This is a genomic window from Paenibacillus sp. A3M_27_13 (assembly GCF_024213315.1).
GTDB lineage: Bacteria > Bacillota > Bacilli > Paenibacillales > Paenibacillaceae > Paenibacillus > Paenibacillus polymyxa_B.
Genome location: NZ_JANAVE010000003.1, coordinates 692,058 through 749,728, shown reverse-complemented (window position 1 = coordinate 749,728; position 57,671 = coordinate 692,058). Strand labels below are relative to the sequence as shown.

39 protein-coding genes and 3 pseudogenes (2 of these 42 cut by a window edge) are annotated in these 57,671 nt (G+C 40.6%); 9 read left to right on the top strand and 33 right to left on the bottom strand.

What is annotated here, in order from left to right; genetic code table 11:
- From NLX82_RS16220 to NLX82_RS16155, 15 genes are all read right to left on the bottom strand, one after another.
- Positions 1-1,013 carry the 5' portion of an undecaprenyl-phosphate glucose phosphotransferase gene (locus tag NLX82_RS16220; protein ID WP_075154819.1) on the bottom strand. Its footprint begins 388 nt before the window's first position, so the window shows 1,013 of its 1,401 coding nt (coding positions 1-1,013); the start codon lies at positions 1,011-1,013; its stop codon lies off the left edge, out of view.
- The gene (locus NLX82_RS16215; protein ID WP_028542092.1) at positions 1,010-1,918 is read right to left on the bottom strand and encodes a glycosyltransferase family 2 protein; all 909 of its coding nucleotides are present in this window, start codon (positions 1,916-1,918) and stop codon (positions 1,010-1,012) included. Before NLX82_RS16215 ends, NLX82_RS16220 begins: the two co-directional genes overlap by 4 nt.
- Positions 1,919-2,289: 371 nt before the next feature.
- Positions 2,290-2,367: a putative holin-like toxin gene (locus tag NLX82_RS27770; protein WP_354005523.1), complete on the bottom strand. Its 78-nt coding sequence runs from the start codon at positions 2,365-2,367 to the stop codon at positions 2,290-2,292.
- Positions 2,368-2,566: 199 nt separating this feature from the next.
- Positions 2,567-3,478 carry a glycosyltransferase family 2 protein gene (locus NLX82_RS16210; RefSeq protein WP_254348577.1) on the bottom strand — a complete coding sequence of 304 codons (912 nt, stop codon included), beginning with the start codon at positions 3,476-3,478 and terminating at the stop codon, positions 2,567-2,569.
- 191 nt (positions 3,479-3,669) lie between these two features.
- On the bottom strand, positions 3,670-4,542 hold the full coding sequence (gene rfbD, locus NLX82_RS16205; protein WP_254348575.1) for a dTDP-4-dehydrorhamnose reductase: 873 nt from the start codon (positions 4,540-4,542) through the stop codon (positions 3,670-3,672).
- Position 4,543: 1 nt separating this feature from the next.
- Positions 4,544-5,563 (bottom strand): dTDP-glucose 4,6-dehydratase, encoded by a 1,020-nt coding sequence (gene rfbB / locus NLX82_RS16200; protein ID WP_254348573.1) that lies wholly within the window; start codon positions 5,561-5,563, stop codon positions 4,544-4,546.
- A 115-nt stretch (positions 5,564-5,678) separates the two neighbouring features.
- Positions 5,679-6,227 carry a dTDP-4-dehydrorhamnose 3,5-epimerase gene (gene rfbC / locus NLX82_RS16195; protein ID WP_254348571.1) on the bottom strand — a complete coding sequence of 183 codons (549 nt, stop codon included), beginning with the start codon at positions 6,225-6,227 and terminating at the stop codon, positions 5,679-5,681.
- 22 nt (positions 6,228-6,249) lie between these two features.
- Complete coding sequence (locus tag NLX82_RS16190; protein ID WP_254348569.1) at positions 6,250-6,993, bottom strand: sugar phosphate nucleotidyltransferase; 744 nt, start codon at positions 6,991-6,993, stop codon at positions 6,250-6,252.
- A complete protein-coding gene (locus NLX82_RS16185; protein ID WP_254348566.1) occupies positions 6,990-7,811 on the bottom strand; it encodes a glycosyltransferase family 2 protein in 822 nt (273 codons plus the stop codon). Before NLX82_RS16185 ends, NLX82_RS16190 begins: the two co-directional genes overlap by 4 nt.
- 19 nt (positions 7,812-7,830) lie before the next feature.
- On the bottom strand, positions 7,831-8,646 hold the full coding sequence (locus NLX82_RS16180) for a sugar phosphate isomerase/epimerase family protein (RefSeq protein WP_254348565.1): 816 nt from the start codon (positions 8,644-8,646) through the stop codon (positions 7,831-7,833).
- On the bottom strand, positions 8,643-9,425 hold the full coding sequence (locus NLX82_RS16175; RefSeq protein ID WP_254348562.1) for an NAD-dependent epimerase/dehydratase family protein: 783 nt from the start codon (positions 9,423-9,425) through the stop codon (positions 8,643-8,645). Before NLX82_RS16175 ends, NLX82_RS16180 begins: the two co-directional genes overlap by 4 nt.
- A gap of 16 nt (positions 9,426-9,441) precedes the next feature.
- On the bottom strand, positions 9,442-10,416 hold the full coding sequence (locus NLX82_RS16170; protein WP_254348560.1) for a glycosyltransferase: 975 nt from the start codon (positions 10,414-10,416) through the stop codon (positions 9,442-9,444).
- Positions 10,413-11,534 (bottom strand): FAD-dependent oxidoreductase, encoded by a 1,122-nt coding sequence (locus NLX82_RS16165; protein ID WP_254348558.1) that lies wholly within the window; start codon positions 11,532-11,534, stop codon positions 10,413-10,415. The genes NLX82_RS16170 and NLX82_RS16165 overlap by 4 nt, the downstream gene beginning before the upstream one ends.
- 38 nt (positions 11,535-11,572) lie before the next feature.
- Positions 11,573-11,923 carry an EamA family transporter gene (locus NLX82_RS16160; protein WP_025723444.1) on the bottom strand — a complete coding sequence of 117 codons (351 nt, stop codon included), beginning with the start codon at positions 11,921-11,923 and terminating at the stop codon, positions 11,573-11,575.
- Between the two features lie 650 nt (positions 11,924-12,573).
- Entirely contained in the window at positions 12,574-15,591 is a 3,018-nt protein-coding gene (locus NLX82_RS16155) for a hypothetical protein (RefSeq protein ID WP_254348552.1), read from the bottom strand.
- A gap of 321 nt (positions 15,592-15,912) precedes the next feature.
- Between NLX82_RS16155 and NLX82_RS27765 the strand changes: the two genes are divergently transcribed.
- Positions 15,913-16,155 (top strand): transposase, encoded by a 243-nt coding sequence (locus tag NLX82_RS27765; protein WP_367995886.1) that lies wholly within the window; start codon positions 15,913-15,915, stop codon positions 16,153-16,155.
- 554 nt (positions 16,156-16,709) lie between these two features.
- Here NLX82_RS27765 and NLX82_RS16150 read toward each other — a convergent pair.
- Positions 16,710-17,339 (bottom strand): annotated as a pseudogene (locus NLX82_RS16150) (IS630 family transposase).
- 1,527 nt (positions 17,340-18,866) lie between these two features.
- On the bottom strand, positions 18,867-20,681 hold the full coding sequence (locus NLX82_RS16145; protein ID WP_254348551.1) for a DUF2142 domain-containing protein: 1,815 nt from the start codon (positions 20,679-20,681) through the stop codon (positions 18,867-18,869).
- A gap of 166 nt (positions 20,682-20,847) precedes the next feature.
- Here NLX82_RS16145 and NLX82_RS16140 point away from each other — a divergent pair.
- Positions 20,848-21,600: pseudogene (locus NLX82_RS16140) on the top strand (IS5 family transposase).
- Positions 21,601-21,933: 333 nt separating this feature from the next.
- Here NLX82_RS16140 and NLX82_RS16135 read toward each other — a convergent pair.
- The 4 genes and pseudogenes from NLX82_RS16135 to NLX82_RS16120 all read right to left on the bottom strand — a co-directional run.
- Positions 21,934-22,221: pseudogene (locus NLX82_RS16135) on the bottom strand (transposase); the annotation flags it as partial.
- A 439-nt stretch (positions 22,222-22,660) separates the two neighbouring features.
- A complete protein-coding gene (locus NLX82_RS16130; RefSeq protein ID WP_254348550.1) occupies positions 22,661-27,598 on the bottom strand; it encodes a glycosyltransferase in 4,938 nt (1,645 codons plus the stop codon).
- 15 nt (positions 27,599-27,613) lie between these two features.
- Positions 27,614-28,330: an ABC transporter ATP-binding protein gene (locus tag NLX82_RS16125; protein WP_254348549.1), complete on the bottom strand. Its 717-nt coding sequence runs from the start codon at positions 28,328-28,330 to the stop codon at positions 27,614-27,616.
- A gap of 9 nt (positions 28,331-28,339) precedes the next feature.
- Positions 28,340-29,779 carry an ABC transporter permease gene (locus tag NLX82_RS16120; protein WP_254348548.1) on the bottom strand — a complete coding sequence of 480 codons (1,440 nt, stop codon included), beginning with the start codon at positions 29,777-29,779 and terminating at the stop codon, positions 28,340-28,342.
- A gap of 188 nt (positions 29,780-29,967) precedes the next feature.
- On the opposite strand from NLX82_RS16120, the gene NLX82_RS16115 reads away from it, so the two are divergent.
- Complete coding sequence (locus NLX82_RS16115; protein WP_254348547.1) at positions 29,968-32,424, top strand: O-antigen ligase family protein; 2,457 nt, start codon at positions 29,968-29,970, stop codon at positions 32,422-32,424.
- Positions 32,425-32,507: 83 nt separating this feature from the next.
- Here the strand turns inward: NLX82_RS16115 and galU are convergent, their stop codons facing one another.
- The 4 genes from galU to NLX82_RS16095 form a co-directional block, all read right to left on the bottom strand.
- Positions 32,508-33,389, bottom strand: a complete 882-nt coding sequence (gene galU / locus NLX82_RS16110) for a UTP--glucose-1-phosphate uridylyltransferase GalU (RefSeq protein ID WP_028542106.1) — start codon at positions 33,387-33,389, stop codon at positions 32,508-32,510.
- 197 nt (positions 33,390-33,586) lie between these two features.
- Entirely contained in the window at positions 33,587-36,097 is a 2,511-nt protein-coding gene (locus tag NLX82_RS16105) for a U32 family peptidase (RefSeq protein ID WP_254348546.1), read from the bottom strand.
- Positions 36,098-36,859: 762 nt separating this feature from the next.
- Entirely contained in the window at positions 36,860-38,773 is a 1,914-nt protein-coding gene (locus tag NLX82_RS16100) for a stalk domain-containing protein (RefSeq protein ID WP_023990599.1), read from the bottom strand.
- 48 nt (positions 38,774-38,821) lie between these two features.
- Positions 38,822-40,066 (bottom strand): S1C family serine protease, encoded by a 1,245-nt coding sequence (locus tag NLX82_RS16095; RefSeq protein WP_254348545.1) that lies wholly within the window; start codon positions 40,064-40,066, stop codon positions 38,822-38,824.
- A 359-nt stretch (positions 40,067-40,425) separates the two neighbouring features.
- On the opposite strand from NLX82_RS16095, the gene NLX82_RS16090 reads away from it, so the two are divergent.
- Entirely contained in the window at positions 40,426-42,051 is a 1,626-nt protein-coding gene (locus NLX82_RS16090; RefSeq protein ID WP_076156371.1) for a nitrite/sulfite reductase, read from the top strand.
- Positions 42,052-42,163: 112 nt separating this feature from the next.
- On the opposite strand, the gene NLX82_RS16085 is transcribed toward NLX82_RS16090, so the two are convergent.
- The 3 genes from NLX82_RS16085 to uvrB all read right to left on the bottom strand — a co-directional run bounded on the left by NLX82_RS16085 (position 42,164) and on the right by uvrB (position 48,813).
- The gene (locus NLX82_RS16085) at positions 42,164-43,375 is read right to left on the bottom strand and encodes a hypothetical protein (protein ID WP_076156374.1); all 1,212 of its coding nucleotides are present in this window, start codon (positions 43,373-43,375) and stop codon (positions 42,164-42,166) included.
- A gap of 412 nt (positions 43,376-43,787) precedes the next feature.
- Positions 43,788-46,649: an excinuclease ABC subunit UvrA gene (uvrA, locus tag NLX82_RS16080; protein WP_254348544.1), complete on the bottom strand. Its 2,862-nt coding sequence runs from the start codon at positions 46,647-46,649 to the stop codon at positions 43,788-43,790.
- A 172-nt stretch (positions 46,650-46,821) separates the two neighbouring features.
- A complete protein-coding gene (gene uvrB / locus NLX82_RS16075) occupies positions 46,822-48,813 on the bottom strand; it encodes an excinuclease ABC subunit UvrB (RefSeq protein WP_023990604.1) in 1,992 nt (663 codons plus the stop codon).
- A 208-nt stretch (positions 48,814-49,021) separates the two neighbouring features.
- On the opposite strand from uvrB, the gene NLX82_RS16070 reads away from it, so the two are divergent.
- Both NLX82_RS16070 and NLX82_RS16065 read left to right on the top strand, forming a co-directional pair.
- On the top strand, positions 49,022-49,849 hold the full coding sequence (locus NLX82_RS16070) for a flagellar motor protein (protein WP_028542113.1): 828 nt from the start codon (positions 49,022-49,024) through the stop codon (positions 49,847-49,849).
- Entirely contained in the window at positions 49,833-50,648 is an 816-nt protein-coding gene (locus NLX82_RS16065) for a flagellar motor protein MotB (RefSeq protein ID WP_068938859.1), read from the top strand. The genes NLX82_RS16070 and NLX82_RS16065 overlap by 17 nt, the downstream gene beginning before the upstream one ends.
- A 242-nt stretch (positions 50,649-50,890) precedes the next feature.
- Here the strand turns inward: NLX82_RS16065 and NLX82_RS16060 are convergent, their stop codons facing one another.
- Together NLX82_RS16060 and NLX82_RS16055 are read right to left on the bottom strand one after the other, a co-directional pair.
- Entirely contained in the window at positions 50,891-51,118 is a 228-nt protein-coding gene (locus NLX82_RS16060) for an aspartyl-phosphate phosphatase Spo0E family protein (RefSeq protein WP_023990607.1), read from the bottom strand.
- A 205-nt stretch (positions 51,119-51,323) separates the two neighbouring features.
- Positions 51,324-52,733, bottom strand: coding sequence for a DNA-binding protein (locus tag NLX82_RS16055; protein ID WP_254348543.1), 1,410 nt, complete (start codon positions 52,731-52,733; stop codon positions 51,324-51,326).
- Positions 52,734-52,990: 257 nt separating this feature from the next.
- Here NLX82_RS16055 and NLX82_RS16050 point away from each other — a divergent pair, with 257 nt between their 5' ends.
- A complete protein-coding gene (locus tag NLX82_RS16050) occupies positions 52,991-53,371 on the top strand; it encodes a helix-turn-helix domain-containing protein (RefSeq protein WP_254348542.1) in 381 nt (126 codons plus the stop codon).
- A gap of 89 nt (positions 53,372-53,460) precedes the next feature.
- On the opposite strand, the gene NLX82_RS16045 is transcribed toward NLX82_RS16050, so the two are convergent.
- Complete coding sequence (locus tag NLX82_RS16045) at positions 53,461-54,858, bottom strand: helix-turn-helix domain-containing protein (RefSeq protein ID WP_254348541.1); 1,398 nt, start codon at positions 54,856-54,858, stop codon at positions 53,461-53,463.
- A 296-nt stretch (positions 54,859-55,154) separates the two neighbouring features.
- Here NLX82_RS16045 and NLX82_RS16040 point away from each other — a divergent pair, with 296 nt between their 5' ends.
- Both NLX82_RS16040 and NLX82_RS16035 read left to right on the top strand, forming a co-directional pair.
- The gene (locus tag NLX82_RS16040; RefSeq protein ID WP_023990611.1) at positions 55,155-55,730 is read left to right on the top strand and encodes an RNA polymerase sigma factor; all 576 of its coding nucleotides are present in this window, start codon (positions 55,155-55,157) and stop codon (positions 55,728-55,730) included.
- Positions 55,702-56,838, top strand: a complete 1,137-nt coding sequence (locus tag NLX82_RS16035) for a DUF4179 domain-containing protein (RefSeq protein WP_023990612.1) — start codon at positions 55,702-55,704, stop codon at positions 56,836-56,838. Before NLX82_RS16040 ends, NLX82_RS16035 begins: the two co-directional genes overlap by 29 nt.
- Before the next feature lie 60 nt (positions 56,839-56,898).
- Here NLX82_RS16035 and NLX82_RS16030 read toward each other — a convergent pair whose 3' ends face one another.
- Together NLX82_RS16030 and NLX82_RS27760 are read right to left on the bottom strand one after the other, a co-directional pair.
- Positions 56,899-57,258, bottom strand: coding sequence for a BLB8/JUQZ-1 family protein (locus NLX82_RS16030; RefSeq protein ID WP_034095106.1), 360 nt, complete (start codon positions 57,256-57,258; stop codon positions 56,899-56,901).
- A gap of 298 nt (positions 57,259-57,556) precedes the next feature.
- Positions 57,557-57,671: the 3' end of a DNA-binding protein gene (locus tag NLX82_RS27760; protein ID WP_367995885.1), read on the bottom strand. Its footprint extends 608 nt past the window's final position; the window shows 115 of its 723 coding nt (coding positions 609-723); the start codon falls outside the window, past its right edge; the stop codon is at positions 57,557-57,559.

The following is a 57,671-nucleotide window of genomic DNA, read 5'->3' as shown; positions in this document are numbered from 1 at the left end:
TTCATCGAACGAAATTTGTACATTCGGAAGGTGCGACGGTTCAAGCCTACCCGCTCCTGCTTAAAAATGATTGGCCCTCTGGATGTAATCATCACACCAATCGCCACCCCTAGCATGATCGGAGAGGTCAGGAGAATCGCGAATAAAGAGAATAAAATATCGAACAGACGCTTAAACAATCGATTCCCCGCCACATCCAGTGGAATATCCCGTACATTGATCATCGGCATACCTGCAAAGTTGTCAAAGTACGGGCGAGCCGGCAAATAATCGAAAAAGTCGGGGATTATAAGCGTGCGCACTCCAGCTTTTTCACACATGTTGATAATCTTGGGGTACTTATCATGAGCATCCAGCGGCAGCGCCAGAATGACCTCGTCAATCATCAGACGCGACAGCGTAGCCTCCAATTGATCTAAGCCTCCAAGAATCGGGCGAAAATGCGCCTCTTCCTCTTCACTCCAATGCCGCTTATCATCCAGAAAACCCACTACCTCGTATCCCAGATCAGGATACTGTCCAAGGTTATGATAAAATCGTTGGCCTAGAGTACCCGCCCCGAGAATAAGCATGAATTGCTTGTTGTACCCTTTTTGACGGAGAGCTTTAAGAACTTGCTTCAAAAAAAATCGGTAAAACAAAATAAGCAGCACGTTTCCAACCATATAGATTGCCAAATAGGACCGCGAAATGTCGATTTGCTTCACGAAGAACATCACACTCAACAGCACGAACAGGCCAACGATATGAATCTGGGTGACACGGAATACGTCGTCTGCAAACCGTTTTTTGCGTTTGGGCGAATAGAGCGAGAATAACATCCCCAACACTACAGCAATCAGGCCGTAGATTAAGCTCCAGCCTCCATATACTTGAATAGGAAGCGGTTCTTTATAGGTGATCCATTCACTTTCAAATTTGAAAAACCAAGCGATCAGAAAGGACAACTGAATGACCGCGAAATCCGCCACAATATATAATTGGGTTAGAAAACGCTGATTTCTGCGTATCATGCTTTCACCTCAGTACGAGATTGTTCCCCGCCGTCTGGCTTGACCGGTGCGGACAACTTATTTTTTAGAAAGGCCATTCCAAATTTCACGGTAATTCCCGCATATACAGCCATATTGGTGATCCAACTGTATTGCTGTTTATAATGCTTACGATGAAATACCCACATTGCTCTATGAAACTCATAAATAATTTTCAAAGGACGACGGCGAGCGCTGCCCCCTTTGATATGAATAATATATGTGCGCGGGTAGTAGTAAATGCCCCACCCGGCTTGCTTAATCCGGTAACACCAGTCAATATCCTCACCATACATAAAAAAGGTTTCGTCCAAACCCCCGACCTGGTCAATCGTCTCCCGGCGCACCAGCATAAAAGCACCTACCAGTACATCTACAGGATACTCATCGTCCGGGCTTAGATGCCCAAGCTGATATTGATTGTACTTCGGGTTATCCGGGTGACGCTTCGACCAGCCGAAAGCGTAGTAAAAAGAAGCTGACGGCGTTGGAAATCCTCGCTTACAAGCCTTGTCTAATGATCCATCCGGCAAGATGACCTTGCAACCCGATGCCCCCATCTCCGGATGCGTATCCATAAACTGAACCATTGTATCCAGCGTGTCCGGTTGCACCAACGTATCGGAGTTCAATAACAATATATAACGCCCGCTGGCTACTTCCATCCCCTGGTTGTTCGCCTTGGCAAAACCTGTATTATTCTTATTGGCTATCAACGTAATCTCCGGGTATGCAGCACGAATAGCCTCAACAGATCCGTCACTGGAGTGATTATCAATAACAATCACTTCATATCGGTACTGCGACTTTGACGCATACACCGATTGCAAACAATCCAGCGTCAATTGACACGTATTATAGTTGACGACCAGTATGCTTACATCCATATTTAAAACGCTCCTGACAAATTCAGTAATCTATTCTACTATCGCCTATTATAGCATACCGCGCAGACCACGGGGCGCAAAAAAGCACATAACTTGTAACCTTACATAGTTAGTAGAATTTCACAAAATTCGATTCCTGTCGCTCCAAAGTGCAAATATAGACAAACGAAACCATTTCGATCTATATATTGTTCATTGGGAGTCGTTTATTAGATTTTTGTAAAATCCTCGGTTGAGGTCTAAAATTCATCGTGGTAAGATATACATGGAAAAAGGGCTGGTGCCAGCCAGCCCCTGCGCAACCATCGCTCCAAGAGCGGACGGTTTTGGAACAATCAGGCCGAAAATAGACCCTTCCTTGCGGGGGCGGTCTATTTTCGTTTGTTAAACTCTAACAGTGTGACGATTAACGCCCCGAACGTCAGCATTAAACTGAGCGCCTCAAACACTGTCACAGGCTTCACCCCCCTCCTCGGGAGAGTTAGCCGACCGCCCTTGCCAGCTCTATCGGTTGCACGTTTCAATTATACTATATTTTTCCATAAAGGAACACGCATTCGATGGTATTTTATCTAGTATTCATTTGCACCTTTGACTATTTGACGCTCATATATGGAAAAAAGTTTCAATATTTTTCTTTCCATACCTCTATAACTTCCTCATTATGAAAACCAACTTATAAATCCAGTTGTCCAACCGTGACTGCCTATAAAATGGAGACTGCCAAATATATTTCATACGAGAAAATACGCCCTTTTGGTAGCTTTCCAGGAACTGATCCATATCTTTATACATTTGAGGAGACATGTCTTGTCCATAAAGTTGAATAAATTGCTGGGCTTGTTTGCTTAAAATATAGCGATTTTTTCCTTTTATAAATCTACTTAGTCTTTTCCTCCACTTGCTAACCCAGCCATCAGTAGAACCTCCCAACACATTGTTTTGATGCTGCCGATACAAAATGGACGGCTCGGGGTCAAAAACAACCTCACCAAAAGAGGAGGTGCATAAATAAATCCACCAGTCATGCATAATGATGTTATCCAAAGAAGTCGGAATTCTCTTTTTCACGAGCTTGAGTGTTTCTGTATTGATCACCATGGTACAACCTACACACACATTCTCAATGAGAGCATTATAGAAGGATACAGGTCGTGGGATGTCAGCTGGCCATACTTTAAGTGGTTCCAATGATTGAGAGACCATTTGTGTAGCAGAACAGTACATCAGCGGCCGGCTCCCATCCTGATCCCTGAGATGAGACACAGCCTGAGCAAGTTTATTCGGCATCCACACATCATCCTGATCACAAAAAGCATAATAGTCGAATGTCTCAGACGATCTTTGAATCAGATCAAAAAAGCTTTTAACAACCCCTACATTGCTCTCGAGGCATAAAATAATCTGTTGAGGATAACGTTGCTTCAGCACTCTCAACTTGGCAACCGTATCATCTGTCGAGCCATCATCACGAATTAGAATCTGAACTTCTACGTCTTTTTGATTGATGAGACTTTCTATTTGCTCATCTAAATAAGCTGCTCCATTATATGTAGACAATAAAATTTGTATGTTAGGTCTGTTCAGAGTAATGACCTCCTTCTTTTAAAATGTGTAATAGAGGGACAATAGGTTCCATCTGCTTATACATTATAATGCTCAGCGTCCTTAATCAACATAGGCTTTAATATAATAAAATCTCCCAATCATGAACTGATGGGAGATTGTTGATATTTATAATAAGGTTTTAATTACTCGGATTTACTAAGACACTCCTGCAAAAAATCACGCAATCCCTCACGCCAGTCGCGCAAATCATTTAACCCGTTGGTTCGGATCGCTATATGCTCCATAACAGAGTTGCATGGCCGCGCTGCCGGTCTGGGGAATTGCTCTGTGCTGCACGGCTCCAATTTCGCTGTGATCTTGGCATCTAATATTTCCGCCGCATCCTGTAAAATAGCTTGCGTAAATTCATACCAGGTACAGGAGCCACTATTGGATGCATGGTATACGCCATACTTCTCCGTTTGAATCAATTCCGCCAAAAAACGTGCCAAATCCACTGTATAGGTAGGTGAACCCTTCTGATCATTCACCACCTGCAGGAGCGGCTTCTCCTGACCAAGCTTCAGCATCGTTTTGACAAAATTGTTCCCGTGCAATCCATATACCCAAGATGTACGAACAATAAAATACCTAGAGGAAAGTGTTTGGGTCAATACCTCCCCCGCCCGTTTGGACTTTCCGTAGATACTCTGCGGATTGGTATTATCGTACTCATGATATGGCTGCTTTGCCGTTCCATCGAACACATAATCTGTACTGATATAAACCAGCTTGGCTCCAACCTTTTCCGCAGCCAGCGCCATATTACGTGTACCTGCCGCGTTGACTTGATAAGCCCCGTCTACATCGGTCTCCGCTGCATCCACAGCCGTATACGCTGCACAGTGGATTACGGCGTCAGGTTGATATTGTCCTACAATCTTCACCGTCTGCTGCAAATCCGTAATATCTAATTGTTCGCGATCGTAACCCAGGACATCATGTCCTTGCTCCTGAAAAACCTTTACTACATCTTTACCAAGTTGACCGGATGCTCCAGTAACCAATACCTTCATTCTACTCATCCCCCAAGCGGGAACCGTACTGCTTTGCATAGTATTGTTGATATTCGCCAGATTGAATGCGAGTCCACCATTCTTCATTGTCCAGATACCAGCGAATCGTTTCTTTAATGCCGGTTTCAAAAGAGTGCTTTGGCTTCCAGCCCAACTCATTCATCGTCTTCGTTGGATCAATGCCATAACGGCGGTCATGACCTGGACGATCCTGCACATACGAAATCAGAGATTCTGGCTTGCCCAGCTCCTCCAATACCGTTTTGACGATATGCACATTCGTCCGTTCGTTATTTCCGCCAATATTATATACCTCACCAAGCTTTCCTTGATGAATGACCAGATCAATTGCACTGCAATGATCCTCTACATATAACCAATCACGGATGTTCAAGCCATCCCCGTAGACCGGTAACTGTTGGTCGCTTAACGCACGTGAGATCATCAGCGGGATCAGCTTTTCCGGGAACTGGTACGGGCCATAGTTGTTGGAACAACGTGTGATATTCACGGGTAGACCAAAGGTCTCATGATATGCACGAACCAACAAATCGCCGCCTGCCTTCGAAGCTGAGTAAGGACTGTTAGGCTGAAGTGGTGTTTCCTCTGTAAACAATCCTGTTTCACCCAGAGAACCGTACACCTCATCTGTCGATACCTGTACAAACTTGGTCACGTTATATTTCTTAGCTGCATCCAACAGCACCTGTGTACCCAATACATTTGTTTTCACAAACACTTCCGGTTCCAGAATACTCCGATCCACATGTGACTCCGCTGCAAAATTAACCACCACATCAATTCCCTGCTGCATCAGCTGGTCAATCGCTTGTGCGTCGGTAATATCTTCTTTGATGAAGCTATGCTTGGAGTTATTTTCAATGGATTTCAAATTTTCCAGGTTACCTGCATAGGTAAGAGCATCTATATTTACAATTTCGTAATCTGGGTGCTGCTTTAACATGTACAATACAAAGTTACTGCCAATAAACCCGGCACCGCCGGTGACAAGAAGTTTCATGCAGTCCTCCTAAACCGTGCTTTAATATATATAAGATATGCTTTTTTGAATGGATAAGAAACAAAGATGAGTTTAATCTTAGTTCAACTGTGCATTATAACTGCGGCTAAATCGTTTAATCAAAATTAATTTCTGCATCAGCCAGAAGCGGATGCTTCTGATCTTTCTCTGAAAGAATAGTATGAGAAGTGGGCCAATCAATCCCTAGTGCAGGATCATTCCACAGAATTCCACGATCATTCTCAGGGGAATAATACTCGTCTACTTTATACAGCACTTGCGTATTAGGAACAAGCGTACAGAACCCATGAGCAAACCCCTTAGGCACCAGTAGCTGACGTCTATTATGCTCGCTTAAGATTACCCCAACCCATTGACCGAATGTTGGAGAACTTTTACGAATATCCAAAATTACATCATAGATAGCTCCAGAAATCACACGAATGAGTTTAGTCTGTGCTTTAGAATTAAGCTGGTAATGCAAACCACGAATCACGCCAGTTTCTACAGATAAAGACTGATTATCCTGAATAAAAGCATAATTAATACCGTTTTCTTTCATGATTTGCTCATTGTAACTTTCCATAAAAAAACCACGGTGATCACCATGAACCACGGGTTCAATGATTTTTGCACCTTCCAGTTTCAAAGGGATTACCTTCATTCGTCCGCATCCTCCCTTTATTTTAAAGCTTTAGCTTTCCAAACTCTTCGCCAAACACGATATCCTTGGCCAATTCATTAGCACGCGCAAGTGATGGGTGAGTTCCCGCATCTGTCCACCATCCTTGAAGAATATCATATGTTAATGTTCCATTAGCAATATATGCATTGTTAACATCAGTGATCTCAAGTTCTCCCCGAGCTGAAGGTTCGAGCGTTTTTACAATTTCAAACACACTATGATCGAACATATAAATGCCTGTTACAGCATAATCACTTTTTGGTTCTTTAGGTTTTTCTTCAATTGACACAATACGCTCCCCTTGAAGCTCGGCCACTCCAAAACGGTGTGGATCTTGTACCTGTTGAAGAAGGATCTTCGCCCCCGTGATTTGATTACGGAAATTGTCCACAAATGGTGCAATGTCATCTTCAAATACATTATCGCCCAAAATAACAACCATTTGATCATCGCCTACAAATTGTTCAGCCAGATCAAGCGCTTGTGCAATCCCACCTGCCTCATCCTGAACTTTATAAGTGAATGTTACGCCCATTTCACGACCGCTACCAAGTAGGTTAACGACATCTCCCATATGCTCTTTACCTGTAACGATAAGAATATCCTGTATGTCAGCTTGCTTGAGCTTGGATACAGAATGGAAAATCATTGGGTACTTACCAACGGGTAATAAATGCTTATTTGTTACTTTGGTTAAGGGGTAAAGACGTGAGCCTGTACCTCCTGCAAGAATTATACCTTTCATTGCTCCTCCTTAATTACTTTCAGATTATTTTTAGAATCATATTTGCCCAAATATAAGTTTAACAATATTTTAATAAGTTGCAAATTCCCTTTCAATGGGCTGATCTTAGTGGGTATCTTTCCCTTTGGATATGAGCGTTCGACAGGAATCTCCGTGACTTTATAGCCTAATTTAGGCGCTTTAACTGACAAATAGCCCAAAAGCTCGTAAGTTCCAAAAACATCTCTAAAGGGATGTAGTAGAGGGTCTTTTAATAATCGAGCAGAGTGAGCCCTAAATCCGTTGGTAGTATCTGTATAATGATATCCTGCAACTAGCGATATAAACGGTGCATGAATAAGTTTAATAGCAAGTTTTCTCGAAATAGGAGTATTTATTTCCTTACCTCCTGGTACATACCTTGAACCTTGTACAAAATCGTAACCTTCATCAAGTTTCTGAATGAACTCAGGAATTGACTCAACGCTATCTTTATTATTCCCATCTACGGTAATGATGCCCTCATATTGTTCTTGCAATGCGTAAGCGAACCCCATCCGTAGTTGTGCACTTAGCTTACCCTTATCTTTTTTAACTAAAATAGCTCTTACATGATTATCTAAAAGAAATGTTTCCTCTAAAGAACCATCGGTGCTCCCACCATCTAAAATAATAATATCAACAGTTTCTGCAAGTGATTTTAACTTGTTGAGTTGTTTTTGAATTTTAATTCCTTCGTTAATAATAGGAATGCACACACAGTATTTACTATTCTTTGACTTGAATTCTTTAAGCTCAAAATTAGGAATTTCCCAATTTTCATTTTCAATAACATTCATTGGCGGGATATTCTCCTTATTAAGCGTAAATTTCTGAAGCGTATATTAGAGCTTGTTCAACATGAGCAACATTCGGATTGTCCCCATTTTTCATTTCAATAGAAACCCAATTTCTGTAGCCTGTTTCTTTAAGCATCTTTGATATCTCCCTATGCGTTGAAACACTTTCCTTGCTCCCGACCTTATTAAGATAAGGTTCACTAATATGAAAATGGCTTAAATAAGGCATGCTTTTTTCAATAGCTGAAGAAATATTCTCGCTATTCAAAGTAAGAGCACCCGCATCCAGATGCAATTGAAAACCAGGATGGCTCACTTCTCGAACCAATTGTAAACCTTCTTCACTATTTGTAATGAAATCACAACCATATTGAGAGGGATTGGGCTCTATACACAAGGTTACATTTTCTGTAACAGCAGCCTCAGCAAGTTCCGCAAAAAATGGAATAGCAATGTCCAGTTGCTCATTTTTAGATAGACCATTGGAAAGTCGGTTTTTAGGAGATCCAAATACTAGTGCTTTAACTCCTATTTTACCCGCCAAGCCCATTATACCAATTACATAATCTTTTAGCTTATTACGAGATTCAACATCTGAAAACAAAGCCAACCCATGCTGTCCAAATAATAATGATTGCATAGCAATTAAATGAATATTTCTTTGTTCCCAATATTGCTTAAATTGTAGTAATTCGTTAGTTTCGCAATCTAATGGACGTTGCCAAAATTTAGTAGGAGCAATTTCTAGTCCACGAATGCCAAGTTTATTAAGCAACACAATGATCTCTTCATCCTCATTACTATTCCACGCAATATTGGAAATAGAAAGTTTCATTGAAGCGCCCTCTTTTCTTCCTCAATAAATACTTTAATCTCCTGTAGAACTTCTTCTTTAGATTTCATATATTCTTTATTGTCACGTTCACTGAAAATATGTGAATACAGACTTCTCATATCATATGAAACGGGCTTCTTCTCCGTTTCATTGGAAAAATTAATATTCAGTCCAGCCTGAGCAATTTCTTTTGCACTGACAGGCTCTGTAGCAAAATTCACTATACTTAGCGAATTAGCAAGTGCGGTTTGAATATCATCCCACAAATGATTCATATTATAAAATTGAAATTCACTTAGGTGGTGAGTTAAATGTAAAGCATTGTCATGAATTAAATCATAAATGAAATTTTTCTTAAGTCCTTTGCCAAATAGGCCAGGGAGACGAATAATCAAATGGTCATGGAAAGTTTCGGTAACAAATTGTTCTAAATAAAAACGATGTTTTCCGTAAGGTTCTGTTGTTTCTGTTTGTATATTCGCAGACTCATCAACTTTGATAGGAGTACTATATACATCAACTGTAGAGATGAGCACAAACTTTTGAGCCTTGGCCTCTTTTAAACAGGAAAGCAGTTGATTGATATTAGCGAGATCTTCCTCTGGGGCTTGATTGGCCTTCCATTTGACAGCTGGGGCGGCCGCACATACAACTAAATCATATTCCTTACCTTTAATAGACTCAATATTGGACGAATTATACAACTCATCAAATGCTGTCTGTGCAAGTAAAGTGGAACCTACATACCCGGTAAATCCTACAAGACAATTTTTTTTCACAACGCTCTCTCCTTCCTTATTGACCAGAAGCACTCTCTTTTTCTTTAATTAACTCCAATCTAGGCTTTTTCTCTTTATACATTTCTACAGACTTGGTACTGTAAAAAGGACGATTTTGGATCTCAATTAATATGCGTGAAGTGTACTCTCCAATAATCCCACCGATAAAAAACAACCCTGCGAAACCAAGAGAGATTAAAATCATAAGTGTAGTCCAACCTTGTACTACTGACTGATTAAAAAAGTAATTATATAAAGCGTATCCCCCCATGAACAAAGAAAACAAGAAAAATACACCTGTAAGTAGATGAGCTGCTTTTAACCCAAAATGAGAAAATGAAACCAACGCATCTACAGCTAACGAAATATTCTCCCGATTTACTTTCCTACCAGTCATTCTATTGACGGGCTTATAATTAACTAAGGTTTTAGAATAGCCCGTAAGCTCATAGAGCGCTTTCCTATATCTTACCTTTTCTTTTAAATTCAGCATAGCGTTTAAAGCACGACGCGTTACTAAACGTGCAGTTTCTGTAGAAAGAGATAGATTTAAGTAAGACACCTTATTCAGTATTCTATAAAATATTCGGGATTTCCAACCAGCTTGTCCAGACGTAGCAGCGACTATATCAAACCCTTTTCCGGTTGCCGTTTTGAACATGTCATACAGCAGGTCTAAATTAAAATCAATGAATAAAGACTCAATTTCAAACACAAAGTCACCCATTGATTTATTAAGTCCAGCAATCATAGCATGCTCAACACCATGTTTTCTGGACAAATTAATAATCGTAGTGTCCCCATAAATATTTTCCATAGCACTATGCGCGTTCTCCAGCGTCTTATCTTGGCTAAAATCGTTAACCAGTATGATCTCATAGTGTTGGAAATATGTCATCAGTGTGCGGTCTAATTCAGTTAATGCCTGCACAATTTCTTGCTCATTATTGTGCGCATACAGAACAGTAGAAACAAAAACCTGCTCTTTCATAGCACTTCCTCCAAATCATAGATGGTGTTAAACTTCCCAGAAAAAACAGATACAAATCTCGGACTTTCTGAAAATTCTTTAATAACAGTAGGTCGAGAATCATCAAGTTCTGAAGCACTAATCAATGCTTTTACAGCAAATAGAGATTTTTTGTAGGTTATTTGAATTTCAGGATTAAGATACTTTTTAGCCAACTGGCTCATTCTTGTCCAAGCTGTGTAAGGTCTAACCGAACAAGTGTTACAATTACTTAATTGTCTTACATTACAAGCATCATTGTATTTCTGACAAGAGAATTCAGGTAAAGCGTTAAAAGACGACTCATGCGGAGTATGTCCAACAGATGTAAGAGAATGATACCCACTTTCTCCAAAAGGCATCAAAGAAAAAAAGGGCCCATCCATTACAGTAATACCTACATTTTGAACGTTTTCGGTTACTTCCGTCATAATCACTTCACATATTTCATATTTTGTTGAGAATAACTCATAGTCAAACTTACGTAAAATCTGGTTAATACTCGCATAGGTTGCATTAAGTATGTTGGTAGCTGTACAATCAGATCCATCAGTGAAACGAAGTACATAGCGTTCCTCTTCAATGCTCACTTTATCAATTAGTTGATTGAAAAACAGCGACACATTTTTAAAACCCTGTAACTTCTCCATATACCAATTACGAATTAAATTAGCATCATAGCTATATTCCATCGTTTCGAATGCTGCTTCCACTGCCCCTGGATTAAAATACACCCTGCTGTTAACCTCTACCGCAGGTACTTCAACATAATCGCAGAAATGTTGAAACTGCTCAGCATTTGTTAAGGAATCATTCGCCGAAATCGCATATATTTTCTTAAATCTATCGTTTATAGCAAAAGAAAAATCACGGACAAAACGTTCGTAATAATGAGCAGATTTTGCAGCAGTAGAAACACTTCTTGGGTAATGATACCCGTTGTGAACTCTCGCTTGGTTAATAAAACTCGCACGTTGTAAAGGTTTGTCATCAAATTCAATTACAGCTATTTTCAAATCTTTTTTTGCTAATAAGTGAGCAGCATATAGACCGTATATTCCAGCGCCAAAGATAACATAATCGTAATTCAAAAAAGTCATTCCCCTTTTGTTAGTGCCACTTTTTTGTATATTCTTAGCTAATAAAAAATAATAACAGTTCCAACAATCAGCAAGATAATACCCACAAGTTTGAAAACAGTTATCGGTTCGTGAAATATCAAAACAGACACCGCAACAATACCTAGTGTAGTCAATGCCTGCGATACTGGCGAAATTCTCCCCAATTCCCCCCGAGACAAAGCAAAAATGTAGAATACAAAGCTAACGCCATATAAAATTGCACCGAACCATATGTAAGGTGAGGTAGACAACTTTATAAGTGACTGCAAGCTAATTCCTGTAAAATTCAATACATTTATTCCATGCTTTAAAGTGATTTGAGCGACAATGTTAAAAAGCATTGCTAAAAAAAGCAACAATAATAGCATTATAATCCCCTAACAGTTTATTTATTGTTTATTCTATCACTTGTAAAAAAAATTTGCATTATGAAGAATTATGTCAAACTAATAGTTCTCCACCTATCAATATCCAAACAAAAAAATGAAAAGACCTAACTATTTCACAGTAAATGAAATTTGAAACATCAATTCTTGTATGTCTTTTTCTTTAAGACTAAGTTGAATCCAAGGTCCGTTAATAGAAAAACTCAAAATATGATACTTATTTCCTTGTAGATTAATTAAATTTATTTTTTTTAATATCTCATTAGTTTCTATATTTTCTCAAGTGAAATTGTTGAGTTATGACGATGAATTCCTGAATGCCAGTTACAATCGGTAAAATTTTCTGTCGTAATATTTAAATCTTGAAAAGATATAGTTAAATTAAAAATGGAGTTTTCATTTTCTTTCACCTTAATTTCATAAAACCAGATTTTTTTATTATTTGTTATCTTTTTTATCAGTAGTAAGCATAAAATGGCTATCAAAATCGAACAAATAAAATGAATTATTAAATTAAAATACATCAAGTTTATGATAGCTGTGCTAAGCCCAAACAAACTAAAAAACAGATAAGGAACGATAAAACCAAGTTGAGGAAAAGAAGCATAAGATAATTTCAACTTCTATCTAAGTCAACTTACTAGCTTAATCAATTTAATAGAATTAATTTTAACTTTTACATTGGCTTTATCTCCAAAGTCGAATCTTAGCTCATTGTGGTTATTTCTAAGCCAGTCCGGAGCTGAACCTAAGGGTATTAATAATTGTCCACTAACCATATTGAATAAGAACGAATGATCTTCATTATATTTCTCGCTTTTTCTATTACTACTATTCCAATAAATTTGGCCTTGAAATGGTTCCCGAGATCCCATAATGTTGAGGTCAATTAATAAAAAGTCAGCATCTTTTCCTTTGACAGGAAGATCAAGTTTATAACTCACATATGGATCATTACCGTTGCTCACTATACTCCCATCCGCTTCTTTGACAACCTCATTAGATCCAGACAATGACATATTGCCCGGTACAGACTGAAATCGCTCCTTCATCTCTTTAAAGTTTCTCCCCCAAGCACCGGGTAACGATTGTAAATCCTTTTGATGGAAAACTGCTCTTAATTCATTCTCGCTAGCATCAGCTGTACCTTTATAAGCTTTAGTCTCCAACATTCTCTGCTTGCTCACCAAAAATTGAAGAGAATTATATTGATAATATACGTAGTCTCTTTCTAAAAACCACTTATATAATCTGTAAGCACGTATTGATACGGGTCCTCCATCATGCCTGATCGCCGGACCAATAAAAACTAATGGCGGTGCTTCTTTATCAAGATTTTTTATCATTTTTTCTTGTATCTCTTCATTGGCAGCAAGATAATCAGCAGAATAGAAAGTAGGAACTTTTTTGTTAGTTATCACATAAAAAAGTGTCCGATTTGTTAAATCTGCATAAGTCTCTCCTTTTTTTAATATTTTTGAGAGCACTGTTTTAAAATCCAACATCTCTTTCCATCTTTCCTTAGCAATAAATCCCTCACCAACATCAGGAATTCCCTGCTTTGCACTATTTACAAAAATAGCATTATCTGGCACAACCATTGGTTGTATTAGTTTTTCTGTAATTCTAAAAGCCTGCTGCTGTCCGAAAGTTGCCACAGAACCTAACAATATTGAAAATATGATTAAATATATATGATGAACTACACCATTAAACTTATTTTTAAGAAAAAAGACATACAGAGCTGGTATTAAAAAAGCAAAGCATATAAAAGTAATTGATCCGGAGCGATGCATTGAACCAGAATCTAAGCGACCTAGGCTATATCCGGTAATTAATATTAAGAATATAATCGATACAATACAATATAAAATCATGAGGTGAGTTTGCTTTTCTTTATTGAAAGACACTGCTTTTTTCACATTAAAAATCATTAATCCCACAAAAAGAAACAGAGTAAATACCCATCCTCCAATTCTAATGGATTCCCAAAGCAGTCTATTGAGTTTATCGTAAGGAAAGGGTCTAGGAAACCATTCTGGAGAAGTTTGAGATTCAGAAAAAAGACTTATCCCGTATGCAAGGGTATTAGCGGAAGCATTATCAAGAATAAATTGAACAGTTCCCAATAATGTTGGGAACAACATTACTAAAATACAAAGTTGAATTACCAATAAGCTGCAGAATAATAATTTATGTTTAAAAAAAACCTTACTCCATAACTTAAGTTTTATCGTCCTATATAACATCACACCAAATAGAGGTAAAAAGGCCAATGTCAAAGTTGCACCCATGGATGGATTATATAAGCAATGAATTAAAGACATCCAAACATAAAAAACAACCCACTTTACAGGATTATACAGCGTCTTTTTGTGAAAAAGAATTAGCACATAAGGAACAATTAAATAAGTTCTGTTCATGCCCTCCGTTTCATATAATATTGGCAAAGAAAATATGATGAATAAAAAAGCCCATTTTGAACCATATAATTTTTTTATAAGCAACACTACCAAGGCACCTATAATTATAGGAAATGCAGCAAACGTATAGTTGATACTTGATAGGTTTCCATTATAAATATAATGATTAACAAGACTATACATTGGGCCCATTATTCCCTGTATTGACATTACATCTACGTTAAGTCTCATTCCATAATTCAACATTTGTTGTAAGGGCATGAAAATTTCCCCTAAATGGAAATCATCCAAAACAAATCCACTATAAACAGGAGTTGAATACAACATAATGATGGTTAAAGGTATTAATGAAGGCCAGAATATGTAATTCCACACATTGCTAACTTCACTTTTTCTATGTTTTAAAATCAATAGGAACGTGTAAATAAACAGTATAACAGCTATAGAAGCCATAATAGCTAATGTATAATTATTTCTATGCAATTCAATTTTACTCCCCGTCTGATATACACCAAACACTAATACCAATGTTATAAATGGAAGGATTAATTGAGATAAATACATTAAATTCTTAGTCAGAGCGGTTAGTACGCGCTCTTTATAAAAGTAAATTACAACTTGAGTCATCCAAACTAACAGGGTTAGAACTTCCAGCAAAAACTGTTCTAATTTGTCAGAAAAATTCGGGTTAACAAAACTAAAAATGAAAAGTATCGTTATAATTGCGAAATAAGTAAACGTAAGAGATACAATAAGACTTGTAAAGACTTGCTCTTTATCTATGGAATTTGTTTTTTTGCATTCAACAACAAAATAGGTAATAAACATCAAAATAGAGATATAAATAAAAGAACTATTCCCACTAAAAAAATAAAAACTGACCGCGTAGAACAAGAAAAAAAAGCAGACCAATAAATTTTTCGACACGAAAAGTCCTGCTGGATTCATCTGTATTTCCGCTATATTTTTTTTATTCACAAAATATATTAAAGGAATTAAAAACAAACAGAAGCAGAAAATAAAGAAGTATATTATTGAGTAATCCAAACTCTTGAATTGATCAGACCATACGATATTTCCAGCAATGATGTCATGATAGACTTGTTTACCGTTAGCATAAATCTTCAAAAAAGCCATCGTTGAAACTAGAGATAAAAGTACAGCAAGCACACTTGATACTAAAAGGTGCATTGAGGATTTAGGAAGAAACAACTTCAAATTGCTCATGCTCTCAGGCTCCCTCTTGTTCTTCTAGAGTAATTTTAAGACTCGATACTGAAACCGATTCTCCACAAAAACTAAGGAAATAAACGGAAAATTATTCACTAATATTGCCGATATTACCAGAAAAAAATGAAGAATAGACAGATGCCTACTCATTATTTCAACGCAAGCTTGGCTTGCCAGAACTAAACGTAATTCGAATCCTACACATCGATACGGATCAAATTGATATTCATGCCGAACCGTTTGTCGGTCCCAAACAGCGCTGCAGTTTCCATTTTGGCTCCCATGCCGTAGAGCAAACGCTGGGTCTACAACAGCGGTATTCACTATTTTAAAAGCGAAACACTACTGGATGTATTACCCAGACGAAAACTGAAGGCCCTGCTGCACTCCTATGCTCAACAACATTCGACCTTTCTGTTCAAAAACCCCAGAAAGGTGGTCATGGATTTAGCTCGAGCCTGCCACACCTGGATCAGCGATTACTTTCCTTGCGTCCTGCGAGTTGCGGATCGATTCATGTTCACGGATATATCATCGACAGCATGCAGGACGTCCGTATAACTGTAGAGCTAATCTTGTCTCCACGGGCAAGGACAACCTGAAAGCCCACTATCATTTACTGAATCCACCGTCAGACAACTTAGATGCCAAAAGACTCGACATCTTACTGAACTCCCCCCCCTACTTCGTAGTGTATGGGAATGGAAAGAGGCCTTTTCGACCTGACATGGCTGCTCTCCAAGCTATGTGGTAGCTAGACTGAGCTTCACGCAGTGTTGTGAGCAAAGGCGAGAATATCCAACATGATCCAGTACGTCGAATTCTTCAAACCCTGCGAAACTGAGAACAAGAAATGGTGGACTATCATTACTGCAACTGGACGAATTCTGCTGTAGAAGGTCGATATAATTGCATAAGGCTTTTCAAACCGTCACTATTTTACAAATAATCGAAATCAATATAAGGCAGGGATTTTAATGTGTGCAATCGCCCTCAGCTTTTCAACTAAATGCACAATAAAAAATACGAACAGGCCAGACAAATTATAAGCGGATTGTCAGACTAAGTGCAACAATTCTTCTGTAAAAGATTCGTTATACAAACTGCAATTAAGATTATAACCTGACCAGCAAGCGATCGATCGTTTTCATCGAATGCTTGTTGATTCGCTTCGTAAATTGGTCCACTTGAAGCTTAATATTATAGAATTCATCAAAAAAGACATTATTGACCACATCTGCTTTAAGCCACAGCCATAGTCCTTCAACCGGATTCAGATTAGGGCTGTGTGGCGGCAGAAAGACCAAATGCAGACGCGAATCCTCCTTCAAAAAAGGCGACAATCCCGTGGCATGATGAATTCGGATGTTGTCCAAAATCAGGGCGATTTTTCCGTTCGGGTACGCCGACAAAAGATCCTAGAGGAACCGAATATAGGCGGCCACATCGGCCTTTTCTTCTTCACGGTGGTGCACCTGTCCTGTTTCATAATTAATCGCTCCGAACAACTTGGCTCCTTCGTGCTTGCCATACGTTGGCACTTTGCGTTGCTTCCCGCGTAGAAACCAGTTATATTGCAAAGCTTGGTAGGAGCGAATCGTCGATTCGTCTTCAAACAACAAATGATCGATGTCTTCGTCTTCAACCTGCCTCTTGAACTGTACGGAGGTGTCCTTGCTGAATGCTTGGGCATCCTCATCGGCTTTAGGAAGTATATCGGTCGCTTTGGTGAAGCTGAAGTTCATTCGTTTAGCATCGCGCTGATTTTGCGTACGCTCATCGTGATGCTAAACTCGCGCTTGATCCACTCTGCCACCAGCGGGAGCGTCCGCTTCAAAGCCCACACCGATCGGTTGCTGCTGGTGCTCCTTGAGCTTCGTCTGTTGTCTGGGGGAGTGATCCATTTCCAGCCCAGCAAGACCATGCTCTTGGTAGTCCTGCCGATAGATGCCGATGGTTTGGCTAACGCAGCCTCGCAGATCGCCACAAACGAATGACCTTCCAGACTAAGACGGACGACCAGGTACCTTTCGTAAAGGCGTTTATATGATATTTCTTTCATGGCTGTATTCAATCGCTCGATTTTTCATTTTCATGTTCATTGCCACTTTGGGTTGAGTTACCATTCATTACCCCATTTTCCGATCCGAGTGAAATAGTTAGTTCAGTTAGTACGCTATATATAGAGTTTTCCATCCTAGACATTTGCGAGGACGATTGTTTATGAAGTGGAGGGCAAGTCCAAGTTTCTCATCCGTGAACAGCACAGTTTCCAATATCCAGTGACCCAATGTCTCCCGGGATCAGACTTCTTTCAGACCCTACTCAAAGCTATCTGTGATTCGCTCAGGAGACTAGATGTTGTCAAGCTTTTTCTCGATCGCCGCAGTTCCATCTCCTCCTCGGCATACAAGCCTGACGGCTATACTGGGTTCCGCTCCATAGAGTTTTTGCTCAGTGTTCCGGCGGGTTTTCCGGCTGATGACGGTATGTTGTTTTCTCAATTCATTTGCAATGGATGGGTTCGCACTCTTGCCCCATACTGATGCAGAATTTCTGCTTGTTACGTTTGATTATGCTAAGATGTGAATAACTCATGATCTGATTCTCCTTGTAGGAGTGGTGTGCTAACTTCATTCTACACGAATCAAGCCACATGTCCCTTTTAATGTTTTCCAGCAGGTATCCCAATTCATATTTCAATCTGTTTAAAAATAAAAAAAGATATCCATCTTGCCCACTACCGAAAATTCAAATAACAAATTGTTGAACAGGAAATGTATGGATATACATACCGTAAGTAAAATCTCCATACTTGAAAAAAGCATCACACTCTACGTCACCAAAATATGTTAGATTCCCCCAGTTATTTGAGATACCATCTACCTGCTAGGGCACACCTCAGAGTAACGCCACCGTGTTGTGATTTTTCGGGACTTTAAAGATAGAAAAAACTAAGTTGTTATGGACTTAGATACAAGTCAGCTGGACCAATAGCACAATGTACAAGGCTCGGTGGCAGATTGATAGGTTTCCCGCCGGATTAAACAGCATCTTAATATTCCTGCGTTGTTTGGTACAACAGAAAATGCGGTCTATGGATAACTGTAATCTGCTTTAATAGTCTGTATCCTGCTCCAATGAATGCTTAACGCTGCCCAGACCACGTGGCCCAGGCATACCACACTTTCCTTTGCACAAATTTTTCGTCTATTCATTCTTCAAAAAGCACCGGGCCATTTTCCAAATAATATAAAATTTGAAGGTAAATTTTAATATATGAGTCTAAATACTAAATCTTCAGCTCTTAAATTATTATTAATAAAAAGATCTCCTTCACTATATATACCTGGCTCGCTTAATTGTAACGTGATAGGAGTCAGTACCTTATCAGACAAAGGTATTATTGTAAAAGAGTATTCTTTGCCTTTAGCATCAATAACTTTGTCAAAATACACGTTATAGAACCTATTATCCAACAACCCAACCGTATTAATTTTACTTTTCCTAATAATTTTTTGTGTGTTTTGATCATATAATATAAATTCATAATCCGTAATTATTTTCTGACCAAACGTTGAAATAAATATACTGACTCCCTTTAATGAATCTTTATTACTTATAAAAGATTGATTAACTTTCGTATCTTTTTGAATGCCACCTGCTATATAATTATTATTAAAAGGTACTAGAAGGTTATATTTGGGACCAAAATAATAATATCTGACTGTTAAAAAATAGCTTGATATTAATAATATTGACATTATAAATATAATTAAAACTAACTTTCTTAATCTATATATAACAGGAAACAATAAATGCATTGAGTAAAAAAATGATAAGGCTAAAGGAATATAATATCTACCTTGAACTCCATGTATTATTTGATTAGTAGGCTGTGGCCAATTAAGATACAACGAGAGCCCAATTAAAATATTCCCTATAAATAATGGTGAAAAAGATACTATGAAATTAAAAATCTCTGACTTTATAGTTATATCCTTTTTAAAATCGCCTTCTTGGATGGCTACTACAAAAAGAACAACGAAATAAAAAATCGTCAAAATCAGCGGCAAGGGAGTATCCAGCCACCCAAAAACCCCAAAAAACTGACTATAAAGAGTATCGTTTCTAAAAGTACTTAAGGATAACAGTTTTATAAAAGATAAAGGATCTGCTATTATATTATTTATTTGATTAACTGGCTCAACAGGAAAATTCATCTTGACCATCCTCGTAAATCCAACCCATATTACGCTAAAAGCAAAGCTTCCTAATATTACAGAAGAATTGAATAGAAAATACCTCCTCCACGTACTATATTTATCGCGTGGAATAAGTAATACTAGTAGTGCTAAAGGAAAATATGTTATTTTAGATACGCCAATGATGCACGCAAGAGTAATTAGTATAGATAAATCTTTCCCTCTTATAATTTCGTTATAAGAATATTTAATCTTCATAATATATGCCATAAAAATAAAAGATACAGCTATAGTAATAGCATCCGGACTTAAAGATACACTTTGATGCAAAGTCATTGGCATTAGGGCTAGAAGCATAAGCAGTACTTTTAATTTTGGTATTATCTTAATTGCATGATAAGTTATTGCAACAAAAAAGACGAAATTGAATAATCTGCCTAGATAGAATAGCACGATCCAAGGCCCACCTAGTAACTTTCCAATTAAGATTCCTAAAGTCTGTGGAATATACGGAACAGGACTGTATACGCAAGAATTCACGTATTCTTGAAAAGAACTATTTTTGTTGGGAAACAAATCGTACGAATCATACACATCCCGTGGATTTTGTTTAACATCGTAATTAAATCTAATTTGATTACTTTTTAGTGTATTGGTGAATTCCAATAAATTTGACGGCAAAAAAGAACCAGCATTACTTCCTTTATAATTTTTGCACATTATTGTCCCCTCGGTTACACCATACGCTCTATAGAAATGTGAATTTTCATCTGGTGCTTGAAAAGGTGGAAGAATAAACAACCAAGCCAACCCTATTATTATAGATATACCCAAGAAAATGTGTTGCGTTTTACTTAAAAATAGCTTTTCTAAACTCCTCATCACAAAATCCTCCAAAACATAGAGTAAATAGCTAGTTTGAATCGATATCGCAAACTTAAATGCCTCTTTGCTACTCGTTATAAATAAAATAGGCTAGTTTGTCACCACTAAACTAGGGCGCGTCTTCAAACTGTTTAAATGGTAATACATAGTTTAAATATATTAGATGAATATGCGATACGAAATAAAAGAGACACGATGGCAGAGAGTCCAAGATTTATTTCCACCTGAACGAAAACCACAAGGAGGGCGTCCCGCATTGGACAAAAGAATTATGTTAAATGCGATGCTTTGGGTTGCACGTTCAGGCGCCCCATGGCGCGATCTACCGATCCACTTTCCCCATTAAAAATCCGTCTACACCCGCTTTCGGCGCTGGTAGAAATCGGGGATTTGGGATGGAGTGCTGAAGCATGTCTCTCTGGATGTTGACGAGGAAAGTGTCATGATTGATGCCACGATTGTGCGCGTTCACCAGCATGGATCGGGCGCAAAAGGGGCGAAGCCAGCAAGCGATCCGACGTTCCCGTGGTGGACTGAGCACCAAAATCCATGCAATAGTTGATGCGTTAGGAAATCCACTTCGTTTCGAATTAACGGGTGGTGAAGCTCATGACTCCGTTCAGGGCTATAAGCTTCTGCAAGCCATGAAATTAACGATGAAGCAAGTATTGGCCGATCGAGCGTATGATACCAATGCAATCCGAGCGCATCTAGATGAAAAACAGGCTATCTCGGTAATTCCAAGTAGGACAAATCGTCGAAAGATTCAATATTACGATCGAGTTGTCTATAGAGAACGTTATTTAGTTGAATGTTCTTCAACAAAGTGAAAAGTTATCGTCGTCTAGCGACTCGCTACGATAAATTAAAGTGTACGCTAGGGCGTGTATTCAAACCTAAGCAAGCCAGATCATAATCGACGCAAACGTCAAAAAAGACTTGAAGGTACATGTCAATTTATCAAGGCGAGTCGCTAGTCAACGGTAGTAATTGGTTTTGTTGAAAAAGCACTCCACTAAATTCCACTCTTTATAGTTTTCTTTGTCCCATTTCCGCTATACTCGATGGTTTTTTTGCTGGCAATCACTGGAGTCACCTCTTGCTCTTTCAAGAGTTGGAGAATACGGTTCGTGTCATATGCAGGTCAGCCAGAACTTGTTTTTGGTTAAATCCATGGACTTCAGCATTTCATAACCCATCACGGAGTCATGCCGTTGTCCAGCTGTCAACTCTAAACGTAACGAGTTGCCTAAAAGTGGTTGGTCTGCCTCGGGGCCTTCCTATGACCTGGATATACTACGCCCTTTTGCCCCAGTCCATGCTGATGAACGCAAACAATGGTCACATCAATCATCACACTTTCGAAGTCAGGTTCAATCGAAATAAGCTCCAAAATCCGATTCCAAATTCCAACGGTTTTCCAGTGGCGGAACCGGGTGTTCACCGAGGACCAAGAAGGATAATAGCCTGTCATGTCGCGCCATGTCGCTCCAGTCCGGGCGACCCACAACATCGCTTTGAGCATCACACGATTGTCCGTTCCAGTTTGACCTTCTTATTTTTTTCATTCTGGTGGCACCACGTCTTTAATCCTTTCCCACTAGATCATCTTGGTATCGTTGCTTCATACTTTTTGATTTACCACGAATTAACTTTATTTTGTAGCTTGAACATACATCGCAGAAGAATGTATCCAATCCACTCCTAAACCTAGCAATTATATTTCCCTTAGCTAACGTTCTGTTAAAGACTTGTTTAATAACATATCTCCTCGGACTCCATAAGTAAAAAGCTGATCCTGTCTCCATTGACTAAATCAGCTTTTTACTCGCTATAAATACGTACTGAATTACTTTTATATAGATTTTTATAAATTATTCAAAAATTAATGACCATATTTAGGAGCAAAATTGTTATTTTATAGACAACGTGGAGGTCACGGCCACTACAATTCATCTATTTTTATTATAAAAAAATTATTGAACTCTCACCCCTTCAAATAACTCTTCAACAGCGTTATTTCCGGTATTAAGTGTCACATGATCACTTAATACTTTTTCATTAGCATTTCGCCCAACAAGGAATCGAAGTTTCTCGCTCTCAATCAAAGAAGTCAAAGCTTCTTGCCATTCCCTTTCATCAGAACAGAGATACCCAGTAACTTCATTTTCAATTATAAGCTTTAGCTCGCTATTTCTACTTGCTACAGTGGGAACATTCACTAAGGCTGCTTCCATCCACTTATTTTCCGACTTGCACGCATGAAAGAAGGTATCTTCCAATGGCATTAAATTAATATCTACAGAAGCAACAAGCTCAGGGAGCTTTCTCCAATCAACAAAATCAAAGTGAGTAATTCTATCTTTATATTTTTCAAATCTCTGATTGAGTTGTAAACAGCCCCCTATTCTCAGAAATACGTTATCGTATTTCTCCAGGACGTTTATTACAACTTCACTGATAACTTCGAAATCTCCATCATGTGTTTTAGACCCACTAAAATAACCAATAGAAATTTCATTTTTATTTTTCATTTTTATATTCTTAGCTTTTGCGGAGATTGCCACCATTTCCATACTGGCAACATTTCGATTTATAAACACCGGCTTGTCTTGGAATGATTCTTCAATAGCTTTTGCCATGTTATTTGTAGAAGTAAAGAAACCATCACACATATTCATGCAGTTAAATATCTTTTTAGAATAATTTTCGAAATCGGAATAGTCATCTCCGGATAAAAACTCCAAATCTTTAATATTCTCAAAACTAAAAATATAATCATCAATGTCATAGAATACCTTTATAGATGAGTTTTTCGCATCTTTAATCATTTTAGAAAGAGTTGGAGTAAGGGTACATCTATAAAGAACTATTGCATTGTAGGATTTAATATCATACAGATCAATGTCCTTTGTTTCAATAAAATCCGATTCGACACCTTGGATAATCAACTGTTCTATAAAGTGCTCAACTCGATAACGTGATGAAAAAGAAAGGTATTCAGCAACAAAGAGCACTCTTTTCTGCTCAAGCGAATCCTGCATAAGAGGAACAACTTTATCAGAAAATTCCAATATTTCATCAAGTGCTACTTGTGCGTTCACCTCACTTATTACCAAGCCCTTTTCATACCTCTTTGCTCTCTCAGCCGGAGCCCCCAAATCAAACACTGCAATCGGTAACCCCATTTTCATAACTTCTTCTGATGTATATGAAAACGTTTCAGGCCAGATGGAAGAAATGAAAAATAAATCTATTTTATTTTGTAACACTAATCGAGGCAAAGATTCAGGATAGTACTTTCCCGTTTCAGTAAATTTAGAATGTTGAATTTCCCCCTCAGAAGAACCGATCAATGTAATCCGAACATCAAGTCCTTGAACCTCTATTAAATTCAACATTTTGCGAACAATATCGATACCTTTATGAAAGTTTAAAACACCTATTAGACCAATGTTTAGCGTAGTAGAGGTTCGACTACTCTTGCTAATCTTAGGCATGTACTTAACTTGATGAGGTATAATAGATAAACTATTTAAATCCCCATAAGTTCTTTGTAAAAGCTCAGCAGAGCTATTAGAGAACGCTATTATCTCATCACAATCTTGTAAAATGCTCCCCCATGCAATACGCCATTTACTCATAGTCTCATACTGTAAATAATTATTATATGGATTACTTAATGCGCAGCGCTCACATTTACTTGATTCAGGTATATCACAAAAACAACCTCTAACATCTAGTAAATTAACAGTAGGGCAAATAGAAAAATAATCATGTAGAAGCATAATTAATTTCGAGCCAAAACGTCTTTTAAATGTACTTATTTGTTCTAACGTTTGATATAAGTCAGGATACGTGACCAGTTCATTAATGTATATCGCTTCAACTCCTATAGCATCAAGAATTTGTTCAAGTTCAGAGAATTTTGAAAACCTGTAACTTATATTGATTTGTTTATAGTTAAATAACATTAAAAAGAAGTTACTATCTACATCATATTTTATTACTATTATTTTTTCATCGTTGTTATTTTTTTCCTTTTTTAAATTTTCTAAATATGCAGAAGCACCGCCACCTATGTTATGGTCTAAAAACACCAGTGGTTTTTTATTATCCAGAGTTGCAGATAGCTTCATTATTAAAAAATCTCGTGTGCTTCTAAGAGGGTCTAACTCAAAAAATGCCGCTACATCTGCATTATAATTCGGATGTTTCTTTGATAAAAGTTTTGCATTTTCTTCTATTAATCTTTGTTTCTCTTCACTCGGGAAACTTCCACCATGTTTGTGATAAACAAAAAGATTATCTACTATAACATTTCTATAGCCATTTTTTATAGCTCTTTGACACCAGTCATTTTCCTCACCATAACCTTTGGAAAAAGTTTCAGCATCTAAATTCCCAATATCACCAAGAGCATTTTTATTTATCCCCATGCAAAAACCAACACCCGTTGGCAATGTATGATAAACCGGTTTAATTAATCTAAATTCCTTATCAATATCATCACAATCCATATTTTCAAACAAACCGTTATCTTTCCCTATTAGAGGAAAACTACACAAAGTCCCGCTATTTGTGAAAGGTGTTGTAGTCGCTATTTTGTCTCCAAGAATAATTGGAGTCATTAGTCTCTCAAGCCAAAATTCAGGCAGTTCAATATCTGTGTTAAGTAATACAACATGGTTTTCAGTTAAACTTAACCCCTTATTCACTGTTTTAACAAAACCCAGATTAGTCAGATTTTCTATAAAGATAATTCGTGGATCCTGATCAGCCAAAATGCTCAAATATTCACTAACTCGTATATCTGTACTGTCATCATTTATAATAATTAAACGATATTTCATCTGAGTTTTTTTTATAGTTTGAAAAAGAGTATCAAAATAAGTGAACCCATTATATACAGGAACAATTAAATCAATTGTATGCTGATATATTTCGGCAGAAAAATCGAGAGAATTCACAGTATTATTCTCCAACCAATCAGGCAAATTAATAGATGGAACATTTGTACTAGTAACCGCACTGATTCTTGGTCGTTTTATTGCAGAGATAATTAAATCAAATCTTCCACTTCGTAAATAATTTAATAGTTTATGGACATTTTGTTTGTTAAGCCGTTTCTTAATAAAGGACAAATATTCAAATATATTAGATTGCACTTTCCCAATGAATATATGTTTTTTAGTCCCATCTAAAGTAAACTCTAAATACACCTTAAAAGAAGAAAAATTATCAATAGAAACGTTCGAATTAAAACCAGAGTAACGAGCACGCTCTATGTTATAAACTTCTTCGACGTCCTTCCTTTCTAATCCACTTATCAATTCTAGCCGATATTCTTTTTTTCCATGAATAATTTTCAAAAACATATCATCAATCTTATCGTTTTCTGAGAATACCCAACCTTTAATAGTTAAGATATTATTTTCAAATTCAAATAATTCAATAGCATTTCTTGTATCAGTTTCAGTTAATTTTTTAGTTTTTTTTTTGAATAAGTCCAAAACTAGTCGTAATGGTTTAGTCATTTTCCAAAAAAAGGCGGTATTAATACTATTATATGCGGCTTGTACATTATCATAGGCAGACCGAACCTGTAACAGTTCATTATTTAAGTCATCAATTTGACTGCTTATAAGTTGATGATAATCATTGTATTTTTTTTCAAATTTTTCGTTTTTCTCTGTAAGTCCTGATATTTTTTCATCTTTAGCTTCACTTACCTCTTTTAGTTCTTTGTCTTTTTGTAAAAGAGTCTCCTTTAGTTCTTTGTCTTTTTGTAAAACAGTCTCCTTTAATTCTTCTGCACTGCGTATTGAGATTTCATTCAGCAATCTTTCTTTATTTAGCAATTCTTTTTTTATCAAAGGAATTTCCTTTAACTTAGAAAGCAAAGTAAAATTCTCAATTTCTTCATATACTAAAATAGCAGCCTTAACTTCAATCCACTTTGTTGAATCTTTAAGTAATATAACATTTATCTGCGGGTCAAAGTTGTCAAAGACAACGTAATCCTCAACAATCACACCATTAATTGGATGAAACTCTAGAACTCCTTCTGATGAAATAACATTTATGTCCTTTAAAATACAAGCTTTATTTTCCACTGGGTCAAAGCGAACTGCTCTAGTATTTTGAGGTAGAACAATCTTCTGTCGAATCTCGTTATGAACTAAGCTTCCTATTAATTCAACACTTTCTTCTTCATTAAATCCTTTTCCAGTATCAAAAAATACTTTGCTAGTGAGAGATTTATTTTTTTCATCATATTGAATTTCATTGATTCTCATATTCATTTCATAATTAAATATTAAATCGGGGATGCTATTCTTTTTTCTTTCAAAAATCATAGCCCACGAACAAATGAAATCCATTGGTTGAACAAGATTGCGAAAGAACCCATTCTCCGCAAATTTTTTACTCCAGTATTCTCCTAATTGTACATTGACATGAGTTCGATCCTCAATATCATCTGGAGTAGAGGAAAATATTATCATATCTGTATATTCACACAAATTTTCAATGGCCTTCTCCCCTAAATCAGGAGACAAATGCTCCAAAACTTCCAAGGTGACTACTAAATCAAATTTCTGAGGGAAACTACTTGGTAGTGGTTCTTCTATAGAGTGCACGATGCAATAAGGTTTTATATCATCGTGAACATTACTTATGGCATACTGAGAAATATCAAAGCCATAAGCCTCAACTCCTCTTTTCCGTAAAGCTTCTACTAAATAACCCATTGCACAGCCTGCATCCAGTACTGTCTTAGGGTCGAATCTTCTAACAATTTCATCTGCAATTCTTGCAAAAAAAGGCTGCCAACGTTCACGATCTGTATAATTTCCACCGCCATTTTCCGCATAGAAATCATTGAAAAAATACCCGTTATAAATTGAATTCATCATGTATTCTCCTAATTATATTTTATAGGCATCGCATACACTCTTAGCCTCACCGATCATTTCCACCTTACCTCCGTCTAACCAAATAACACGGTCACACATTTCGCGTATTTGCTCTAAACTATGCGAAACAAATAACACAGTTGTTCCCCCACTCATTAATTCGAGCATTCTTGCTTTACTCTTAGCTTGAAAGTTCTCATCTCCAACCGCCAGTATCTCATCCACAATAAGAATTTCAGGATTGACAAGAGCAGCAATAGAGAAAGCTAATCTCATTTGCATCCCCGATGAATAGTTTCGTATAGGGACATCAATAAATCTTTCTAACTCACTAAAGTCCAAGATTTCTTCGAATTTTGATTTTAAAAACGACTCTGAGTAACCCAAAATAGAACCATTTAAAAAAACATTTTCACGACCAGTTAGATCAGGATCAAAACCAGAACCGAGCTCCAGCATTGGAACAATAGTACCTTCTATAGTTACACTTCCATGTGTAGGTTTCAGAATACCTGATATCACCTTTAACAAAGTACTTTTACCCGCACCATTCCTACCAATAATCCCCATAACCTCACCTTTTTCAATTTCAAGGCTGACTTCTCTTAAAGCCCAAAATTCTTCATACTTGATTTTCCCCTTTAAAAGAGCAACTGCATGCTCTTTTATACTCTTAATATAGTCATGGTTTATCTTAAACATCATCGAAACATTTTGCGCTTTTATCATAACTTCTCCTTATAAATTCAAAACAAACTTATTTTGAGTTTTTTTGAAAATAATAACACCAACAAATAATGGAACAAAAGCAGCGATTAGACAAAAGATATATGCTTGTGGTTCTGGAGAAACTCCCTCTAAAATAACAGTTCTGCTAAACCTAATAAAATGATAGAGTGGATTCAATTTAAAAATCCCCAAAAATTGTTCTGGAATAATACTCTCAGGGTAAAAAATAGGCGTGGAATACATCCAGAGCATGATAAGGACATTCCACAAGAAACGTATGTCTCTAAAGAACACCATCGCAGAAGATAAAAGAAAGCTCATACCTATGCAAAAAATAACTGTACAACTAAGGCTAAAAAGCAATAATAGTATGGATGGTGTAATGTGCGTTTTCGTTATAAATAGAACTACTAAAAGTGGAATCAGCGAAATCAACAAATTAATGCCTGAGGATAGAACTCTTGATACTGGAAAAATATATTTAGGGATATATACTTTAGTAATTAGGGATGAGTTACCAACAATAGACATCAACCCCATGTCAGTTGCCTCAGAGAAAAAATTAAAAAGCACAATACCAGTCAAAAGATAGACTGGAAAATTAGGAATATCTGATTTAAATAATGTAGAGAACACTACATATTGAACAATCATTGTTAAAACTGGATTTATAAAGCTCCATAATACTCCTAGAACCGAACGTTTATATTTTGTTTTAAAATCTCTAGAAACTAATTGACGAAGTAAAAAGTTATATTTCACGAAAGACCTAAAAATGTTTAAACCAAAGCTATGCTTGCCCTTACGTTGCCTAGCAATAAGATTAATTGCATAGAGAACAAGTACTAATCCTATAGCACCCATGACAGTAAAGTATTTACTCCTAAACGGTACTACATTCTTTTCAGATACAGAAAAAGATAAAATCCCTTTCTTTTGTTGACCATTAACATATAATTGCTGGTCTTTTCTGTTTTCGAAATTATTATACCATAAAGTTACAGAATTCCCTTTAGTCCCTGTATCAGAGGTGATCTTTATACTTAATTTTTTATATGACAAATTTTCTATGGGCTCGCTAATATTTAAAGCGAGTTTTGAGTTGTCTTTTATCGTAGCAGCATCTAAAATCTGTTGAAATAATACTTTTTGACTGTCTTCACTAACCAACTGAACTTTAACAGTTCCAGTATTTTCTCGGTCATAAGTTGCAAATTTTAAAGATATGCCATCTATAGCATTTCCAGTAATCGTAAAGTTCTGCTTAATGACATCGCCTTTCAGAATTTCTCCAATAGGTGTGTTCTCAGCGGTCATTTCTATACTTGAGCCAGTAGATCTATATCTCAATTGTTCGCCAACTAGCCCATAAAATGCGAGAACAATGAAGATATACAATATTATAGATGAGATACAAACTTTCATTAAGTTTAATTTATTTTCATTCATCCAAAAGTCTCCTAATTATAATAATCCAGCATTTTTATAGACTCTATCATATAAAATAGTTCTTCTAGTTTTTAAGCCTCCTTTGTTATCTCATAAGCAAGTGTTTTAAACCATGTAAGGACTTTTTCTATGTGGTCGAATATATGTTAATATACAAATGAATATAAAAACAAAGGAGATTGTAAACCTTGTCGAATCCAGTATACGGGAAACAAGCCCAAACGTCGACCCGTGACGATAAAAGGCCGGCTATATTTTGGGTGTTAATTGTTGGCATTATTCTGTTCTTAGCTTGGGCCCCCTTCCAGGCTGCACTCTTTAATGGGCAAATGCTTGATTTTGAGAAACCCCTTTATTGGGCTTTGATCATCAGCACGATTTTACTGATTTTAGGAATCCTAACCTATTATAAAAAATTCAAGCTGGAAGAGCAAAGGGATTGGCTGGCTGTATTAGTGCTGCTGCTTCCCCTGACTTATGTGCTTTCACTGACTTCAGCAGCTTCACATTACCTGGCCATGAATATGGTGGTGGTACAGTGCATATATGCCGCCCTGTTTATCATCTCAATCTATCTACTACAAGATCGCTTAGGCAATAAGATTATTCACAACCTGATTATGACTGTTGCTTATGTCATTGTAGGCTTTGGCTTTATTAACTGGTTTGGACAGTGGGTACTTGCTGGCAAGATGGTAGGCTGGTTTACCCAATATGTGTACCAGTATCGATATACCAATGCAGTTATGACAGATACAAATGGTCTCCGGCTGACATCAGTGTTTCAATATGCGAATACATATGCGGCCTTTCTAATGGCTTTTCTATTCGCTGCCGTTTTCTGTCTGATGAAATCAAAACTATGGTATGGCAAGGCTATTCACGGCTTCATGTTGGTACCTATTCTGGTCTCGTTATTCCTGACCTTGTCACGGGGCGGTCTGGTTATGTTACCAGTCGTTTTCGTACTGCTCTTGCTCTTCTTTAAACCAGCACGTCAGATTATATGGATTTTGCATTGTGCCATTGCTGGTGTAGCGTCAATATCTATCTTGGCGCCAATTACAAATATGGGTTTACAACTCAACAAGACCTACAACGGCGGAGAGGCTGCGAAGGCTTGGGGGTTACTTATTGGGGTCTCCCTGGCTGTAGCTGTCGTACTGTGGCTTGTTGAACGTTATCTGGCACCAAAGCTGGAAAATGCCCTCAAAGGATGGGCCTCCCGCAAGTTATCCAACCTGTGGCTACCTGTCGGATCTGTTGTGGTGATTGGCTTGATGGCTTTTCTGTTTATTGGAACTGGCCTGCGCAGCGTACTACCAGAAAACGTCCAGGTCCGGTTTGAAAATATCAATTTCCGGCAGCATAGTGTACTGGAACGACTTGTATTCTATCAGGATGCTGCCAAATTGATTAAAGATCATCCTGTTATTGGCACCGGCGGCGGCGGCTGGGCTACTTTATACGAGAAATACCAAGATTATCCTTACACAAGCCGTCAGGCCCATAATTTCTTCATGCAGTATCTAGTTGAAGTTGGTATTCTCGGCTTCGTAATTTTCATGTCATTTATCTTATATATTTTCTATAAATATATCCGTAGCTATATGAGACAAGATGATGAAGAACGGGATTCTCACTTCCTGTATCTCATTTTGGCACTCTCAATCTTACTTCATAGCTTGCTAGACTTTAATCTGAGTTACGTGTTCATGGGCATACTGGTATTTGTGAGTCTCGGTGGTATGGCCGCTGCTATGGACAGCAAGCCGCTTAAACGCCTGTCCATGAGTGCTTCCGGATTCCGAATCATGTATAGTGCAGTCATCGGCATTCTAAGCATTGTGGTGCTTTTTGCAGGTCTCCGCTTTGTGCAATCGGCCAATGCTGCCACATCTGCCAAACAGATCATGGCGGTCAGCTCATCTTTTGAGGAAATCCAAAGTGCCATTAATAAGGATCTTGAACTTCGTCCTACGCACCCAGATTCGGTTATAAGATTGGCTGCACTGTACAAGAATGTGTATGATCAAACGAAAAAAGAGGAATTTTATAACGCTGCAATAGAGGTACTTAATACGGGCCTGAGGGCAGAACCGTATAATAAAATCATGTATAACTCCAAAGTTAACCTTTTAAAAGCAAAAGGTGAACATGAGCAAGCCTTCAGCATTTTGGAAAATAACATTTCCAACTTTGTCTGGGACAATGACTGGTACAATATGTTGATTACCCAAGCTTACACTATTGGTAATAAGGCACATAAGCAGAAGGACACAGCCAAGGAACAGAAATATTTCCAAGCAGGTCTCGCTGCTTATCAGAAGGTTCTGGATGGGGTAGCTCATATTAAGACGGTTCCACCTGAAATTGAGTTGACACGTACTTTTGAAGTAACTCCAGGTATTGCGCTCAGTACTGGAAAAATTGAGTTCATGTTAGGTAAGCCTGCTGAGGCTGCAAGCATCCTCAAAAACGGCTTGAAAGACGACCTGAGCGACGCTACAAATCGTGAGGTTGCTCGCTATTATATTATCGCTCTGCAGCAACAGGGACAGGATGACAAAGCATTGTACGATAAGCTAATAAAAGCTGATCCGACGGAAAAAGAGCAAATTGCTCAGTTAAAATCGGAGAAATAGTAGAAAAAAAGAGACTATCAGATGATGTTATATCATCCGGTAGTCTCTTTCTTATTTTAATAAAGTGAGGTTGGGTGAGATGTCTATTTTTGTTGATCAATCTTTTCAATAACCTGTCTCATATAAGCCAATACTTCATCCTTGATTTCGTTATGCTGCAGAGCATAATGAATAGTAGTTTCAATGAATCCCAATTTCTCGCCAACATCATGGCGATTCCCGTCAAACTCGTAAGCCAGGATCGGATTCTTTTCTCCCAGCTTGGACAATGCGTCCGTCAACTGAATCTCCCCGCCTACTCCCGCAGATTGCTGACCCAGGATATCAAAAATATCAGGCGTCAAGATATAACGTCCCATGATCGCCAAGTTGGAGGTTGCTTCTTCCTTCTTTGGCTTTTCTACCAATCGTTCCGCTTCAGAGATTTTGGAAGTAAGTGCATGACCTTCAACTATGCCGTAACGATGTACCTCGTTCCAATCCACTTGTTTTACACCTACAACAGAACGCTGATACTCATCGAACACGTCTATCATCTGTTTGAGGCACGGATTCTCAGACTCAACGATGTCATCCCCTAAAAGGACGGCAAAAGGTTCGTCACCGATAAACTTACGTGCACACCAGATAGCGTGCCCCAACCCTTTGGGTTCCTTTTGACGAATATAGTGGATATCTGCCATCTCCGATGGCTTACGCACTTCATTGAGCAGATCCCATTTTTCCTTCGCAGTCAAATTATGCTCCAGCTCAAAGGAGTAGTCAAAATGATCCTCAATCGCCCTTTTGCCTTTACCAGTAACGATAATGATATCCTCTATACCAGATGCAACAGCCTCTTCAATAATATATTGAATTGTTGGTTTGTCTACAATGGGAAGCATCTCTTTAGGCATGGCTTTCGTAGCAGGAAGGAACCGGGTTCCTAATCCCGCAGCAGGAATAATCGCTTTACGGATTTTCATAGGTTAAAACTCCTTTTGTCTTCAATATAACGGATAGATATACTGTCTATGATTATAACAGGAAGATAGATGAATTTGATAGGTTAAAGAAGAAGACATCTTCCCTCAAAGAGAACATGCCTTCTAATCACTTGCTTTCTATATGAATATATTATGCTGCCGGAATCTTTCTGGCTCCCGAACAAATATACAGTTATTTACTTCACCAGCTGCCCACGTGTAACACCCAACTGATTCGTTGCTTTAAGCGTCTTCCATACTTGTGTTCCGCTGATTTCTCCGCGCAGGGCACGGTTATAGAGATCAATAACCTCATGCACTTGCTCCGGTGTCTCCTCCAAAAATTCCACGCGGTAACGGGACACGCCCAGCTCCAGGAAGTTGGACAGGTATTCCGCGCCGGATTGCTCAATCGCGTTGTATACCGTGTTGCGGCAGCCTTCGTCCACACGGACCGGATGAGACATACCAATTCGATCACGCAGGGATGCGCGATGGTCCTCACACGGACGTCCACAGTTAGTGTAGTCGGTGCCTTCACTCATAAAGGTACAGTATACGCAATGTTCAGTATGGAACATTGGCATATGCTGCTGGATCACGATCTCCAGCTTATCGGTACGCGTACGTCTGAGCATATCAACCATTTGCTGAATGTTCAGATCGTACGAAGGCGTAACCAAGTCGCAGCCGGAATCCAGGAACAGATCAGCCGCTTTATGATTGGCTATATTCAGCGAGAAGTCACCAATCAATTGCGGGTGATGTGCGTCCGGGTTCTCCAACCGGTGTCGCAGGTAGAAATACAGTGCCCCTGGATTGCGTACCAACACAGCATCCGGCTTCAGGCGCAGGATGTTGTTGTGGTAGCCATTTTCACCCGGCATGTGAATACGCGGGGTCGCCAGCGCAATTCGGCGGCCTGCAGCGTGCACAGCCTCTACGGCTGCCGGGAATTGCTTGATGAACTCGAAGTCGGCGTAGATGAACTCCACGCCGGCCTCGAGCGCAGCCTCCACCTGAGGGAGGCTGCGGCACAACGCGGTCAGCTCTGCCTGACCGCGTGCCACAGACGATGCCGGAGTCGATGCATCGTCATACACCTCGACCGCCCGCTTCGTGTACACGGGCGGTTTGGGGCGCTCGCCCGCGAGCAGTTCCACCGCCTGACGGCGGATACCGTTCAGCTCGCGCATCGGCACGATGACGTCCCCATGCAGATGGACGTCCAGCTCTTCCAGCTGGAACACCGTTCCGCCCAGTCGGCCGAACTGCTCTTCGAGCAGTTCGTGCGTCATCGGACGCTTCTGGGCAATTTCGAGTTCCAGCTCGGAGTCCACGCGGACCGTTGTGCCTTTCTGCACGTCGGTCCACCATGTCGACAGCGGTTGTCCTGGGGAGCCGCTGACCCGCACATGTACTGGGAAGACCCGGTACGGCTTGTCCGTGTCGTACGATTGGCGCAGACGCTTGTCCAGCGCCGGGTCGTTGGTCTTCCAAATGCGATCGCCCACGTGTACACGGCGCAGGTCCACATCGTTGCGTCCCGCTACGATATCAATGATCCAGCCTTCTCCGGCTTCGCCCTCAATCTTCACGCCCTTGCGACGGATATCGTATACGCGTCCGCCTTCTTCTTTTTGCGTGGGATCTCCCGCATCGAATACAATACCATCTCCACGCTTGAGCGGTGCATCAATACGGCACACTACGCCATCACGAAGGATTTGTTCCACTCGGCCCAGATACACCCCCCGGCTTTTCGGGAACGTACCGTCAACCAGCTTCTTGTTATTGGTTCCTTCGAGAAAACCGTGCGTAAAGCCGCGTGAAAAGCTCTGCTGCAGCTCGCGAATATCTTCTTTGCTGGTCTTGGACGTATCGCCATCAAAATACTTATCAATGGCCTTGCGGTACTTGCTGACCACATTCGCCACATATTCAGGTGTTTTCAGTCGCCCTTCAATTTTAAAAGAAACAACACCCGCGTCGATCAGTTCAGGCATCAAATCGATCGCTGCTAGATCCTTAGGTGAAAGCAGATACGTCACATCTGCCATTGGTTTCTGCTCTCCATCCACCATCAGATCGTAAGGCAAACGACATGCCTGTGCACATTCACCGCGGTTAGCAGAGCGGCCGCCCCACATTTCTGAAGTCAGGCATTGGCCAGAATAAGATACGCATAACGCTCCATGTACGAATACCTCCATTGGAAGTCTCGCCTGATCGCCTATTTTTTGGATCTGTTTCAGGTTATTTTCGCGTCCAAGCACGACCCGTTCCATATTGTACGGCTTTGTAAACTCTACCGCTTCCGGCGAGGTAATCGTCATTTGGGTAGAACCATGGATCGGGAAATCTGGTGAAATGTCGCGGATCATTTTCACCAAGCCCATATCCTGGACAATTAAGGCATCGACTCCAGCATCAATACAGGCATCGACCAGCTCCTTAGCGTCCTTCAACTCGTTTTCAAATACCAATATATTGAATGTTAAAAAACCTTTAACCCCATAGCTATGCAAAAACGCCATAATTTCAGGCAGTTCCTCCATGCGGAAATTATTCGCCCGTGCCCGTGCGTTGAACTTTTCCACCCCGAAAAAGATCGCATCAGCCCCGTTTGCCACCGCCGCACGCATACAATCCCAGTCACCGGCTGGTGCCAGAAGCTCAACATCTTCTCTTCGTACTACTGATTTCATCTTTGTCCTCCCTATATGGAGAAATAACTAATTAACCCAGAGTTAAACGTTATTTTCCAGAGCAGCGATGCTGCTTATTTTATAGCCCTATGAATTATCATCCTATCCGATCATCCCCACTCTGAACCACTGGCTCGAGGGATAAATGGCATCCAACTCAAAAAATCCGCATCACGAACATTTGCGGCATAATCATTCTTATCTTGTAACTAATCTAGTGTACCAGACTGCGCCCCAAGCTTCTACACTTTCCAAGCGATTCCTCGTAAAAATCTCTTACTAAAACATAAAAAACACCCCCATTCCCGTCAAACGGTACTTTGGAGGTGAAGAATCATATAAAACAAGAGGAACAACGAAGTAAACAGTGCTATTCAGCAGGAAGCCAAATGGAGATGGAGACTAGGCAACTTAGACGCGCTAGTAGGCCTAAGCCTTTTAGAAAAAGGCATCCTTGTGGTGATACCAGCGTACTAGCCATGAATCCGAGAAAAGGCGTTCGCAGGTCTAAGTACCGTAAATAGCTGCCTTCGCTCTTCCCTGCTTACCTCACTCTTTAAAAGGATTGGAAATCTTATGGCGGGCGCCAGCGAAGCGGGCCATTTGAATCCGAAGAAGCGTCAGCGTTCGCCTTTGACCTGGGATTCTTACATATTAAATCACTTATACAATCCAAGAATCCCGGGTCAACAGCGATCGTAGGATCAAATGGCACGCGTAGCCTCTTCCCACCATACCTCGCCAATCTTTTACTTACACCTTCTACTTCACAAAATTAAACGAATTTAACGTCGAATCCAGTGCATTAGACTGTACAGCCGTGTTGTTCGCATCATTCAATGTCGTTGTCACAGTATACGTTTTTCCGTCACGTTCCAAAACCAATTGGTGGCCTGTGTAGCCAATGCCTTCCTCTATACGATGGAATGTAAAGGAAACTGCCGGAACACCAGCAAACGTTACGTCCTTAACCTCCTCGACTTTGAGGTTTTTGTAGTTCTTTGCTTGCTTATCGTAGAAGTCCTTGAGCTGGGATACCGTTAGTTCAAATGATTGGTCGTTGTCGATTTTGACGGAAAAACGTCCTCCAGTAAACTGGTACTCTACATCGCCCAATTCAAATTGATCGCTAATCGCGGTCCAATATCGTGGGATATTCACCGTATATTCATAGGCTTTTGACGTCTTTTTGACCGTTTTCGTTTTATCCGTCAAATAGTCGTCTTCTTCCAACTGTCCAAAGTTACTCGCTACGGTTTGAAAATCGATTTGAAGCGAGGAAATGAGCGCGTTGAACTGATCATTTCCTTTGCTTACTTTTTCAGGCACTGCGTATTCAGCCAAATAGCGGTATCCATTTTGCTGAATCAGCACGTTGTACTCCTTGACCCATCCATCGCCAAAATTATAACGGTACTCCTGTACTAACCCTTGAACGCCTGCAACCTCCAGCGGATACGTCTTCTGTGCCTCATAAGCCGTGGACACAAAGGAATCGCTCAGCCATTTTTGCAGCTGCTGGCCCCAGTTCTCCAACTTTCCATCCGCTGGAGCTGAGGTTATTTTCACGCGGAAGCTCGATCCATCATTACTTTCATATTGCATCCGTTGATCGTCCATTTTCCAGCCTGCGGGTATGCTGAGTGACACACCGTAGTCTGGATTCCCGGCCTCGCGTGTGCCTCCTACAACAGTAGACAAGTCTTTAATACTTTTATCCTGCGCATTAAAGGAGGTCTTGAAGGAATTTAAAAGTCCTGCATACTGGGCCAGATCTTTATAATTCGTTGCTTTAGCATCGGAAAAATAAACTACATACAATCGTCCGTTGTCATAGTACTGACGATTTTCCCACAATACGCCGTCCCCATCCTTCGTAATGACACGAGCATAAGGTACCTTCGCTTTCGGGAAGGATTTTCGATCGATCACAGTTTCTCCCGTTTCCTTGGCTGCCTGCACTAATTGTTGCAACAGATCGTCCGCATTCAGTGGAACTGGCTGTGACGCTGTGTGCACCTCCATATAGTAGGCACTGTTCTCATCCATAAAAGTGGAGATACTCTCATCTCCACCTCCCTGACCGATGACGAGCCCTGTTGGATAGTTCATAGACCAGTCATAGTAACTGTTCCCGATCTGCGTCTTGCCCTCATCATTATCAATGTTCGGTGTCTCTTCAGCTACCGTGCCCGCCTCTTCTTGTGCTTCCATCCGAATAATGATTCCGGCACCATTCTTCTCCAACTTACCGCCAAGCCCTTCTGCTACTTGACGCAGAGGCACCATGAGGATACCTGATGACATTTCCGGTGGAGCTGGAAGTGTTACCTTGTGACCTCTCACCCATGCTGTACGGCTACCAATGGTTAGCGAAACAACATGAGTTCCGCTGGTGATTTTAACCACATTATCTTCAGCCAATCGGATTTTGCTGTTAAATGCCTTTTTAAACACACCAGCCGGAACCATCAGTGCACCACTTTTGGAATAGGGCTTCGTGATATTTGCATTTTGGCCGTTTACGACGGCTGTATTGCTGCCGCTTTGCAGACGCAATTCCAGCATGTTTTTATCTTGATCTGCTGCAACTGCTGGCAAAGCAGAAAGCAGAAGGGACAATGCGACAGCGCCGACCCCCAGCTTACGCATCATTTTTCTTTGAATATGCTTCACAGTAAATCTCCCTTTAGCTTTATTTTATAGATTCAAGAGCCGTTATTGTCACTTTCCAGTAGTTGCCCCTTGAGCTGGCTCCGATGCTTCCTTAGAAGGCGCTACACCACCATCTTCAGCGGCTTCCGAACCGTTCGAATCTTCACCATCTTCTCCAGACTGAATGGACTCATAGATTTCACCATTATCCTGTGTCAGTACTAGCTTGCGCTTCACAATATCACCGTCCGACTGCATAAGTACACTCACCGTTTGACCCGGTTGATAGTTTTTAAGCAGCTCATTGACGTCAATAGCGGAAGCTACACGCTTCCCGTTAATACTGTATAGTTCATCGCCTTCCTTGATTTTGGCCTGAACGGCATTGGCTGAAGTAATTTTCGTAACTTTCAAAGGATCCTCGGTAGGTAATCCGACGATAGCTGACCAGCTCTCTTCCAGCCCTAGACCAAGACTGGCGCGCCGAACCTCTCCGTATTTGAAAAATTGGCCGATCACATATTTCACCGTATCCGACGGAATCGAAAAGCCCATATTTTCAATACCAACCGCCGAGAATTTCATCGTATTGATCCCGATGACCTCACCCTTGAGATTGACCAGCGGACCGCCGCTGTTACCAGGATTGATCGCGGTATCGCTTTGGATCAAACGATAAGCAGCGTTGACACCACGATTCAGCCCGCTAACGACACCCGAGGTTGCCGAATTGCGAAGTGAAAAGGATATAGGCGTACCAATAGCCACTACCTGCTCACCTACCTGTAGACTGTTCGTTGAAGCTGCCAAGGTAGCGGGTTTGAGGCCGCTTGCCTTGATTTTGACTAATGCCAAATCACTGATCGGATCGCTGTAGCTGTCGGTGATTCCGTAAGATTTTCCGTCCGAGGTTACAACCACGGCATCACCTAATCCTTCGATAACATGCGCATTCGTCACAATCCATCCATCTGTACGAATGATGACACCCGTGCCGTGAGCCAGATTGTAGCGATCTCCTCCCGCTACGGTCTCTCCCGTGGCTGAACGGCCAATGATACCGACCACAGAAGGAGATACATTTTTAACAACCTGCGGCACACGATCGGCCGATAACGTATATGTACCATTTGCGCTGTTATATGCGCCGCTGGTTCCTAATGCTTTATTCATGTCGCTTACGTTAACATAGACCCCACCATTAATGACTTTGGCCTTTAACGCAGTTCCACTGCTAGCTGCACCTGCCGTTCCAGAAACACATAGAGCGCTGCCCAAAGCCAGAACAACTGCCCTTTTCCCCATCTTACGCATATACTCACCATTTCCTCTCTTACATGACCCTGTTCTATCAGTTAGTCCAAATCTACCATAGAGGGGACACGTATACAATCGCTTTAAGCCCTATCTTTTTCTAAAAGACTCCGTTTGCTACATCCCTGTCCTCTCATGCTATTTATATTATAAATTTTCCAAATCCTTATATCAAAAAAATAAGCAAAAACGATAAATAATCGTTATACCGTTTAGGTCATTCCTTCGTTTACGGGCATAACCAACTATGATACCATCACATTATATCTTAGTTTTATTGTCGGAAATAAAGAATAAAATCATGAGTCCTCTATCCAAAACACTAAAGTATAAATAAGCACCTACAGGAGGTTAAAAGAATGGCCTACGAACCAATCTGGAACGCTCATCCCGATAAGCTTAACAAATTCGAATTAGTCAAGCTGGAAAAGGACGGTCTCGACGTTATCCGTACCATTATCGAAAACTATGCCAACGAAGGCTATGACTCGATCTCTGCGGACGATATGGACCGTTTCAAATGGGCTGGGGTATATCAGCAAAAGCCCAAAGATGGTCATTTCATGATGCGGGTCCGCATCAACACAGGGATCATGACTTCAGCACAGGCACATGCATTGGCGGACATATCCGCGCTATACGGACGCGGTCTTGTGGATGTCACCACTCGCCAAGCGATTCAATTTCACTGGTTGACGGTCGAAAGCTTGCCCGATATTTTCGAAAGGCTGGAAAAAGTCAATTTGTATTCCTTTGAAGCCTGTGGAGACTGCCCGCGTACCATTGTCGGTAATCCGCTGGCTGGCATCGATCCCAATGAATTGGTGGATACCCAGGAGATTGTAGATGAAGTAAATCGTTTTTTCTTATTAAACCGAGACTTCTCCAATCTGCCGCGTAAGTACAAAATGTCTATCTCCGGTAATACGTACAACAATGCACAGGCTGAAATTAACGACCTGTCCTTCACTCCGGCCACCAAGATCCTCGATGGAAAAGAAGTGGTCGGCTTCCATGTGATGGTTGGTGGAGGTTTGTCCGCCAAGCCGCATATGGCACAGTCTCTGGATTTGTTTGTTCGTCCTGAGGAAGTTCTAAAGGTTGCTATTGCTGTCACCACCATTTTCCGTGATTACGGCTATCGGGAAAAACGGCATCATGCCCGCTTGAAGTTCCTGGTTGCCGATTGGGGCCCGGACAAATTTCTGGCTAAGCTCACCGAGCACATCGGTGAAATGCCCGGACGAGGCGAGGACAAAACGATTGGCTGGCAAGCCGCCTATTTTGACGGTGTGCATCCTCAAGCTCAAAAAGGTCTGAACTATGTCGGTCTGAACGTGCCTGTCGGTCGCCTTAGTGCTGACGAGTTGCATGAACTGGCCGAACTGGCTGACCGCTATGGCGATGGGCAGATTCGTACCACGATGTCGCAAAATATTTTGCTGAGCGGCGTGCCGAATGAGCAAGTGGATGAACTACTGGAAGCCCCCGTGCTGCAACGCCTGACACCACAGCCCAAGCATTTTATGAGCCGTACGGTATCGTGCACAGGAAATGAGTTTTGCAATCTGGCGATTGTGGAAACCAAAAAACGGGCGGTTGACGTCGCCGAGTATTTGGATCAGCACGTGCAATTGGATGAAAAGGTGCGCATTCATTTTATCGGTTGCCCGAATTCCTGCGGTCAAAAGCATATTGCGGACATTGGTCTGCAAGGCTCGCTCATAAAGACACCGGAAGGCTTGGTCGACGCGTTCGACATCGCTGTCGGCGGAGCGCTTGGAGCAGGCGCCCAGTTTAACAAAGCGCTCAAAGGTCGCGTACGCGGGGATCAGGTTGGACCTGTACTGGCAGAGCTCATTCTGTTCTACAAAGAAAACAGGAGCGCTGGCGAAAGCTTTTACGCATATGTACAGCGTGTAGGGATTCCGACTTTTCAGGAAAAGCTGTCTGCTATTTTACAGTCCAGCCACGTTGCATCCTAAATATAGAGTCTATTAACAGCCTGCTTGTATGACATATACAAGCAGGCTGTTTCTTATCCTCATGGAGCCCCGCAATATTGTTTCCCTCACTTTCATAAAAAAAGACACCGGATTACTCCGGTATCAATATTTTCGCAAAATCGAGTACTGTTGGCTTATGAGCGCCTGTTGTAGATGTCACCACCGCGTAGCCTGAAGGTATCTTATATATCAATCCCGTATCATACCGGATGCCGAAGGAATTATCCTCCTTATAATGAGTCCTCGTTTCCCACACCTTCGTACCGTTTCCTTTCAAGCCTGTAATGGTGATGCCATGCATCTTCGTGGTTTTACCCAGTGGATCATATTGATCACTGAACTGGACATACAACTGCTCCTCAGGCAGATACACCCGATCAGCCGCATAGTCCTCTGTATTACTAAATAATTGCAGACCATTACTTAGCACCTGTGTACGCTTGCTGTTTCCTTTAAGCCCTGTTACAGCAATATGACCACTCGGCAACTCACGTACTGCGGCAATTTCTTTACCTGATCCTAAGTCCAGATGGATGTCACGGATATCGCGACCATATACATCTGCTTGTACCCCAACGGGACCATCTGAGCTGTTCAAAAGCGCATAATATCCATTGTGACTGCCGACGAGCCAACCCGAGGTCACTCCGGCCGTCGTTCGATTCCATTGTATATCGCCAGTTTCAGTGTATTTGAGTACAGTGAAGGACTGCTCCGCAAGGTTTAGATAGGAGACCAGGAAACTGCCATCCTCCAGTGGCTCCAAACCAACCTGAGAATCCTGTCCATGAGATATCAAGCCATCTGTGGGTAATGTTTTGGACCACAAGGTGTTTCCATCCTCGTCCAATCGTGAAGCCTGCACATCTCGTATTCCGTTCGGTTTTGTATAATCAATCAGAAACAGCAATCCCCCATCCGGCGTCTCCCGCTGGACTCCACTGCTGCTTGTTCCGGGTTGTACGTTCAGATCCTGTTGATGTTTCCATACAGCCTCCACAGAACTGTCCAGCTTGCCATATGTGACGTGTACTACACTTGCTTCTGTATCGTCCTCGACGTTCAGCATAAAGAACCCACCATTCGCTGCGGGTTGAATGTAATTGTGAGCGTTTCCTAAATCCTTAATACTACCAATTGCCGCACTTGTTTCGATTTCGGCTTGTTTGGGCGCAAACGCCTCGGACACCTCGGAGGCATAGGACGGTGCAGCACTATATCCCATCAAACATGCCGCCAAAGCAGCTCCTGCTGCCCATGTATACACACGTGTACGTAAAACTCTACTTTGCTTAACCTTCAAGCGTTCCAGCTCCCTTCATGACTTCCTCAGAGATGTTGTATGAACCTCTTAGATGTGATAAAACTACAGACGGTTTCGCTTCAACTTGTAATGGTTGTCACGCGGGCACGGAACTTCGTATGATGCTATATAATCATGAGTTATATATTTACCTCTTCAAGCCCGAGCCTAAACATCCAAAACTCCAAAATTTAGAGACCACTCAGAGACTTTCTGTCGATGAATATACGTATATACTTATTATTCCAGCGCTTGGTAAACTATGTGTCACATGCTTTAACGCAGGAATTTGATAAAAGTTTTCTTTTTTTACAAAAAAAATAAAACCCTGCCAAGACGAAGGCATCAATACACTAGTTCGTATTCTGCCTTCCTGCCTGTGCAGGGCTTTTAAAACTATGCTAAACGGTATCTATAGATCGACTGTCTGAAGCGCTTGACTACGCTCTGTATCCCGTTCAAGGATCGGCTTTAAGTATCGACCTGTATAGGATTCTTCGACTTTCACGAGCTGCTCCGGTGTCCCGGTAGCCAAGATCGTTCCACCGCCACTTCCGCCTTCCGGTCCCAAATCAATTAGATAATCGGCTGTTTTAATCACATCCAGATTATGCTCAATGACCAGCACCGTCTCTCCTGAATCAACCAAACGATGCAGCACCGTCAATAATCGGTCAATATCGTGAACATGCAGGCCGGTTGTCGGCTCGTCCAAAATATAAATGGTTTTGCCCGTACTGCGACGATACAATTCGGAGGCTAGCTTCACACGCTGTGCTTCACCGCCAGACAAGGTAGTCGCAGGCTGACCCAGCTTGATATACCCCAAACCTACATCCATCAGTGTCTGGATCTTGCGATGAATCTTCGGAATATTTACAAAAAACTCCGTTGCATCCTCTACCGTCATCTCCAGCACATCGGCAATACTTTTCCCTTTGTATTTAACCTCTAGGGTCTCCCGGTTATAACGCTTGCCTTTACACACTTCGCATGGAACATACACATCCGGCAGAAAATGCATCTCAATCTTGATGATGCCATCGCCTCTACAAGCTTCACAACGACCTCCCTTAACGTTAAAGCTAAAGCGGCCTTTCTTGTAGCCTCGTACTTTGGCCTCGTTCGTCTGCGAGAATAAGTCACGGATATCATCAAATACACCAGTATACGTTGCAGGATTGGAACGCGGTGTACGACCAATTGGCGATTGATCGATCTCAACAACCTTTTCGATATGTTCTAGTCCGCGAATTTCTTTATGCTGCCCTGGACGTACTCTCGCACGGTTCAGATCACGCGCCAACGTTTTGTATAAAATTTCATTGACCAGCGTCGATTTTCCAGAACCAGATACACCAGTAACAGCTGAGAAAACACCCAACGGAATTTTGACATTCACATTTTTGAGATTGTTCTCCTTGGCTCCGCGAATCTCCAGCCATTTATCAGCAGGCTTGCGCCGCTCGGTATTGACCGGAATGAACTTGCGTCCGCTCAAATACTGCCCGGTTAAGGAATTCGGGTCTTCCATGACTTCCTGCGGAGTCCCCTGCGACATGATCATCCCACCATGGATTCCAGCTCCTGGCCCGATATCAATGATATAGTCCGCCGCCATCATCGTATCTTCGTCATGCTCCACCACAATCAACGTATTGCCAAGATTCCGCATATGCTCCAAAGCACTAATCAGACGGTCATTATCTCGCTGATGCAATCCTATACTAGGCTCGTCCAAAATATAAAGCACACCCATCAGACTGGACCCGATCTGTGTCGCCAGTCGGATACGCTGTGCCTCACCGCCTGACAACGTGCCTGCCGCACGGCTTAAAGTCAGGTATTCCAGACCAACGTTAACGAGGAATCCCAGGCGGCTGTTAATTTCTTTTAAAATGAGATTGGCAATCGACTTCTCCTTCTCACTCAGCTCCAGTGTATGGAAAAAGTTTGAGGCTTCACCGATAGACAAAGCTGTCACAAAAGCTATATTACGCTCTTGAATGGTTACCGACAGGCTTTCTTTTTTCAGTCGGTGTCCCTTACAAGTGTTACATGGCTTTGCACTCATAAAGCCTTCAATAAATTCACGTATACCCTCAGAAGCCGTATCACGATAACGACGCTCCAGATTGGGGATAATCCCCTCAAAGGTCACATAGGCTTCCTTACGTTGACCAAAATCATTCTCATAGCGGAAACGGATCTTCTGCTCACCCGTTCCATGTAAAATGAGGTTCATTTGTTCTGTCGTCAATTGACTAACAGGAATGTCCTGTGGAATACCGTAGTGCTCGCATACTGACTGTAAAAATTGAGGATAATAAGTGGAAGTTCCACCACTCCAAGCCTGAAAAGCCCCATCCTCGACACTTTTTTCAGGATCGGGAATGAGCAAATCAGGGTCAACCACCATTTTAACTCCTAACCCATCACAATCCGGACAAGCGCCGAACGGACTATTAAAGGAAAACATTCTTGGAGACAGTTCATCTATGCTGAATCCACAAATAGGGCATGCAAAGTTGGAGCTGAACCGCAACTCCTCTTGCCCTATAATGTCTACAAGCAACTGCCCACCTGAAAGATTTAGTGCCGTCTCAATAGAGTCGGATAGACGCGCACGCACATCTTCCTTGACTACGATGCGGTCTACGACCACTTCAATCGAGTGCTTCTTATTCTTTTCCAGCTCAATCTTCTCAGACAATTCACGTAGTTCTCCATTCACACGTACCCGTACAAAGCCCTGCTTGGCTATATCAGTGAACAGTGTTTTATGCTCACCTTTGCGGCCGGATACCAATGGAGCCAGAATCTGCAGTCTTGTCTTTTCAGGATACTGCAAAATGCGGTCCACCATCTGTTCAACGGTCTGTGAAGTGATTTCAATGCCATGTTCAGGACAATGAGGATGACCCACCCGGGCAAACAACAACCGCAGATAGTCATAGATTTCGGTAACCGTTCCGACGGTAGAACGCGGATTCCGACTTGTCGTTTTTTGGTCAATGGAAATGGCAGGAGACAGACCGTCAATCGAATCAACGTCTGGTTTCTCCATTTGCCCGAGGAATTGACGGGCATACGCAGATAAAGATTCCACATACCGCCGTTGCCCTTCCGCATAGATCGTATCGAAAGCCAGTGACGATTTACCTGAGCCGCTAAGCCCTGTCAGGACGACGAACTTGTCCCGTGGAATCGTCACGTCAATATTTTTGAGATTATGCGCGCGTGCGCCTTTGATGATGATGCTTTCATTCGCCAAATGTTTCATCTCCTTAGCCGTAGTTCACGTCATGCTATATCGCATTGGATTATCCCATGGAAGTGATATATCGCAAAGAGAACGACCACATAGGCCGCCCTCACTATTTTTAAAAGCAAAGCAATCAAACATTTTATTTTCATATGTTTTGCTTCTAGCTTATTCTCAATGTTTAATCAGCTCGCAACTCCAGCAAAGCATCACGCAGCTCGGCTGCCCGCTCGAACTGTAGGTTCTTAGCGGCGTCTTTCATCTCTGCTTCCAGACGCTGAATGAGTGATTGACGCTCCTTCTTGGAAAGTTTACCCGTCTCATTAGGAAGGTAATCATTCTTTGACTCTGCCACCTTAGTTGCTTCAATAACATCACGAATCTTTTTACGGATGGTTTGCGGGGTAATCCCATGTTCTTCATTATACTGAATTTGAATCGCACGACGACGTTCCGTTTCCTTTAGCGCTTTATCCATAGAATCGGTAATCTTATCGCCGTACATAATAACACGACCGTCACTGTTCCGTGCTGCCCGTCCGATCGTCTGAATCAGAGAGCGCTCAGAACGCAGAAAGCCTTCTTTGTCCGCATCCAAAATTGCAACCAGCGATACTTCCGGCAAATCAAGACCTTCCCGCAACAGGTTGATCCCGATTAGCACGTCGAAGGTCCCTAGACGAAGATCCCGCAAAATAGCCATCCGCTCCAACGTCTTAATCTCGGAGTGCATATACCGAACCTTGATGCCTACTTCTTTTAAATAGTCAGTCAAATCTTCAGACATCTTCTTCGTAAGTGTGGTCACCAGTACCCGTTCCTCACGTTCCATGCGAAGCCGTATTTCATTAATGAGATCGTCAATCTGCCCCTTGCTCGGACGCACCTCAATAATCGGATCAAGAAGCCCGGTAGGACGAATAATCTGCTGTACCATCGTTTCGCATTTCTCCATCTCATAGGGTCCTGGAGTAGCCGATACATAGACGATCTGACTCACCTTGTCCTCGAACTCTTCAAACTTCAACGGGCGATTATCCAATGCGGATGGTAGACGAAAACCATGTTCCACCAGTACATTCTTACGTGCTTGGTCACCATTATACATAGCACGAATCTGCGGCAACGTAACATGGGACTCGTCAATGACGATCAGCATATCATCCGGGAAATAATCCATCAGCGTATATGGTGTCGCTCCTCGCTCGCGGAATGTCAGTGGACCTGAATAATTCTCGACGCCGGAACAAAAACCAACCTCTTTCATCATCTCGATATCATAGCGGGTACGTTGTTCCAAACGTTGCGCCTCTAACAGCTTCCCTTGCTCCTTCAACTCCGCTAACCGCTCTTCAAGCTCACGTTCAATGTTGACCAATGCTACCTTCATCGTATCCTCATGAGTAACGAAGTGAGATGCCGGGAAAATGGCAATATGATCACGTTCACCGATCAATTCACCCGTAAGCACATTAATCTCGGTAATTCGTTCAATTTCATCCCCGAACAGTTCTACACGTATAGCGTGTTCCCCTTGGGAAGCCGGGAATATCTCGACAACATCCCCCCGTACACGGAAAGTACCCCGCACGAAGTTGATATCGTTCCGCTGATATTGAATATCGACCAAGCGGGACAAAATCTGATTGCGGGGTTTCTCCATGCCGACTCTAAGAGAAAGCAGCAAGCTTGAATATTCTTTCGGGGAACCCAAACCATAAATGCAGGAGACACTCGCTACAATAATAACGTCACGACGCTCAAACAGAGAGCTTGTCGCTGAGTGGCGAAGTTTATCAATCTCCTCATTAATGCTGGAATCCTTCTCAATATACGTATCGGAAGACGGAATGTATGCTTCCGGTTGATAGTAATCATAGTAGCTGACAAAATAATCGACTGAGTTATTCGGAAAGAACTCTTTAAACTCACTCGCCAGTTGAGCAGCCAAAGTCTTATTATGTGCAATAACCAGCGTAGGCCGATTCAACTTGGCAATGGTCTGTGCGATGGTAAACGTCTTACCTGTTCCCGTAGCACCCAATAGCGTTTGATGCTTCTTTCCTTCTGCAATTCCCTCTACCAATTCAAAAATGGCCTGAGGTTGATCGCCTTGAGGTTGGAATTCCGACTGAATTTCAAAAGTCTTATCGCTAACAACGATATCACTCATTGCCCTGCATCACCCTTATCGTCTAAAATGGAAACATCATGATTTTACACCAGTCGAGCTTTAACGTCTTTACCTGTAACTCTATGTCGATATTTCCCGAGCAATGATACTTGGGAAATATGGTTGGATAAGAATGTTTGTTCCCGTATTATACCTCTTTCTTACCGTGGATGCAAACGATAAGTCTTGAATAGGAGTGAATTAAATTTTGGATATCACCATCGTATTGGGCATCATCGCCGGAATCATAGCATTAATCGGTGGCTTCTTATGGGAAGGCGGCGAATTTACAGGGCTGCTTCAAGGTACATCGGCTCTAATTGTATTTGGGGGAACTTTCGCCGCAGTTGTGATCAGCTACCCAGCTTCCAAGCTGAAGACGATCCCCACCGCTCTACGGATGGCATTTAGCCGTGAGGACAATCCTACGAAGCAATATATAGAAGATTTGGTTTCCATGGCGGCCACCTCACGCCGATCCGGTGTGCTTGCGCTAGAGCGTACTTCATCAGAGCATCCGAATGCATTTTTGCGTGAAGGTCTTCAGTTGGTCATCGACGGCACCGAGCAGGAGCAGATCAAACAGATTTTAGAGCTTGAGTTAGATGCCATTGAACACAAACATGAAGGGTACGCCAAAATATTTGAATCCGCAGGCGGTTATGCCCCTACGATGGGGATTATCGGTACTGTCATGGGCCTGATCCATGTACTGGGCAGCCTGACCGAGCCTACTGCGCTTGGTCCGTCTATTGCTGTTGCTTTTATCGCAACACTATACGGCGTTGCTAGCGCCAACCTGATCTTCCTGCCCATCGCATCCAAAATAAGAGCAGCCAGTGAGAGTGAAATTATCACAATGGATTTGCTGCTGCAAGGTATTCTGGCTATTCAAAACGGAGAGAATCCAAAGCTTGTACGCAAAAAGTTGGAGTTCTTTATCCGCTCAGAGCAAAATATAGATCACAAACCGCCTCGTCGCTCACGCACAGAGGACGCTTCTCCAAAGGAGGACTTCCATGAGAGCGCGCGGTAAGCGCCGTGGGGGTCAAGGAGGCGGCGGAGACCATCGTGACCGCTGGATGATTACCTATGCCGATCTGATCACCCTGCTGCTCATATTTTTCGTTGTGATGTATGCCATGAGTAGTCTGGATGCTAAAAAATACGATGTCGTTGTTCAATCCCTCCAGGATACGTTCCACAAAGGAGATTCTATTTTGGAGCAAGGCTCGGGCATTACAGGTACTGCCGATCGTTACACCAGCAAGAATCCACCCACGACCAAGCAACCGGCAGCCGATAGAAAGGAAGCTGGATCGACAAAGCTCACCGAACGTGAACAAGCATTTCGCACGCAGGAAAAAGAGCTGCAAAATTTAATGGGTGTCATTCAAGAATATATTACGGACAACAAACTGGAAAACCAGATTTTTGTGTCAGATCAGCCGCGTGGTATTGTCATTACGCTGAATGACCGCTTTTTATTCGATCAAGGTAGAGCTGCACTCAAACAAGGCTCTGCCAACACGCTATCCAAGTTGGCCAGTCTGTTTCGAGATTTGAAAACACCAATTAGCATTGAGGGCCATACGGACAACATTCCGTTTACGCGCTCCTCGAACTCATCGACGTATAAGGATAACTGGGAGCTTTCCGGCGCACGGGCACTATCTGTACTCCGATTCTTTCTCGACAGAGAGCAACTTTCACCCTCAGGATTTCAGTATGCGGGTTATGCAGATACCCGGCCGGTTGGTGACAATAGCACCGAAGCTGGACGACAAAAAAACCGCCGTGTCGAAATCACCGTACTACGCCAGCTTCAACAGTAAAACCCAAAAACCTCCTGAGTCACGCAATAACGTGAATCGGGAGGTTTTTTATACCATATTCATCATTCATCATTAATACATGGCTTCCGCTCTGATGTAGACGCAGAACAATAAACCGTACGAACAACATGTATAAGAGCGGCGTACGAGATGCAATAGAGATTATTTTGTTTATTCTATATCCCACTATGTATTAGAAGCCCTGGTGAAGTTAGGTTTTATCTTGTCATGATTCTTGAAGATTAATAAGATAGGACAAGCTCGTGTTGCTTCTCTTGTATTTGTGAACTTTGGGGTATGCTCTGTTGTCTACGATAGCTATATTTCCAGTCACTGTATTTATTAAGGAGTCGATCCAACTCCATGGACTTGATTAACACCCGCCGATCCTTCAATCCCACCTCATTCGCCAAATCATTTAGTTCCTTCCGCTTTTCTTCGATGCATTCCTCCAATTGTTTCCATTTCACATCAATAAACCTCCTGTTCGGTGTGGTATTTACATTAGTTTACAAGCTGATACCTTCCCTACAGGTTAAAAATATAATAAAACCCAATTCATCCCTTTAACGGGATGAATCAAAAAACCAGCCTTACTGAGGCTGGTTTTTTGATAACTATTAAGCTCCAGTTCCATGTCCAAAAACAGTAATAGTATGGGACAATTCAAAGAAACTAAAAAGCCCTATAATTAGCATGTATTTCAGGTTTTTTACTTGCATTGATTAAAACCTCCTCCATGATACTTTCATATTCTGCTTTTTGGTCTTTCGTGGCCTCAAGTCTGAATCTTTCGAACAAAGCTGTACAGACCATACACTTTTCTTTGTTATTGATTTCAAGATATTTTCTTAAGCTTTTTAAAATATAATAAACACCTTTCTCATGGAAAAGGTTATTAAACATATATATGGCCAGTTGGTAACACAAATCAGCATAAGTGTCATAACTAAATGACTGCTTATAGTAACTCGTACCAACAGATAATTCAGTATTAAAGGACGTCAGTTCGTTAGAAAACTGCTGTAGAATATGTTCTATCAAAAAATCATACTTGTTAGCCGACTCTACTATCGTTAATAACCCCAATAAAATTTCGGGAGGGTTACTTTTAAGAAATTGAATATACATTGGCAAACTACTTGTATCACCCATAAGAATATTCAAGTTAAGTTGATTAGCATTTGCCCAAAGTGTGAACCTTTGCACTTCTTGCTGACCAATTTCCCCTAAATCTTTAAACCAACTCAAATCGGAATAGCCAGAAATAAACTGCATGGCCTCTTCATATTTTCCTTGTTTTTCCAAAGCATTTCCCTTCGTCAAGTAACCTTGACCATAGTAGACAACTAAATGTCTCTCAGTTTTCAATGTAACATTCTTTTTATTAGTTTCTCTACTTTTACATACAATAGTTGCAAGCGCTCTTAATTCATCTGCATAACGCTCTGCTTCTTTCCAATGATGCAAGTTGTAATAAAGATTTGACAGTTTAAGCAGACCATCTAAATGATAATCTAAGGGCACCCGATTTCTAAAGGGTACGAATCTTAGTGCAGCTTCCAAATTTATCTTCATATTTTCACTAACAGATATTGAAAAAATTCTATAGTGACTGATAGCCAACCTCTCGGAATGTTGGTATTTCTCATTTTCAATGACACATTCATAGAAAGGAATTGCCTCTTGTAACTTCCCTTCTTCATAAAGTTCCTCTGCCAAAGCAAAGATTGTTGGAATGTGGTTAAGATCTTCCATTAAGCGTGAGAGCACTTTCTCCACGCATCGCAGATTTCCTACTTCAACACAACGAATCAGGAACGGCTTGACCCTTTTCCAATGTGGTCTTCCATCATAAAAACATTCATCCACATACAGGTCATACAACCAGCCTTCTGGATAATTAAAGGCTTTGGTAATCAGGTCCATTTGTCTTACCGAGATAGGTTTAGGCGGATTGCCGTTAAGCATAGCACTAAATATGCCCCGGTTAAGCCCCGTAGCTTGTCCAAAACTATTAAAAGTGTAGCCACCAAGTTTTAGTTCTTTCTCAATTTCCGAACGGATCGTGGTTGCATTTTCCAATAAAAACACCCCCGGCGTATTCAGATGATTTTAAAAAATCACCCTCCTCGACAATCAATTACAATATACTAGAAATTATATGAATAAATTGGATGACGGTCAACCCCTTTTCTACACTGATTTATTATATTATGGAATTTGATGTTTATTAAAATAGTTCTTACAAGAACTAAATATTGAATAATTAAGGCAATTTAATTACCTCCACGCTTAATCCAGCTTTGTCTACACTCATACTATAGGAGTGTGGGTTGTCTATGGAAACAACGAAACTATTAGGAACGAAAATCCGTCAATTTCGAAAATTGCGGGGTATTACACAAGAACAGTTAGCAGAAGCATCCGATTCAACAGGTTCCTATATCGGCAAGTTGGAGCGCGGCGAGGTCAATGTGCAGATCAAGACATTGGAGAAAATAGCAGAGGCACTAGACACAAACGTATTCGCATTTTTTGACTATAATCCATATGAAGAACTCAAAAGCCAGCCCTGGATATGGGAATGCGTTCATATCCTTTCTCAGCAGAGTGAAGCGGATCAGAATAAAGCTTATCGCATTTTAAAGGAACTTTTCTCGTCAGAGAGTGAGCTTTCTGATAATAACCCTGATAATTCAAATGGTAATGAAAAAATTTAGATTTCCGGATAGTCTTGCTATTTAAATAGCAAATAGGCTATGTTTCTCTGCCTAATAATAGTAGAAGGGCACATAGCCTTTTATAAGTTTCAAGAAGTCATTTGCTTAATATTACTTTCAACAGTTTTAAGTACTTTTTCATATTCTGCCCGTTGTTCATGTGTCGAACGCTCTTTGTATTTCTCAAACAACAACGTGATAGACTTGATATAGAAAGCTTTATCATTCAACTGTGAGGATGCTTTGAGACTGTTCAGCATACTGTCGATCGCCTCAGAGTAGTTTCCCTTATTAAAATGGTATCGACTAAGCTCAAGAAAAAAACGAGAATAGGTCACTAGATCATAGTTCGTCTTATAATAAGAAATATTTATGCGTAGGTCACTAGATTCATTAATATTCTCAGCAAAAAGGATCAGTATATCGTCTATTGTGTAATTGTAAGTATTTGCCGACTCTATTATGGTTAATAGCCCAAGTAATATTTCCTGAGTATTATTCCTAATAAGTTCCACATAGGCGGGTAAATTAGTCATATCTCCCATTAGAATTTCTAAATTCAAACGGTTTGCCTCTGCCCACATTTCAAATTTCTGTGCCTCTAAAACTCCCACTTCATCTAGCGCTTTAAAAGCAGTCAATTTTTCATAGTAAGGTATAAATTTCATTGCTTCTTCATACAGCCCTTGCTTTTCAAGGGCAACCCCCTGTATTAAATAGGCTTGACCATAATAGACGATGAGATGTCTTTCTGTATTTAGAGGTTTGATTTCACGTTTTTTCAACCTAGTTTGAATCTGCTGTTCAAAAATATTTTTGGTGATCTCCTCAAGTTCTTTAGCATATTGTATAGTTGTCTCACAATCATCAGCTTGGTAGTACACATTTGCCAGCTTTAATAAAGCATCCAATTGATGAGATTCAGGCAAATTTTTGCGATAAGGAGCAAATTTTATAGCTTGTTGACGATTATTCTCCAAATCTTTGTTTAAAGAACAAGAAAATAGCCTAAACTGGCTGATTGCCAACCGCTCGGAATGATGATACCTTTCGTTCTCTATCACACACTCGTAAAAGGGGATCGCTTCCTTTTCCTTGCCTGCTTCGTGCAGTTCTTCTGCAAACTCAAATACCGTCGACACATAGGATAAGTCCTCCGTTAGTCTCGACAATACCTTTTGAATACACTCCTTCCTCCCCAACTCCACACAACGCAATAAAAAAGGTTTGATCCGTTTCCAGTGCCCTTTCCCCTCGTGAAAGCATTCATCTATGTATAACTCATACAACCAGCCTTCGGGATATCCTAATGCCTTAGTAATCAAGTCCATCTGCCGAACGGAGATTGGCTTGGGTGGGTTACTGTTCAGCATGGTGCTGAATGTACCACGGTTAATACCGGATATTTTACTAAAGCTGCTAAATGTATATCCCCTTTGCTTTAGTTCGGTCTCTATCTTCGAGCGGATCGTAGGTGTATGTTCCATTTCAATCCCCCTCAATATAGTTTCAGACATATCGTAAGTCATACTTAGCATGTGATTTCGACCATAAGAACTTCATTTTATTACAAAATAATTAAAATAGTGAAATATATGGTCTATAAAGTCATTTTATTTTATGATGCCTTAGAAAGAAGCCTTTTTTTTACGAATTCCGTGATAATTGAAAAGTTGAATGAGGTACATCTGGAGAAGCATTAAAAGCAAACTTCAAGTTTTTTTATTGGAATGTCACAAACGCACACCTTTTTCAGTTATATAGGCAGAAAGGAGGGACGTTAATGGAAAAACTACATGCAAATAATCAAGACACAGATATCAATCTTGTCATAGAACAGGTCCAAGCGGGCGACAAACAGGCATATACACATATCATACGACGTTATCAACAGCAGATCTTTTTATATTGCTACTACTTACTTAAAAATCAGGAAGAAGCAGAAGATGCCGCTCAAGAAATATTTATTAAAGGGCTTGAGCACATCGAGCAGTTCGTACCTACAGTCTCTTTTTCAGCTTGGCTTTACAAAATCGCTCAAAATCATTGTACTGACCTATTAAAAAGAAACGCTAGAACATTCAAGTCCTTCATTCAGTACAAACTGAATCTAAAGCAACAGCCAATACACGAGTATACAAATTTAATTCACGAGTTACTGGATCAGCTAACATTAAAAGATCGCCAGATTTTATTATTACGTTCGCTTGAGGATTACAACTACGAAGAGATTGCAACAATTATGGGGCTAAAATCAGCCACGATCCGAAAAAGATATGAGCGACTCCGTAAAAAGCTAATTAACTACAATGAAAAGGGAGGAAAACAAATTGAGCACTCATTTAAACCCGGAAGATAAAGAAATCGAGCACTTACAAAAGCTTATTCGGAATACTCCAATACAAGTGGATTTAATAGATAGAACTATGGAACGCTATAGTAAAATGAAAACAAGACGCTATCAGCACTCTAACTCTCGTTCAAAAAGAGTTCGCAATGCCTTTTTCGGAACCTCCGCCGCACTTGTAATGGCGTTTGCACTTGTCGTTAGTACTGGATTTATTTCACCAACAATGGCTGCTTCCTTGAAACAAATTCCAGGTATAGATTCTATATTCCAGCTTGCTGGTGATATTGGTTTACAAACAGCGGACGAAAAAGGGCTAGTATCCAAACCAAATCTTAGTGATACTCACGATGGCCTGACTCTCAGCGTACCAGAGGTCATGTTTGATGGAACACGTGTATCCATTGCCTTAGAACGACAAACCACTGACAAAAGATTTTTAAACACCGAATTACCCTTATTACTTGATGATTTAATACTTTCCATTAATGGAGAAGACATACACTCTTATGCACCTGCTAACACTAGCAACTCCATTGATCCTTATACGATACCTGGGAAAAATTCTAATTCAACAATTATACAATTTTCAGATTTACGTAACCAGGGAGGGAAGCCTTTCCCAGATAAGTTTAATTTAACAGTCTCCATGCCTGTCTCCGGCATTAAGCAACCATTTAAAATAGAAATTCCTGTGGAAAAGAACACCAAGAATAACTTGGTTTTTACACCGTCTCTTAAGCGAAAGTATTCAAACATTGACTATACCCTAGAAAAAGTTGAGCTCACACCGATTACAACCAGCATCACTACTCGCATAAAGCTACCTACTAATTCGAAAATTTCGTCACTTCCTTTTTTGGAGTATGAAATTTACGATGATAAAGGAAAACAACTGAAATCTATTAGCAGCAATGGTTGGAGTGCTACGGATGGCAACGTTCTAATAACTGATTCAAGATTTGAACCTTTCACCTCTCTCCCCAAATCAATTACTATAAAGGTCGACAAGGTTATCTTAAGAAAAGATGATAAGAGCAAATTTGAATTAGACAAAGATGGAAATCCAAAAATAGAGTATTTCCCTGATCTAGAGATTACTTACCCGATTAATCCATGATAATAAATAAGTGAAGGAAGTGAAGCGTACTTCACCTCCTTCACTGCATATAAGTACTATCTATCTTCTAACATCAAAAGTATAAACTCCAAGCTTGTCTCCATTAGATTTATATGCGGCTACTTGGGCTGTTCCATAACCGATCATTTTGGCCTTATTTCCATGAAGTTCGACAACATCACTTCCGTATAAAATCATCCAGTTAGAACCTTCCATAGCATATGAGCTACCTATACCTAATTTAAGTGTGGTATCCTGCTTTGTAATAGGTGGCTTTTCTCCTTTTGCAAGTTCAAAAGTTACCGTAACTGTCGCTGGTTTTACATCTGATGCCGATGAACTTACTGGTGAAGCCGAGGCTACTCCCCCTAAAGATAAAGCTAACGCGGAAATTGATAGTGCTAAGATTGCTTTTTTCATTTGTCATTTCTCCTCTTTAATAGTCTTCTTTAAAAGTTCTTAAGCTACTAAACACCTTGCTTTATGTCTGTGACTACGTTTCTGTTATTCTCAAGCTATGAGTACTTTACTAATCAAACATTGAACTTCCAAGCAATTGTAGACATCACCAAAATACTAGTTTTTTCATTTTTTCATCTCCTCCCTTCTAATTAATTCCATTCTAATTCTTGATGTGTTACAACTAGCAATAAAATAAACATATCATTTCTTTTTTTACAAAATAATCAATAAAAAAGACCAATCCCTTAAAATTGGCCTAGTCTAATTGCATATGATCTTGAAGACTCTCAATAGAAACTGGTGGCTCAAACCAATTTCTTTGCTTGGATAATGAAAGATAATTAAGGGTATCCTTTTGCCCTTTTAGTATT

What these genes read in the sequence shown, in the direction of transcription:
- NLX82_RS16045 (WP_254348541.1), bottom strand. Translation starts at nt 54,858, where the DNA reads ATGGAACATACACCTACGATCCGCTCGAAGATAGAGACCGAACTAAAG.
- galU (WP_028542106.1), bottom strand. Translation starts at nt 33,389, where the DNA reads ATGAAAATCCGTAAAGCGATTATTCCTGCTGCGGGATTAGGAACCCGG.
- uvrB (WP_023990604.1), bottom strand. Translation starts at nt 48,813, where the DNA reads ATGAGTGATATCGTTGTTAGCGATAAGACTTTTGAAATTCAGTCGGAA.
- NLX82_RS16185 (WP_254348566.1), bottom strand. Translation starts at nt 7,811, where the DNA reads ATGAATGTTATTGAAAATGAAAATTGGGAAATTCCTAATTTTGAGCTT.
- NLX82_RS16155 (WP_254348552.1), bottom strand. Translation starts at nt 15,591, where the DNA reads ATGAGCAATTTGAAGTTGTTTCTTCCTAAATCCTCAATGCACCTTTTA.
- NLX82_RS16105 (WP_254348546.1), bottom strand. Translation starts at nt 36,097, where the DNA reads ATGAAATCAGTAGTACGAAGAGAAGATGTTGAGCTTCTGGCACCAGCC.
- NLX82_RS16090 (WP_076156371.1), top strand. Translation starts at nt 40,426, where the DNA reads ATGGCCTACGAACCAATCTGGAACGCTCATCCCGATAAGCTTAACAAA.
- rfbB (WP_254348573.1), bottom strand. Translation starts at nt 5,563, where the DNA reads ATGAAACTTCTTGTCACCGGCGGTGCCGGGTTTATTGGCAGTAACTTT.
- NLX82_RS16160 (WP_025723444.1), bottom strand. Translation starts at nt 11,923, where the DNA reads ATGCTATTATTGTTGCTTTTTTTAGCAATGCTTTTTAACATTGTCGCT.
- NLX82_RS16180 (WP_254348565.1), bottom strand. Translation starts at nt 8,646, where the DNA reads ATGAAACTTTCTATTTCCAATATTGCGTGGAATAGTAATGAGGATGAA.
- NLX82_RS16215 (WP_028542092.1), bottom strand. Translation starts at nt 1,918, where the DNA reads ATGGATGTAAGCATACTGGTCGTCAACTATAATACGTGTCAATTGACG.
- NLX82_RS16065 (WP_068938859.1), top strand. Translation starts at nt 49,833, where the DNA reads ATGAGAGCGCGCGGTAAGCGCCGTGGGGGTCAAGGAGGCGGCGGAGAC.
- NLX82_RS16170 (WP_254348560.1), bottom strand. Translation starts at nt 10,416, where the DNA reads ATGAAAGAGCAGGTTTTTGTTTCTACTGTTCTGTATGCGCACAATAAT.
- NLX82_RS16120 (WP_254348548.1), bottom strand. Translation starts at nt 29,779, where the DNA reads ATGAATGAAAATAAATTAAACTTAATGAAAGTTTGTATCTCATCTATA.
- NLX82_RS16190 (WP_254348569.1), bottom strand. Translation starts at nt 6,993, where the DNA reads ATGAAAGGTATAATTCTTGCAGGAGGTACAGGCTCACGTCTTTACCCC.
- NLX82_RS16040 (WP_023990611.1), top strand. Translation starts at nt 55,155, where the DNA reads ATGGAAAAACTACATGCAAATAATCAAGACACAGATATCAATCTTGTC.
- rfbD (WP_254348575.1), bottom strand. Translation starts at nt 4,542, where the DNA reads ATGAAGGTATTGGTTACTGGAGCATCCGGTCAACTTGGTAAAGATGTA.
- NLX82_RS16125 (WP_254348549.1), bottom strand. Translation starts at nt 28,330, where the DNA reads ATGATAAAAGCGCAAAATGTTTCGATGATGTTTAAGATAAACCATGAC.
- NLX82_RS16030 (WP_034095106.1), bottom strand. Translation starts at nt 57,258, where the DNA reads ATGAAAAAAGCAATCTTAGCACTATCAATTTCCGCGTTAGCTTTATCT.
- NLX82_RS16095 (WP_254348545.1), bottom strand. Translation starts at nt 40,066, where the DNA reads ATGCGTAAGATGGGGAAAAGGGCAGTTGTTCTGGCTTTGGGCAGCGCT.
- NLX82_RS16165 (WP_254348558.1), bottom strand. Translation starts at nt 11,534, where the DNA reads ATGACTTTTTTGAATTACGATTATGTTATCTTTGGCGCTGGAATATAC.
- NLX82_RS16145 (WP_254348551.1), bottom strand. Translation starts at nt 20,681, where the DNA reads ATGAGGAGTTTAGAAAAGCTATTTTTAAGTAAAACGCAACACATTTTC.
- NLX82_RS16130 (WP_254348550.1), bottom strand. Translation starts at nt 27,598, where the DNA reads ATGAATTCAATTTATAACGGGTATTTTTTCAATGATTTCTATGCGGAA.
- NLX82_RS16050 (WP_254348542.1), top strand. Translation starts at nt 52,991, where the DNA reads ATGGAAACAACGAAACTATTAGGAACGAAAATCCGTCAATTTCGAAAA.
- rfbC (WP_254348571.1), bottom strand. Translation starts at nt 6,227, where the DNA reads ATGAAGGTAATCCCTTTGAAACTGGAAGGTGCAAAAATCATTGAACCC.